The sequence below is a fragment of the Frankia sp. CgJB1 genome, assembly GCF_977947065.1.
Window position 1 is genome coordinate 1 of the sequence record NZ_CDWTNB010000012.1, and the last position, 48,146, is coordinate 48,146.

Genomic DNA, 48,146 nt, shown 5'->3' on the forward strand with positions numbered 1-48,146 from the left:
GCCTTGACCGCTGGCCGGGTCCGTGAACGTGAACGTGAACGGGAACGGGAGAGCCGGTTTCCGGACCCACGGCGACGGCGACGAGGCGCGGCGCGCGGCTTCGATCGGGACGGCATCCCCCGTGCCCACGCCGACGACCACCTCCTGCCGAACCACGCCGCCGGCGGCGTCTCACGTACCGCCGCCGCAGACTCCGACGGCGGAGGTCTCCCGCTTGGTCGCCATCAGCTACGTCGGCGCCGACCAGGAGTGGGCGGACTGGCTCGAATACCTGCTGCGCCGCGGCTCCCACCGGGTCGTGCAGGTCAGATGGGCGCAGAGTAGAGGTGAGCGGCTGGCCGAGACGGTTGACCGCATCGCCGCGCGCCGGCCGGATGTCACCGTGGCCCTGCTGTCGCGGCACTACCGGCCGCCCCGCCCGGAGAACCCTGGCGAGACCGAGATCGAGGCGTGGGAGCGGTTGGGGCTGGCGGGACCGCTCGAGAATCAGGTCATCCGGGCGGTCATCGACCGCGAACCGTTACCCGAGCCGCTGCGGACGCTGCCGAAGCTGGACCTGAGCCGGTTCGAGCCGACCGCGGTCGACGGACTGCTGGCGGGGATACAGGCGGGAGCCCGGCGATGAACGCCTATGCCCGGCCCGGTCGCCGGCCCGGCGATGCGCCCCCGGTGTGGCGCAGCCGCCGGGAGAACGAGCTGTTCGCCGGTCGCAACGACGAGCTGGAACGCATCTGGGACGGTCTGGCCCGGCATCGGCGGGTGGTGCTGGTGCCGGAGGGCGACCGGTCCGACATCGGGGAGACCGAGCTCGCTGGCGAGTACCAGCATCGGTTCAAGCTGCGCTACGACGTCTCGTGGTGGGTGGACTGCTCGACGACCACCGCCGTCCCCGGGCAGATCGGCGAGCTCTACGAGCGGGTCCGCACCGGATTTACCGGCCCCGCCCCGGGCGCGGCCGGCGCCGGGCCGGAGAGCCCAGCGCGGGGTGATTGGTCATCTTCGCGGGTGTGGGCAGTCCGGATGAGGTGGCGGAGTTCCTTCCCGACGGCGAGGCGCATGTGATCATCATCGCCGACCGCACCGTGGACGCCTGGCGGGACCGGACGATGCCCATCGGGCCGTTGCGTCGTCGCGAGTCGGTCATGCTGCTCACCAGCGCGGCGCCGATGGTCGACCCGGCCACCGCAGCCCAGCTGGGGGAGCTGGTCGGACACCGGCCCGCCCTGCTCGCGGAGATCGCCGGGTACCTGATCCGCGAGGCGGTCGTGACGCCGGAACTGTGTCGGCGCCTGCTGGAGATGGCGGCGTTGCGGCCGACGCCGGCCGTCCGGGACGCCACCGGCGGTGACCAGTCGTCCCGGGCCCGGGCGATGCGTGATTCCGGATCCCCCGCCGTGTCCGTGGGCTCCGCCGGGGCCGGGGCCGCCGCCGGGGCCGCCACCGTCATGGTCGCAGACGAGGTACGTGACCCGGTGGGGCGCGACGCGGCGCAGGCACCATCGATTCCTGTGATCAACAAGCACGGCTGGCCCTCCGGGAGGTCGACGAGCTCGTCGCGGCCCTGATGCGGGTGGAGTACATCGCCGACCTGGCCGGTTTCGACCACTGGTTCGACGAGCTGGCGCGGATCCTCGGTCGCACGGTCGCGCTGACCTCCCCGGTCGTCGCGGTCCGCCTGACCACGCTGGTCAGCGAGGCGGTCGGCCAGCCCGATCCCGGCATGCTCGACGCCCTGGTGCAGGCCCTCGACCTGGTCGCGCCGCGCGACGACCGGTCTGTCGTGGACTTCCGGCGTTTGGTGGCCGAGCTGCGATCCCACTGGAGCGGCGCGGGCTCGGCGCTGCTCGGCGTGTCATCACCGGTGCCCGCGCACCAGTTCGCCTCCTGGCCACCGCTCGAGCTGCCTGGACCGCCCTCCTCGCCCCCGCCCAGCCACGGGCCGTCGGGCGCCCCGACCTACTACTTCTTCACCAGCCACGCGCACCGCGACGACCGGGATCGCGTGGCCATCTTCCATCGGGAGCTCGAGCTGGAGCTGCGCCGCAAGGTCAGGCGCCGGATCCGGCCGACGGGATTCTTCGACGCCGACCGGCTGGGCGGCGGGGAGCACTGGCCGACCTCGCTGCGCGACGCGGTGCGCACGGCTCCGGTGCTGGTCGCGCTGTGGTGCGACGACTACTTCGAGAGCGACTGGTGCGGCCGGGAGTTCGGCGTCTTTCAGGAACGTATCCGCCGGGCGACCAAGCCGGGCGGGAACCCGCCGTCCGGGATCATTCCCGTGCCCTGGCTGCGGCGGGACGCCGAGGTACCCGAGACGGCCCATGAACTCCACATCGCGCATATGGAGCTTGGTCGTCAATATGACAACCTTCCAGTCCTGGATTTGATGCGCCATCCCGCCGCCTTCGCGGAGTATGTAAGTCTGCTGGCCTACCGGGTCATGGATGTCGCTCGCGACCAGCTGCCGCCGTTGGACGCCGAGGCGACGGAGCTCGTCCGTTCCCCGTTCCACCATCAGTCGTGAGCTGCACGGAGCCGTGATGAGCTGCACGAACACCCCACGGCCGGCACCCGGCGGCAGCGCGCCGCGACCGTCCCGCCGCACCCGGGCCCCAGCGGTGAAGAATGTGGTCCGACCTGTGCGAGCTGCCGTGGACGTGGGAGGACCGGGTGCAATGGTAGGGCAGAGGCCCTGCGCCGAAAAACGGCGTGAGGGGGACCTGTGACACCGGTCTTTCTGGTTCATCACGCGCTCGCCGGCGGTGACAGCAGCTACGTCGAACGTTTCTTCGGAGATGTACAGAATGCGGTTTACGAGCGCCTCGGCTATCGTGAGGTGTTCACCGGCGAGGCGGCCGGCGCGGCGGAGCCCTCGGCGGCGGCGGGGGCCGCTCCAATCCCGATGCGCTCCTGGCGCCGGTGATGGTGGCGCTGTACTCGGACGCCTACTTCACCGACCACCAGTGCCTGCTGGAGTGGTCGCTGTTCCGGGAGCGGCTGCGGTGGCACCACCATTTCACCGGTCGGAGCTCCCCGGCGCTGGTCGGCGTCCCCTGGTCCATCCGATCGGTACCCGTGCCGGCTCAGATCGCGGAGGCGGGGATGCTCGTCGGCGACTTCGGCGCGGGCTACACGGCGAGCGGCGCGTTACAGCTGATCCGGACCGGCTCCGCCTCGGTCTGATACCAGCGGTTGACCGAACGGGTCAGTGAACTGATCGTGCGTGCCCGCGGCGACGAGCCGCCGGCACTGTCCACGCGTGACGTGGAGTTCGTCGAGCGGTCGGGGCGGACGGACTGGGTGTCGGCCGGTCGGGGCCCGGGCACCCGCTGGTCCGTCGGCGGCTCCGCGACGCTGCTGATCCCGCCGGCCCAGATGGCACCCCTGGCCTCGACGGTTCGCACGGCTCCGGCCCCGGCGGCCATGGCTCCGGCCCGAGCCGGTGGCCGGGAGCGTCGATGGCGGATGGCCGATCCCGAGCACACCCGTCGACCCATCCTGCGTCGTGCCGGCGCCGCCGAACTGGACGATGACGATGACTGAACTTTCCGAGCAACCACCGGAACTTTCCAGGCAACCACCGGAACCGGCGGGTCACGACACCCCGGGCGGGCGCGCCGGCAGGCCGGCGCAGATCATCACCTTTTACTCCTACAAGGGCGGTTCGGGGCGCACGATGGCGCTGGCGAACGTCGCCTGGCTGCTCGCCGCCTCGGGTAAGCGGGTTCTCACCGTCGACTGGGATCTGGAGTTTCCCGGCCTGCACCGGTATTTCCGCCCGTTTCTGCAGAACAGGGAGCTGGACTCGAGTGACGGCGTCACCGAGATGCTCCAGGGTTTCATCCGGGAGATCGACCGGCTTCAGGATGCGTCGCCGTCGACAGCCGCGGAGCAGGCCTCCTTGCCGGACGCCGACGCGGTGCGCGAGATTATCGCCCTGCACGGCGACTTCCGGCACAACATCGAGACCATCGAGTGGCCCGGGTTCCCGGGCGTCGGGCGGATCGACTTCCTCGGTCCCGGCCGGCAGACATCCACGAGCGCGGTGCTGGCGGCCACGGTGCCCTGGTCGACGCTGTTCGAGGAGGCCGACGGCCTGGCGTATTTCGCCGCGCTGCGTGAGCGCATGCGGTTCGCCGACTACGACTACGTCCTCATCGACAGCCGGACCGGGACCTCGGACGCGGCCGGCGTCTGCACCCACCTCCTGCCGGACACCGTCGTCATCGGATTCGCGCTGAACAACCAGTCCATCGACGGCGGCGCCGGGGTGGCCCGCGAGATCCGGAACAGCAAGCGGGACATCCGGGTGCTGCCCGTCCCGATGCGGGTCGAGGACACCGAGCAGCGCAAGCAGGAACTGCGCCGCCGCGCGGCGTTCCATGCCTTCCGCCCGGTGCTGGCCGACCTGTGCGGTTCCGACCCGGAGAAACAGCGGAGCTTTCTGATCGGCCTGGAGATTCCCTACAAGGCGGTCTACGCCTACGAGGAGGTCCTGGCGGCCTTCCAGGAGGATCCCGCCAGTCGGCTCGGCGTCCAGGCCGCCTACCGGATGCTCGCCGGAGAGCTCGCCGGCGCCCCGATCGATGCGCGCGGCGTCCCGCCGCAGGACCGGGAGCGGGTGCTGCGGGACTTCGAGCAGTACGGACCGCCCGCTCCGCGGTCGGTGACGATCTTTGGAGCGCCCGAGGACCGGCCCTGGGCGGACTGGCTGGCGTCGGTGCTGGGAGCCACCGGGGTGCGGATCCGGCCGTTGCCCCCGACGGCGCTGACCCCCGCCGACTTCCCCGCTGTCGAGTCACTGATCGTGATCGGATCACCGCATCTGGGCCCGGACGCCCCGGGTGAGTCCCTGGTGCGCGAGCAGGTCCAGACCCGGATCCGCCAGCGCGGCTCGCGGGCGGGGATGGTGGTCGTCGAGGTGGGTTCGATGCGGCTTGACCCCGCCTACCACGGGGCCGAGATTATCTCCCTGCCCGCGCGGAACGAGCGGGACGCGGGGGTCGTGGTCCTCGAAGGGCTGGGGCTGCCCGTTCCGCGGGCCCGGCTCGATGACCTGCCGGTGGTCGCTCCCCGGTACCCGGCCCGCCGGCCCCGCTTCTGGTCGGTGCCGGCCGGGTTCGCCCAGCCGTTCATCGGGCGGCACGCGGTGCTGGACGAGCTGCGCGACCGACTGCTGCCGGGGGGGCCGACCGAGCGGGCTGTGCCCCCTGCTCGGCCCGGACGGCGTCGGGAAGAGCGCCATCGCGGCCGAGTACGCGCACCGGTTCGGCTCCGACTACGACATCGTGCACTGGATCTCGGCGGGTGACGCCGCCTCGGTCCGGGCGGGCCTGCGCGACCTCGCCGAGCGGCTGCGTCCCGGCAGCGACGTCCCGGGCGCGCAGCGCTCCCCGAGCGAGCAGCTCGAACGGGTCGCCCTGGACGCGCTGCGCCAGGGCGACCCCTCACCGCGCTGGCTGCTCGTTTACGACGGCGCCACCGACCCGCAGTTGCTGGCCGGGCTGCTACCCGTCCCGACCAGTAACGGTCATGTCCTGCTGACCTCGGCGGACCCGGCCTGGGACAGTGAACCCGGCGCGCTGTGGGTGGGCCCGTTCACCCCGGCCGAGAGCCGGGCGTTCCTGCGCCGGTGGCTGCCCGAGGTCGGTGCGGACCGGCTGGCGATGATCGCCGAGCGGCTGCGGCATCAGCCGTCGGGCCTGCGCACCGCGGTCGGGCGGCTTCGCCAGGACCGGCGGGGAGTGCCGGTCGACGACCGTGCCGTCGACGCCTACCTCACCCAGATCGCCGGGGTCGCACCCGAGCAGGCGACCTGGACGGTGTCGTTCGAGACCCTGCGCACCAGCGACCGCGCGACCCGGCGGGCGGCGGCCTGGCTGCTGGAACTGTGTGCCTTCCTGGCCCCGCAGGGCGTGCCGCTCGGCCTGCTGGAATCCCCGGTGATGCTGCGCCATCTCGCCGAGGCGGTAGGGGACGACGCGATCGCCGACCCGACCGTGCTGCCCGAGCTGTGGGCGGAGATCCGTAAGCCCCGGCTGGCCGAGATCGACACTGCACCCGACGGTCAGTTCCGCCTCGCCGCGCGCTGGCAGCGGCTCCTCGTCGAACGGATGCAGCCCGCCGAGCAGACTGCCGCCCGCGAGGTGGTGCTCGGCGTCTTCGCGGACATCGCCGCGGCCGCTCCGCGGCCCTCGGCCGCCGCGGGCTGGCCGATCTACCGGATGCTGGAAGGCCAGATCCTGGCCTCCGAGGCGATGGAGAGCCCGGCACCCAAGGTTCGGCAGTGGCTGGTGTCCCAGGTGTATGTGATGTGGCGGTCCGGCCGGCTGGAGCTGGGCCGCGGCATCGCCGAGGAGGCGTTGCGCAGATGGCGCGACCTGTTCGGAGCGGACGACCCGCTGACCCTGCGGATGGCCACCCACCTGGCCATGGTGCTTCGCGGCCTGGGACGGTTCCAGGAGGCGTACGACCTGAACACCGACACCCTCGCCCGCCAGCGGCGCCATCTGGGCATTTTCCATCGCTACACATTGATCACCGCGATGAGCTACGGCATCGACATCCGGGAGCTCGGCCGGTACACCGAGGCAGCCGCGGAGGAGAGCAGCACCCTGGTCGGTTTCCGCGACCGGCTCGGCGAGAACCACCTCGACACCCTCATGGCTGCGAGCAACCTCGCACTGTCCACCTTCCTGGACGGGCGGGCCCGTGAGGCGCTCCACCTGAGCCTGGACACCATGGCGCGGCTGCTCCTGGCGGGGGCCGAGGGCACCTCGCAGTTCTGGTGGCTGCAGGCGCGGGCCGGGATCTGCCATCGGGAGCTGGGCGAGCTGGAGCAGGCGGAGCGGTTGCTGCGGGAGGCCGCGACCAACCTCGCCGGCATCGAGGGGGCGACGACGCACCTGACCCTGCGCTGCAACAAGCATCTCGCGGTCGTCCTGCGCCTGCGGGGCAGCCCGGACGCGGCGAGCCGCCTCGCCGGTGAGACGCTCGAGCGCTACACCGAGATCTACGGGGCGTCCGACCTGGGCACCCTGGCCTGCCTGCTGAGCCGTGCCGGCCACCTGCACGCGCTGGGCGAGCACCACCGGGCGTCCGTCGAGGCCGAGTCGTGCCTGCGGGAGTATGAACGTCTCTACGGCCCCGAGCATCCGTTCACGAACGTCTGCCGCTCGGATCTGTCCATCTACCTACCTGCGCGCGGACGGGCGGCTGGCGGAGTCCCGCGCGCTGGCCGAGCAGGCCCACCTCACGCTGGTCGACGAGCTCTACCAGCACCACCCGTTCGCGCTGGCCGCCGGGGTGAACCACGCCGCGAGCCTGGCAGCCCTCGGCGAGACCGAGGCGGCCCGGGCGCTGAACGAGGATCTGTTGCGCGAATCTGAAATGTCGCTGGACAGAAGCCATCCCTACCTCCCGATAATGCGGGAGAACCTGGCGGTCCTCACCGGCCGGCAGGCCGGCGGCGGGCGTGGCCATCGAGAAGTCGACATCGACATCTCCAGCATCTGAGCAGCGTGATGAGGCCGAGCGACGAGTGCACGGTGGCAATCCACCGGCGGCCGGTCCGCCCGGACCGGGGTTTCCGGTCCGGCGTCGGCCGCCACCCGCCGGGAGCGGCAGAAGGATGAGCTGATGGTGACTGTTCCTGATAATGTTGTCGAACCCCACATCGTCACCGCGCCGCATGTCGGTGACGAATACAACGGCATCCGGCAGAGGTTCCGCGGGGCGGTGGCCGTCACGGGTGCCCAGTATCTCGAGTACTACGTCCACGGATTGCCGACGGTGTCGGCCGACCTTCTGCACCATCCGCGGCTGGCCGACTATTTCCATGGTTCACGCACGGTGGAACGGGCCCGCTGGGACTACGAGATCATCGGCCGGCAGCTGAACCACCGGATGACGGAGCTGAACACCTCGCTGGCCGGTCTCGCCAACGGGCGGCTGATCCGGACGGTCTTCGCCGCGCAGGACCGGGCGGTGCTCTACTTCGACGTCGACGAGGGGCAGTACATCGTCGGGGTCTCCCTCGGCGCGGACGCCATCGAGTCCGCTGACCTGACGCTCTCGCAGACCGCGACGGAAATCCGGGCGGCCCGGGGGGTCGGCGACCCCAACTACGGCGGCTATCACCGGGGGGACGGCACGTTCCTCCCGTCGCCCACCCGCGCCGACGGTAGCCCGGACACCGGCTCTCATCCATTCGTGTCGCTGCCGAGGCCGTCGGCGCCGGTGTTCGCCAATCCCTGGGCATCGCTGATCAAACGGCGTTGGTCACCCGCCGGGGACTCGCGGGAGGAGGAGTTCCAGGCCCAGGCCGTCAGCGTCCTGAAGCCCGGTGACCTCCAGTACATGGCCCTGGTGCGCGGCGGCACGGTGAGCGCCGCCGACCTGATGGACCACGACGACCTCAACGAATTCTTCGTCGGTCTGAGCCGGGAGGCCCGCCGGGAGGGTTTCGTCAAGGTTGCCGCCGAGTTCCTCGCCCTGAGCGATCTGCTCGACGGTCTGCTGCGATCGGTCCTGAACCGCCGATTGACCCGCACCGTTCTCGACGTGGAGAAGGGCGCGCTGTACTTTCATCGCCTCAGCCGTGACGAGTTCCTGATGGGCGTAACCCTGGATCAGCGTCGGGTGTCCGAAGCCGACCGCCGCTTCCAGTTGCTCGTCCGCCGACTGACGGCTTCGGACGGCCGTTGAAAGGCGCCAGATGACGCCAGGTGAATCCCGTCGATGGACGGGATCATCGTCGATGTCATCGCGTATTCTTCGTCGAGCAGGTCCCCGCGTCGCGCCGGCGCGTACCCGTTGGTGGGGAGGCCCCACATTCATGGCCCACGATCTGATGCCCGTGCCGTCCGGTCTGGTGGATCTCTGCGAGGTCGACGCTGACCAGCTTGCCTTCCTCGCGGGCCCACCCTCAGGAGAATGGCAGCGCTGGATCGCCGCCTGGATCGGCCACCCGGGCGGGCCGCTGCCCGAGGACGTCGCCCTGGCCCTGGGCGGGGATCTGGACCTGGCCGACTACCTGCCCAGGACCACATCCTTCGGGGAGATGCCGGACGGCACCGACCCCTCGAAGCCGCCGCGTCCGCCCGGGGCCGCCGCCTGTCCGGGCGGACGGCCCGCACCCGGTAGCGCCATGACATCCGCCTCTCGGCGGCCCGCCCGTCCTACCGGACCCGCCCGTCGGGTGGTCTCCCCACCCGCCGCCCGGCACCGGATAATCCCGCGGGATATCGAGGCCGTGGCGGGCGGGCCGCCGGGTGCCGCACCGCTGCGCGAGCTGCTGCGGGGTCAGATCAGCAAACGGATGCTGATGCTGTGGGCGCTGCTACGCGGCCTCGAGAACGCCGACCTCGACGACGCGACACGCACCTGTGTGGATGAGGCGCTCCGCGTGCTCGGGGACGCTCAGCGGCGGGCCCGCGACGCCGTCCACGACCTGCTCCTGCACCCGACGATCGGGACCTGGCTCGCCGGCAGCCTGCGGCGGTGCTGGCACGGGTCGGCCGGACCCGACCTCGATCGCCTCGGTTACGTGGGTGGGATCGCGGTGGCCGCCGCCCTGCGGGCCCGGATGCCGTGCCGGGTGCCGGTGCGGATCATCGACGGGCTGGTGTCGATCCCCACGGTGGGCGTCGTCGGGTCGGGGGTCACGAGCGGTTGGGGCGTCGCGCACGTGTCCGACCGGCGGGTGACGCTGAGTGGCAGCTCCGGGCGGGGACCGGCCGGTGGTGACGGCTGGACCCCGGCGCGCACGCTGTCGAGCACTGTCGACGGTCGCCGGATCGCGCTGACGCTGGAGGACACCGACCCGTTCCGGGCTGCGGACACGCTTCCCCTGGCCGTGGCCACGCGCTGCGATGAGGCGGCGGCGGCCCGGTGGCAGCGCCTGCTCGACGGCGCCTGGAGCGTGCTCGCGGGCGACGACGGGGCGCGGGCGGAGGAGGCCGCCGCGGTCCTGTCGGCGCTGGTCCCGTTGCGCGAGGTCCCGGATCGGCCCGGCACCGGCGTCACCGTGATCGACGCGCTCGGCGCGCTGATGGTCAGCCCGCCGACCGGCGCGCTGTGGCTTGCTGTCGCCGTCGTGCATGAGGCGGCGCACACCAGACTGGAGATGCTGAGCGATCTCGCGCCCCTGATCGGCCCGCACGACGGTTCCGTGCACTACGCTCCCTGGCGGCCCGACCCCCGGCCACTCGCCCCGCTGCTGCACGGCGCCTTCGCCTTCGCCCAGATCGCGGCCTTCTGGGCGGGGCGGTGGGCCCGGGACGGCGCCGGGTCGGATCTGGGCGCGGCGTACGAGTTCGCCTGGTGCCGGGACGCGGTCTCGGCGGTGCTGCCCGTGCTGCGGGAGGCGGCCGGGCTCACCGAGGCGGGCCGCCGGTTCGTCTCGGCCCTGGGCGCCAGGATCGACGTCTGGATCGCCGCTGACCTGCCGATCGCGGCTACTACCACCGCCGCCACCGTGCTGCGCGATATCGCCGTCGTCTGGCGGCTGCGCAACCGCCGGCCCGACCGCGACCACATCGAGAGATGGGCGCGGGACTGGGCGGCCGGTCGGCCCTGCGGACGGCCGGTACCGCCGTCGTCCCGCCTCGTCCCCCAGACCGAGCCGTATAGCCTGCACCGCCACGCCCGGCAGACGCTGACCTCGCTGCGGTTCGCCAGGCCCGACCGGTTCGCCAGGCCCGACCGGTTCGGCGGGCCCGACCGGTTCGGCGGGCTCGCTGGTTCTGCCGGGTTCGCTGGTTCTGCCGGGCTCGATCCGGCGGCCTGGCCCGTCAACGCGACCCTCGGGGACCTGCTCTACGTGCGCGGAGACCTCGGCCTCGCGGCCGCGGAGTTCCGCTGGGAGCTGCAGGACCGTCCGGGGCGAGCGGAGTCGTTCGCGGGGCTGGCCCTGGTGCTGGCCAGACGGGCCGGGGGACTGGAGCGCCGGCTCTACCTCGACCACCCCGAGGCGTTGCTGGCCCTGAGCGTCCGGATTCGGGAGCTAACCGGGTCCACCCCTGACCCGCGCACGCTCGCGCGGTGGATCGCGGCGGGAGGCCTCGGCCATCCGGATCGCTCGTGGCGATCTCTCGAGACGAGGCCGCTGCCGGTCGGTGCCCGGCGGTAACCCGACGGCGGGGAGGCCGGCGGGGAGGCCGTCCCGCCGGGGGTATGCCGTGCCCCCACGCGGCCCGCGGTGTGACGACCCGGCGTCGACAGTCGGCGTGGGCGGTTGACGGCCGCATCCCGCTCCGTTCGCGATGACGCAGTCGGCGAATCCGGAACAGCGAGTTTCCGCGGGCCACGTTGACTTCGTGCGCACTCCAAGTCCTAGCGTTTTCGTATGGCCACGATCGAGGCGCCCACGGTGACGTCCTCCCCGCCGGCCGTGACGCCGTCTCCGGCCGTGACGCCGTCTCCGGCCGTGACGCCGTCTCCGATCATGGTGGCGGAGCCGGATCAGGGCTGGTGCGCGCGGTTGGGCCCGGCGGTCCGCCCGGATGGATGCGACCGGTCCGTTGATCCGTGCGCGGTCGGTCCGGGGGGTGAACCGGAGGCCGCCGGGACCCTCACGATCGCCGAGGCCGCCGCGGCCACCGGAGTCAGCGCGCACACGCTGCGGTACTACGAGCGGGTGGGGCTGATGCGGGACCCGGTCGCCCGTGCCTCGTCGAGCCATCGGCGCTACACCGTCGAGGACGTCCGCTGGGTCACGTTCCTGACCAAGCTGCGGCTCACCGGCATGCCGATCCGGGAGATGGCGCGCTACGCCGAGCTGGTGCGCGCCGGGGAGGGGAACGAGGCGGAGCGTCTCGCCCTGTTGACCGAGCATCGCCGCCGGGTCCTGGCGCGCCTCGACGAGGTGCAGCGCAACCTCACCGCCATCAACGTCAAAATCAGCATTTATCAAGACATCTACCAGGAGAGGACCGTCCACTGATGCGCAAGGTCGCGCTAGGAAGCCAGGGCCTGGAGGTCTCCGTCCAGGGTCTGGGCTGCATGGGAATGTCAGAGTTCTACGGCGCTGGCGACGACGCCGAGTCGGTCGCCACCATCCACCGGGCGCTCGACCTCGGGGTGACGCTGCTGGACACGGCGGACATGTACGGCCCGTACCGCAACGAGGAACTCGTGGGACGGGCGATCATCGGCCGCCGGGACGAGGTGGTGCTGGCCACCAAGTTCGGCATCATCCGTGACCCCGCCGACCCGACGGCGCGGGGGATCGACGGCCGTCCGGAGTACGTGCGCTCGGCCTGCGACGCCTCCCTGCGTCGCCTCGGCGTCGACCACATCGACCTGTACTACCAGCACCGGGTCGACCCGAAGACGCCGATCGAGGATACCGTCGGCGCGATGGCCGAGCTGGTCAGCGCCGGCAAGGTGCGGTACCTCGGGCTCTCGGAGGCGGCACCGGCCACCATCCGTCGTGCCCACGCCGTCGCCCCGATCACGGCCCTGCAGACCGAGTACTCGATCTGGTCCCGCGAGCCGGAGGCCGAGATCCTGCCGACCCTGCGGGAACTCGGCATCGGGTTCATCTCCTACAGCCCGCTCGGGCGTGGCTTCCTGACCGGCACCTTCCGCTCGGCCGCGGACTTCGCCGCCGACGACTTCCGCCAGCACCTGCCGCGGATGCACGGTGACAACTTCGACGCCAACCTCGCCGTGCTCGCCGAGATCGAGAAGCTTGCCGCGGAGAAGAACGTGACCCCCGCGCAGCTCGCGCTGGCATGGGTGCACCACCAGGGCGACGACGTCGTGCCGATCCCTGGCACGAAGCGGCGCCGCTACCTGAAGGACAACGTCGCAGCCACCAGCATCACGTTGACGGCCGCCGAGGCGGAGCGATTGGGCGCGGCGGGGGCGGACGTGGCGGGCACCCGCTACCCCGACATGTCATCCGTCAACGGATAGCGAGGCCCGGTCGAGTCCGCCGCGGCGGCGGGTTCCGCGTCGCCCGATTCCCCGATGGTGGCGGTGGAGTCGTGAGAACGGGAGTCGGGAGAGGAGCCGCGACGCGTGAGGTCGGCGACGAGCAGCAGACGCGGTAACCCACCCCACGCACGGTGAGAATGTGGGTGGGCGCGGACGGGTCGGCCTCCACCTTGCGCCGTAGCCGGCGCACGTGGACGTCCAGCATTCTGGTGCCGCCGAAGTGGCCGTACCCCCAGACGCGTTCCAGGAGCTGCTTGCGGGAGACGACCCGGCCACCCGCGACAGCCAGCTCACACAGCAGAAGGAACTCGGTCCGGGTGAGGTGCTGGTCTTCGCCGCGCCGGCTGACCACGCCCTCGGCCGGCCGGATCTGCAGCTCGCCGACGCTGAGCGCGCTGGCCGTCGACTGTCCCGGGCGGGCACGGCGCAGCAGCGCCCGGATCCGCGCCAGCACCTCGGCGGTGACGGGGGGAGCAGTGACACAGTCATCCGCCCCGGCCTCCAGTCCCGCGACGATCCCGGCGGGATCCGACCGCCCGGCAACCATGATGAGGGGAAGATCCCCGGCGGCGCGCAGACGGCGGCAGAACTCCAGCCCGTCGATGGCCGGGGCGCCCGCTTGCGCGTCGACCGGTTTGACCGATTTGATCTGTTTGATCGGTTCAATCAAGGCTGGGACGGTGTCCGGGCAGCCGTCCGGCGGCGGAGAGACAGGGTCCGTGGTCGAACCCGTCCGCCGGGCCGGGACCGGGGGCAGGCGGGCCAGGACCAGATGGACCTGGGCGGGTCGGGCGACCAGGTCGGCGAGCGCCGCCTCGCCGCTGCCGGCCATCTCGACGGCGTACCCCTCGCCGAGCAGGGCAGGGATGAGGTCTCGGTGCATGGCGGCCTCGTCGCCCACGAGCAGAAGTGTCGTCCGCACCAGAGACATTTTCCCGGATTCGCGACGGTCGGAACCGTGAGGTGGCCCGCCACCTGTCCGCCGCCGACCATCCGCCGCCTTCTGGCCTTGCCGCACTCCGAGCTGGCCGGACCCGGCGATCTCAGGCGTCGCCGGTGGGACCGTCCTCCAGATCGCCCTCGGTGCGCAGGTACAGCTCCTGCAGCGCGTCGAGAGTCGCGGCCTCCGGATGCTCCCACAGGCCGCGCGCCGCGGCCTCCAGCAGCCGTTCGGTGATGCCATGCAGCGCCCAGGGGTTGGACTCGGCGAAGAACTTCTGGTTCTCCGGGTCCAGCGCGTAGGTTGCGGCGAGCCGTTCGTACATCCAGTCCGCGACCACGCCGGCGGTGGCGTCGTAGCCGAACAGGTAGTCGACGGTGGCGGCCATCTCGAACGCCCCCTTGTAGCCGTGCCGGCGCATCGCCGCGAGCCACCGCGGGTTCACCACCCGGGCGCGGAAGACCCGGGAGGTCTCCTCGGACAGCGTCCGGGTGCGGACCGCCTCCGGCCGGGTGCTGTCGCCGATGTAGGCAGCCGGCGCCCGGCCGGTCAGCGCGCGTACGGTCGCGACCATGCCGCCGTGGTACTGGAAGTAGTCGTCGGAGTCGGCGATGTCGTGCTCGCGGGTATCGACGTTCTTCGCGGCAATGGCGATTCGCCGATAGGCCGATTCCATGTCCTCCCGGGCGGGGATGCCGTCGACCCCGCGGCCGTAGGCATAGCCGCCCCACGTCGCGTACACCTCGGCGAGGTCGGCGTCATCGCGCCAGTTACGGCTGTCGATCAGAGGCAGCAGCCCGGCGCCGTACGCCCCCGGCCGGGAGCCGAAGATGCGCAGGGTGGCCCGCCGTTCGTCGCCGTGCCCGGCGAGGTCCGCACGGGCGTGGGCGCGCACGAAGTTGTCCTCGTCGGCCTCGTCGAGGCCGGCGGCGAGCCGGACCGCGTCGTCGAGCATCACCACCACGTGCGGGAACGCGTCCCGGAAGAAGCCGCTGATGCGCACGGTGACGTCGATGCGGGGCCGGCCGAGCTCGGCGAGGTCGATCGGTTCGAGCCCGCTGACCCGCCGCGACGCCTCGTCCCAGGTCGGGCGGATGCCGAGCAGGGCGAGCACCTCGGCCACGTCGTCGCCGGAGGTGCGCATCGCGCTGGTTCCCCAGGCGGACAGGCCCACCGACTCGGGCCAGGTGCCGGTGTCGGCCCGGTACCGCTCGAGCAGGGAGGTCGCCATTGCCTGGCCCGTCTCCCAGGCGAGCCGGCTGGGGATGGCCTTCGGGTCGACCGAGTAGAAGTTCCGCCCGGTGGGCAGCACGTTGACCAGGCCCCGCAGCGGCGAGCCGCTGGGACCGGCCGGGACGTAGCCGCCGTCGAGGGCGTGCAGCACGGCGGTGACCTCGTCGGTGGTCCGGGCGAGCCGCGGCACGATCTCCGTGGCCGCGAACCGCAGCACGGCCGCCACCGTCTCCCGGACCGGGTCGGTCTCCGCGTCCGCGTCCGTGCCTGCCGGGCCGTGGACTTTCCTTGCCTTTCCAGAGGCTTTTGTGTCCGGTTTATCCCTCTGGATAGGCAAGGGGGGCAAGGGGGTGGTCGCTGGCGAGGGAGGGGGGGCGAGGACGGTCGTCACCACGTCGGATGCGGCCGACGGGTCCCAGGCGCGTTCCTCCATCGCCGTTACCAGGGCGAGCGCCGTCGCTTCGGCGGCGTCGACCGCGCCGCGGGCCGCCCGGTCGTCCTCGACGAGCCCGAGGGCCTCCCGCAGCCCCGGCAGGGTGACGCGCCCCCCCCACATCTGCCGGGCCCGCAGCATCGCGAGCACCAGGTTGATCCGCGCCCCGCCGGTCGGCGCTTCGCCGAGCACGTGCAGGCCGTCGCGGATCTGCGCGTCCTTCACCTCGCACAGCCACCCGTCGACGTGCAGCAGGAAGTCGTCGAACTCGGCGTCGTGCGGTCGGTCGGCCAGTCCCAGGTCGTGATCGAGCCGGGCGGCCTGGATCAGCGTCCAGATCTGCGCCCGGATGGCCGGCAGCTTCGCCGGATCCATGGCGGCGATGGTGGCGTGCTCGTCGAGCAGCTGTTCCAGGCGGGCCAGGTCGCCGTAGCTCTCCGCGCGGGCCATCGGCGGAACCAGGTGATCGACCAGGGTCGCGTGCGCCCGACGCTTCGCCTGCGTGCCCTCGCCTGGGTCGTTGACGAGGAACGGGTAGATCAACGGCAGGTTGCCGATCGCCGCGTCGGTCGGACAGGACGCGGACATGCCCACGGTCTTGCCGGGCAGCCACTCCAGCGTCCCGTGCTTGCCCAGATGGACGACGGCGTGCGCGCCGAAGCCGCCGAACCCGCCGGGGCCGCCGGAATCGCTGGAGCCGTCGGCGAGCCACCAGTAGGCGGCGAGGTAGTGGTGGCTCGGCGGCAGGTCGGGGTCGTGGTAGATGGCGACGGGGTTCTCCCCGAAGCCGCGTGGCGGCTGGACCAGCAGCACGATGTTGCCGGCCTGCAGCGCGGCGAGCACGATCTCCCCGTCCGGATTCGCGGACCGGTCGACGTACAGCTCGCCGGGCGCAGGCCCCCAATGCCGTTCGACGCTCTCCCGCAGGTCGGCGGGCAGGGTGTCGAACCACGCCCGGTACCGCGCCGCGCTGATCCGGACCGGGTTGCCGGCGAGCTGCTCCTCGGTCAGCCAGGCCGGATCCTGCCCGCCCGCGGCGATGATCGCGTGGATCAGGGCGTCACCGTCCTCGGCCGCGACCCCCGGCAGCGCGTCCGGGCCGTCGTCGGGCCCGATGTCGTATCCGGCCGCGCGCATCGCCCGCAGCAGGCGCACGGCGCTCGCCGGGGTGTCGAGGCCCACCGCGTTGCCGATCCGGGAGTGCTTCGTCGGGTAGGCCGAGAGCATGAGCGCCACTCGGCGTTCGGCCGGTGGGACGCGCCGCAGCCGGCCGTGCGCGACGGCGATGCCGGCCACCCGGCCGGCGCGTTCGGTGTCGGCGACGTAGCTTGTCAGCCCGTCCGCGTCGATCTCCTTGAAGGAGAACGGCACGGTGATCAGGCGCCCGTCGAACTCGGGGATCGCCACCTGTGTCGCCGCGTCCAGCGGGGACAGCCCGTCGTCCGACTCCGCCCAGGTCGCCCGGCCGCTGGTCAGGCACAGTCCCTGCAGGATCGGGATGTCCAGCGCGGCCAGCGCGCCGACGTCCCACGCCTCGTCGTCGCCTCCGGCGGAGGAGTGCGCCGGCTGGCTGCCGCCCGCGGCGAGCACGGTGACGATCAGCGCGTCCGCCCGCCCGAGGGTGGCGAGCAGCTCGGGTTCGGCGGCGCGCAGCGACGCGCAGTACACCGGCAGCGGATCCCCGCCGGCCCACTCGACCGCGGCACAGAGCGCGTCGACGAACGCGATGTTCCCGGCGACGTGGTGCGCGCGGTAGTACAGGACACCGATGACCGGCCGCACCGCGACCGGCCGCACCGCGTTCCCCGCGAGGACGTCCGGGACGTCCCGGGTGGCTGAGGCGTCCGGGGTGGCTGAGGCGTCCGCGGCCCGGTCGAGCACCCCCCAGGCCGGGATGGTCACCGGCGGGGCGAATCCGGTACCGGACAGCAGCAGGGTGTCAGCGAGGAATCGGTGCAGCTCGCCGAGGTTGGCCGGACCGCCCTGGGCGAGGTAGGCGTGTGCCTCGGCGCAGATGCCGCCGGGCACGGTGGAGACGGCCATGAGCTCCGCGTCCGGGGTCCGTTCGCCACCGAGCACGACCACCGGGCGCGGGCCGGCGAGCAGCGTGTCGAGCCCCTCCTCCCAGGTCCGCCGGCCGCCGAGGATGCGCACCACGACCACATCGGCACCGCTGGTCAGCGCCGGGAGACCGGCGACGGAGAGCCGGGCCGGGTTGGCGAGGCGGTAGCGGGCTCCGCTCGCCCGCGCGGAGAGCAGGTCGGTGTCGGAGGTCGACAGCAGCAGGACGACCGCGTCGATCTCCGTCTCCCCGGCTCCCGGCGTCTCCCCGGCTTCGCGGGTGACCGTGGCCAATGGGTCGTCGGAAGGGTCGTCGGAAGGGTCGTTGGACGGATCGGTGGGAGGAATCTGCACAGGCGACATGGTGATGCCTTTCCCGGGGGTCCATGCCCCGCGTCGGTGGCCGTGCCTGGGGCGCACTCCCCGGTGACGGTGCCGGGACCGCACCGGATCCGCATCGGGCTTCCTCGCCGTTCGCCGCTCGTGGCCCCGTCACGATCGCAGAGAGGCGGGAGGTGTTGTCAAGCACTCGGCTGTCGTCGTGACAAAGAAACGATCAACCGGCATCGCCCGAGTCCGGCACGTATGCTCCGCCGGTGCCCACCAGTCCGCGGGAGCGTGTCCGCGACGTCTGCCCTGGTGTGCTGACGACGCATCCGGCCGCGGACGGCGCGCTCGCGCGGCTGCGGCTGCCCGGCGGCCGGCTGACCGCCGCCGCGGCGAAGACCCTCGCCGGCTGCGCGCGGGAGTTCGCCGATGGCCACCTTGAGCTCACCTCCCGGGCTAACGTGCAGCTACGCGGCCTGGCTAACGGCTTGGCCGACGGTACGGCCGAGGAGCTCGCCGCCCGGGTGAGCGCGGTCGGCCTGCTGCCCTCGACGACGCACGAGCGGGTCCGCAACATCGTGGGCTCGCCGCTGTCCGGACGTGGCGAGGCCGGGTGCCGGGACATCGCGCCGGTCGTCGCCGAACTGGACCGCCGGCTGTGCGCGGATCCGGCTCTCGCCGCGCTGCCCGGCCGGGTGCTGTTCGCCGTCGACGACGGCAGCGGGGACCTGGCCGGGCTGCCCGCGGACCTCGCGCTGCGCGCCCTGCCCTCCGGGGAGATGTTGCTGGCCGTCGCGGGCGCGACCCGCGCGCTGCGGTTGCCCGTCCACGTCGCCGTACCCGCGCTCCTCGCCGCGGCGCGGGCCTTCATCGAGGCCCGCGCGGCGGTGGGCACCGCCGCGACGGCCTGGCGGATCGCCGAGTTGCCGGGTGGACCGGGTGGACAGGACGACTTGCTCGCGGCTGCCGCGGCCGAGGCCGGCGCCGTTGGGATCGTCCAGGCTACTGGAATTGCTCAGGCCGTTGGGAGCGCCACCGTTCGGGCCGGCGCGTGGCCCGGTCCGCATCCGCAGCGTGATGGCCGCCGGGCGTTGACCGTGCTCGTCCCCCTGGGGCGGCTGAGCGCCGACCAGCTCGACCTGCTCGCCGCGGCAGCCGGTGTCGGTGGCGGAGCGGGCGGTGTCGGCGGAGCGGGCGGTGCCGGCGGTGGTGAGGGTGTCGGCGGAGCGGGCGGCGCCGAAGACGGCGTCCTGGTTGTGACTCCGTGGCGGTCCGTCGTGCTCCGCGATCTCGACCCGGCCGAGGCTACCCGCTGGTCGAGGGCGGCGGCGGACGCGGGCCTGGTTGTCGATCCGGCATCATCCTGGGTCGGCGTGACGAGCTGTGCCGGTCGGCCGGGATGCGCCCGGGCGCTGGCGGATGTCCGCCGCGACGCGGCGGTGTCCGTGCGGATCCGAGCTGGCGACCCGTCGACGCCGACGCACCTGGCCGGGAGGCCGCGAGCCCTCCGGCCCGTCCCGGTTGGCCCGGCCCTCGCGCCGGTGCACTGGTCGGGCTGCGAGCGGCGCTGCGGGCAAGCGGGAGGACAGGTGGTGGAGGTTGTGGCGACCGGGCCCGGCTACCGGGTCCGTCGGACGGGCCTCGGGGCCGCCGCCGCCTCCGTCGGAGCGGACGGCGGCGAGGCGACGGTCGTGTCGTCGAGCCCCGGCGACGGCCACCGTGACCTGGCCGCGGCCGTCAGGTCGGCGAGGAGTCTGGCATGAACGGCGTATCAGACATGAGCGGTATGCAACGTTACGACTACGTCCGTGACGGCGCGGAGATCTACCGCCGGTCGTTCGCGACGATCCGGGCCGAGGCGCGTCTCGACCGGCTGCCCGGTGACGTCGCCCGGGTTGCGGTCCGCATGATCCACTCTTGTGGAATGGTGGATCTCGTTGACGATCTCGCTTTCACCCCCGGCGTGGTCGCGGCGGCGCGCGCGGCGTTGCTGGACGGCGCCCCGGTGCTCTGCGACGCGCAGATGGTGGCGGCCGGCGTGACCCGCCGTCGGTTGCCCGCCGCGAACGAGATTCTCTGCCTGCTCGGTGATCCCCGGGTGCCGCAGCTCGCCGAGCGGCTGGGCACCACCCGTAGCGCCGCGGCGGTGGATCTGTGGGCGGATCGGCTCGCCGGCTCCGTGGTGGCGGTCGGGAACGCTCCGACAGCGCTGTTCCGCCTGCTGGAACTCGTCGCGGCCGGAGCTGGGCGACCGGCGGCGGTGGTCGGCGTGCCCGTCGGGTTCATCGGCGCCGCGGAGTCCAAGCAGGCCCTCGTGGATGATCCGGCCCGGTTGGAGCATCTCGTCGTGCACGGTCGGCGGGGCGGCAGCGCGATGGCGGTCGCCGCGGTCAACGCGATCGCGAGCGAGGAGGATTAATGGTGCCGTCGAAGGGCCGGCTGTGGGGAGTCGGGGTTGGACCGGGGGATCCCGAGCTCGTCACCCTCAAGGCGGCCCGCCTGATCCGTGACGTCGACGTGATCGCCTACCACAGCGCCCGGCACGGCCGCAGCATCGCCCGGTCGGTCGCCGCGAGCCAGTTGCGCGGTGACCAGATCGAGGAGGCGCTGGTCTACCCGGTCACCACCGAGACGATCTCCCACCCCGGCGGCTACCGTGGCGCGATCGACGAGTTCTACGAGGACTGCGCCAAGCGGCTGGCCGTCCACCTCGACGCCGGCCGGGACGTCGTGGTCCTCAGCGAGGGTGACCCGTTCTTCTACGGCTCGTTCATCCACCTGCACCGGCGCCTCGCCGACCGGTACCCGACCGAGGTCGTGCCGGGGGTAACGTCCCTGTCGGCGGGGTGCGCGGTGCTCGGCCGGCCGCTGGTCGAGGGCAACGAGGTCCTCACCGTGCTGCCGGGCACGCTGCCGCCGGCGGCCCTCGCCGAGCGTATCGCCGGCACGGACACCGCAGTCGTGCTCAAGATGGGGCGGACCTTCCCGGGGGTCCGGGACGCCTTCACCGCCGCGGGACGCCTCGCGGACACCTGGTACGTGGAACGGGCCACCACCTCCGGCCAGCGCATCGCCCCGCTCGGTGCGGTAGACCCGGCCACGGTGCCGTACTTCTCGCTCGCGGTACTGCCGAGCCGGGTCCGGGGGCCGGACGATCCGGCGCCGCTGCGCGCGTCGCAGGCGGACTGGGTACTGACGGCGCCCACCGTTGGTACGGCTGGCACCGTCGGTACCGACGGCACGCCCGGCGCGGGGGAGGTCGTCGTGGTGGGCCTCGGACCGGGCGCCGCGGGCTGGTTGACGCCGCAGGCCGCCGAGGCGCTGGCCGCCGCCGACGACCTCATCGGCTACGGCCCCTACCTCGACCGGGTGCCGGTCGATCCACGCCAGCGCCGGCACGCCTCGGGGAACACCGTCGAGGCCGAGCGCGCCGAGCTCGCCCTCGAACTGGCGGCCGGCGGCGCGAACGTCGCCGTGGTCTCCTCCGGTGATCCCGGGGTCTTCGCGATGGCCACGGCCGTCGTCGAGGCCGCGGCGGCGGAGCGGTTCGCGGACGTCGAGGTGCGGGTCGTGCCCGGGCTGACCGCCGCGCAGGCGGTGGCGAGCCGGGTCGGGGCGCCACTCGGTCACGACTTCTGCGTGCTGTCGCTGTCCGACCGACTCAAGCCGTGGGAGGTCATCGAGCGGCGGCTGCGGGCGGCAGCCGCGGGCGACTTCGTCCTGGCGCTGTACAACCCGGCTTCCCGCACCCGTCGCCATCAGTTGGAGCGGGCCCACGAGGTGCTGCTCGAACACCGCCCCCCGGGCACGGTGGTGGTCATCGGCCGGGATGTCGGCGGTCCTGCCGAGAGCATCACCGTGACGAGCCTCGGCGCGTTCGACCCGGCCGAGGTCGACATGCGCTGCCTGCTGCTCATCGGCTCGTCGACGACCCGGGTGGTGCACCGCGGTCCCGGCCGGGACCTCGTGTTCACCCCACGTCGTTACCCGGTCACCTAGCCCCGGTCATCTAGGCCCTGGTGGTGCGACCCAGGCCACGGCGGCGTCGACATCGTCGACCGCGGTCACCCCGGGTGGCAGCGGCGGGCGGTCGACTATGACGACCGGCAGACCGAGGTCCCGGGCTGCGGCGAGCTTCGCGGCGGTCATCGTCCCGCCGCTGTTCTTGGTCACGAGGACGTCGACGCGGTGCCGGCGCAGCAGGGCGGTCTCCCCGGCGACGTCGAACGGTCCACGATCGAGGATGACGGTCAGCCGTGGCGGTACCGGGCCGGTCGGCGGTTCGACCGATCGGGCCAGGAACCAGGGTCGGTGCAGGCCGGCGAACAGGGCGAGGTCGGTTCGCCCGGTGGTCAGGAACACCCGTGGGGCCGGATCGGAATGCGGGCGCGGCCCGGGTGGGACGAACCGGTCGAGCAGAGCGACCGCGTCGGCCAGCGACGGGACCCGGCGCCAGTCGTCGCCGGGCTGCTCGCGCCAGCTCGGCCGGCGCAGGACGAGCAGCGGAACGCCGGTGGCGTGCGCGGCCTGTGCGGCATGCATGGTCATCGTCGCGGCGAACGGGTGGGTCGCGTCGACCACCGCATCGATCCGTTCGGCCCGCAGGTAGTCGGCCAGGCCCGCCGCCCCGCCGAAGCCGCCGATCCGGATTCGGCAGGACGGTGGCAGCGCAGGCTCGCGGACCCGACCGGCCAACGAGTAGACGATCTCGATGCGTTCCGTGCCGGCGGGATCCGGGGAGCCGAGCGTGGTCGCCAGGCGGCGCGCCTCCCCGGTTCCGCCGAGCAGCAGCACACGGCATGCCCCGGTCACCGAGCCTCGGGGGCGCCCGGTCACCGAGCCCGAGGGAGGGGATCCGGGCCACGCGGCGCGGCGTTTGCCTGGGAAACCGGGGAGGCCGGGGGAACGGACGACACGCATCCGTCCGGTCCGAAGCGTTCCCGGGAGTACAGGTAGCTGTCCCGGAAACCCTCCGCGGCCAGGGCGCGACCCACGATGATCACGGCCGTCCTGGTGAGCCCCGCGGCCCGCGCCCGACCGGCGATGTCGGCGAGCGTGCCGCGCAGCACGATCTCGTCGGCCCGGCTGGCCCAGGCGACGACGGCTGCCGGGCAGTCCGTACCGTAGTTCGGCACGAGCTCGGCGACGAGCGTCTCGATACGGTGCACGGCCAGGTGCAGCACGAGGGTCGCCCCCGACCGGCCGAGGGCGGCGAGGTCCTCGCCGGGCGGCATGGGACTGGACAGCACGGCCGTGCGGGTCAGCACCACGCTCTGGGCGACGCCGGGAACCGTCAGCTCCCGGCGCAGCGACGCCGCCGCCGCGGCGAAGGCAGGGACACCCGGCGTCACGTCGTAGGCGATCCCGGCCGCGTCGAGCCGGCGCATCTGCTCGGCGACGGCGCTGTAGAGCGACGGGTCGCCGGAGTGCAGGCGGGCGACGTCGTGACCGGCGGCGTCGGCCGCGACCAGCTCCGCGACAATGTCGTCCAACGGCATCCGGGCGGTGTCGACGAGACGGGCCCCGGGCGGGCAGTGCGCCAGCAGCTCGACCGGGACGAGACTGCCGGCGTACAGGCAGACCGGGCAGGACGCGATCAGGTTCCGGCCGCGGACGGTGATGAGGTCGGCGGCGCCCGGTCCGGCCCCGATGAAGTGCACGGTCACGCCGGCCCCCGCCGGTTGTCCCCGGGCAGCTGGACGTCCCCGGGCGGCTCGGCGGCGGGGGCGGCGGACGCTCGGCGCATGCTGCTGGGCACAACCGGGCATGCTAGCAGGACGCCGTCGGCGGCGAGCCCCCTCGGGGACGCTCCGGCACGGGCGTCGCCGGGCGTCGCGATCCGGCTGCTCGCGCACCGACGGGAAGCCGGACACCGCCCTCCGGAACGTCAGAGAGACCGCGGCCGCCGCGCCGCCGCCCCCTCACCGGTTGCGGCGCGGGCCGTGGCCGCGGGCCGTGACCTGCGCCGCGTCCTCGTCCCTGCCAGCGGACGCCGGCTCGGTCCGTACCGGGTCACCCGGCGACGGGTCGGTCGGCGTGCCGTCCTCGTCGGAGCCGGCCCGCGCGACGGTGGCCGGGGTGCCGGTGCACAGCGGCGGTAGGGTGGTCGACCCCCGAACCGTCGCGGGCCGGAAGATCCGTCGTTTCCGCCACACGAACAGTCCGGCCGCGATGGCTAGGACGCCGCGGCCGTTGATCGCGTAGAGCGCGATCCCGCCTTCGTACTGCAGGATCGCGGCCACCAGCGCCAGCAGGCCCAGGAGAGCCGCTGGATGGCGACATCCGCGCAGCGCGTACTCCAGTCGGGCGAGGACGAATCCTCCCAGAGCCGCGAGGGTCACCATCCACGGCGGACCGCCGATGGGCAGCAGCTCGCCGAGCTGGGTGGGCAGGCGGTCGAACGCGTTGGTGATCCCGTAGGTGGCGGACAGGCGCGTCTTGAGGGAACGCGACTCCAGGTCGGAATTCAGTTTGTCGGGATTGAGAAAACGCGGGACGGCGATGTTGACGTCGTTCCACAGGGTTACCGGGCCGATGGGCGGAGAACCGTCGCGGAGCCGTCGCAGGATTATCGACGGGTAGGAGTTCCCGTCCAGGCGGACCCCGAGGTCTCCCACTTCGCCCGGGTTTATCCCGCGTTCCGGATGGGTCAGACCGGCGGCCAGGGCCTGCAGGCGCTGCTTGGGACCCACGCTGTACCCGAATACCTGCCGGCCCGCGTCCGCGCGTGCCCCGTAGATGACGACGTAGGCCAGAACCACGAGCGCGACGACCGAGACGAGCTGCCGTCGGCGTATGGGAATCCCGACGATGGACAGTAGGTAGATCACCGCGCCCGCCGCTATCGTCACCGGCAGCCGCTGCCCCGCCAGTGTGTGCAACGTGCACTGGACGCCGAGTACCGGGAGGAATCCGCGGCCCTTCGTCCGCACGAGCACGGCGAAGCTTCCCAGGGCGAGGCCGACGACCAGGAACTGCGTCGCGAAGCCGCTGACGAGGTAGGGACTGCCGGTGACCGTCGAGGGGTCCGCGTCGCCGGACGAGGTGTTCCTGCCGACCGCTGTCACGGCCACCGCAGCCAGGGCCAGCGGAGTCAGGACCCGCCAGTCGAAGAAGTCCAAGACTTCCTCCCGGCGGAAACCGGTGGACGGCGGCGTGCGCTGGGTCGCGAAGCGATAACCGGAAGCGAACGCGAGCAGGGAGAACCCGACCAGAACGGTGTAGGCCGCGACGTCTGACTCCGTGGTCAACAGCCGGTTGTCACTGTAGGACGGCACCAGGACCTGCAGGACCTCCGTCACCCCGTGGTAGGCGATGGCGGCACCGACGAACATCAGCCCGAGACTGGACACGGCGTGCCGGCCCCGACCGCGAACCACCACGACCAAGGCGAGCCCCTGCAGCAGCAGACCCAGCGCTAGCGTGGCCGACACGCCGTACCTCCGCCCGTTGTGCCGGGTACTCTCCGGGGGAGCCCCGGTCCGATGGTGACCGGCCCGGGCGACCCGAACCGCGCTATCCTTCCCGCATGGTGAACAGGCTTGATAAATCCGTTTACAGACGATCTCTGAAGGGCCGCCGTTGCACGTCTGCTTCCGGCGTTAGGCTGAAGACCGTCGACCGGACAGCTCCGCGTGCTGCCCATGAACATCTCCGGACCGATCTCTACCGGGCCGCAGCCCAGATCTTCGTCGACCTCGTGGAGTACACCGACTTCCCACGGGCCTGAGCCGGGCCGGTGGTGGACGGGCCGGGTCACGACGCCGCGGGTGGGGGGCCTCGCGGTTGGCTCCCCGCAGCGCCAGCGTCATGCATCCTGCGCTCCGGGGGTTGCTCCGGAATGGCCGCGGCGGTGTCGGTTGTTCGGCCGGGACCTTCGAATCTGTCGGGACGTTCGAAGGGGATGGGCTCGCGTACCGGCATCGCCGCGTCCCCCCGGACGACGACGAGCCCGTCCAGTACCTCCTCCAGCAGCGGCGCCGCCGTCACGTCGACCGCGGCCGCACCGGTGATGACCGCGCAGAGGATCCATCGCGGCCCCTCGATGCCGAAGATGCGGGCGGGCAGGCGGCCGACGGCCGTGTCGAGCGGCATGCGCAGCTCGGGGCCGTAGGGCCCGTCCTCGTCGTTCCATTCCGTGTCCTCCGGTGCCGAGAGCACCAGGTCCTCGCGGATCGACGCCCACAGGCCGCCGCTGCGCGGGGCGGCGAGGACGGACAGCTCCAGGACGGATGTCCCGTCCATCGCGGCCAGGGTGGGCATCGGCCCAGAGGCCGAGACCCGGATCCGGGTGCCGTTCACCCGCGGCACCACGAGAGCTCCGAAATCCGCCCGCGCCCGGCCGTCATCGGGCGCGTCCGCCGCGTCGAACGGACCCCGGCCCACCTGGGCGCCCCCGCTCGTCGTGGCGCCGGCTTCTGTGGCGCCGGTTCCCGCAGCGCCGGCTTCCGTAGCGCCGGTTCCCGGAGCGCCGGTTCCCGTTTCGCTGGGCTTCCTCGCGCCACCGTCGCCCGTACCGGGCCCGGTGTCGGCCCCGGTACTGGCCTCGGTGTCGGCATGGTCGTCCGGCTCCGGCTGCGCCGACTTTCGGCGCCGACGGTGGATGAGTCGCCCTCCTGGCATCCTGACCACCTCCCAGACAGAAGTCTGGAGTGACTGATGGATTACTTAAGGTAGGCGCGCCGGTGGTGAGGCCGGGAGATTCCCCGGGCGGCTGGCCGGGCCGCAACGTCCTCGGATCGGCCCTGATGGAGGCACGCGACAGGTCGCGGGCGGTGTACGGCCCCCGCGATGTGCCCGAGTAAATCGCGCAACGGGATGGCCGGGCGCTGAGTTGTCCGGGACCATCGGACAGGTGTCAGTTCCACATCAGAAGGCGTCGCTGCCTAAATCCTGGATGGTCTCCGAGTCACTGAGCGGAGGAATAAAGCTCCCTTTCGTCGTCGGCCTGGACGACTCGGACACGCCCTACGACGTCGTCGACGCACTCGCCCTGGCTCCTTTCACAACCGGTGAGCAGCCCTGGGCCCGCAGTGCCCGGGTTGACCGGCTCCGGCCGGGAGCCACGCTGCTACCGTCAGGGGCGAGGGTCCTGCGCGCGGTTGTCGAGGAGTCCCGCGATTCACGTCTCGCGGTCGGCGAGGGCTGGACGGTGCGAGCCGTGCGCTGGCGCGGCGGGGGTGGTGAGGTGACCGTCACCGCGGTGAGTGAACAGCTCGCCTGGGTGGTGATCGAGGACGTGCTCCGCTCGTCCGTCGCCGAGAGCGGTGCGGACAACGCCGTCAACATGGGTTTCTGGTATCTGTCCAGTCAGCGTGGTCCGATCCGGACTAGCCGCCGGACGGCCACCACGACGTGGGCTTCGATCCGCGCCAACTACGCCTCGGCCGCCGTGGGCCCGCTCGACCGGCTCATGGCGGTTCGCCGGGACAACGTGGTCGGCCGCCTGATCCTCCTGCATGGTCCGGCGGGAACCGGGAAGACAACCGTGCTGCGGGCCCTGGCGAACGAATGGCGATCCTGGTGCCAGGTCGACTGCGTCCTGGATCCCGAGGCGCTGTTCGCCGATCCCGCCTACCTGATGGAGGTCGCGATCGGCTTCGACGACGACGACGGGGACGCGGAGGGGGAGAGCGCCGACGGCGGGGGTACCGACGGCGGGATCGTGTGGGCCGGGGATGCGGACAGCGGCGATGCCAGGTCCGGGGATGCCGGGTCGGGGGATGCCAGGTCCGGCGATGCCGGGTCGGGGGATGCCAGGTCCGGCGATGCCGGGTCGGGGGATGCCAGGTCCGGGGATGCGGACAGTCGTGGTGCTCAGGCCGCGGCGACCGACCGCATGGGCGGGCCACCCACCCACCGGTGGCGGCTGCTGGTGATCGAGGACTGCGACGACCTGATCCGAGGGGACGGCCGGGGTGCGGCCGGGCAGCAGCTCTCCCGACTGCTGAACCTCACCGATGGTTTGGTCGGGCAGGGCCGCGAGGTGCTGGTCGCCCTGACCACGAACGAGGATCTGCTGCGCATGCATCCCGCCGTTGTCCGTCCCGGTCGCTGCCTCGCCCAGATCGAGGTGGGAGCCCTGCCGCACACCGAGGCGGTGTCCTGGCTGGGCTCCGCGGAGGGGGTCCGGTCGAGCATGACGCTGGCAGAGCTGTTCGCCCTGCGGGACGGCCGCGGCCTGCCGCGGCCCACCACCCCGGACGCCCGCCACGGCATGTACCTGTGACGGCTGCGCGCCGTACTCCCGATTCCGGGCCCACCTGGCCGGGAGCAGGCCGGGTAGGCCCGCCGGCCCGGCGGCGCCGCGTCCTGCGCGGTGCCGCCGGGCGGACGGCCGAGGGGCGGGGCGCGCCGGATCACGGCGAGAAGTCCCGGTCGGACGTCACCGGTCAGGCATCGCTAAAGTTAGCCACCGGGGAGCAACCGGTGTATTTCGGATCGCCGGATCCTGGTCTCGGTCCCGGTGGTGGGTGAATGTCGGTGAAGGGGTGAAGGTCCGGCAATGGCGATGGGGATCGGCCGCCTGCCCGATGCTCCCCGCCGCCGTCTGCCTTGACGACGATGTTAGCGGTCGTTAACTTGGAAACGTTGTTTCGGGGCCCGACGTCCACCCGTGGGGGGTGACTGTGAGCGCAGTACGCGCCGGAACCATCGCCGGTCGGCGGTCCGACGAGGTCCGACGGTCCTCGGCCACGCCGGTCCTGACCAGTCGGGTCGATGCTGCGGGTGAACAGGGACGGCGCAATGCCGAGGGGCATTGGCACGCCGTGACCGATCTCCAGGAGCGGTTGGCGGTGGCGGCGGTCGGCGGGTCGGAGCAGGCGCGGTCCCGCCACGTGGCTCGCGGCAAACTCCTGCCCCGCGACCGGGTCGACGCGCTGCTCGACCGGGGGAGCCCCTTTCTGGAGCTTTCCCCGCTAGCCGCGAACGGCTTTTACGAGGATCCGGTTCCTGGGGCGGGCATCATCACCGGTATTGGCCGGATCTCGGGTCGGGAATGCGTGGTGGTCGCCAACGACGCCACGGTCAAGGGTGGCACCTACTATCCGTTGACCGTGAAGAAGCATCTGCGTGCCCAGGAGGTGGCGCTGCAGAACCGGCTGCCCTGTGTTTATCTGGTCGACTCCGGGGGGCGTTTCTTCCGCTGCAGGACCAGGTCTTCCCGGACCGGGAGCATTTCGGGCGGATCTTCTTCAACCAGGCCCGAATGTCCTCGCTGGGAATCTCCCAGATCGCGGCGGTGCTCGGTTCGTGCACGGCGGGCGGCGCGTATGTTCCCGCGATGGCCGACGAGGCGGTGATAGTCAGGAATCAGGGGACGATCTTCCTCGGTGGTCCGCCGCTCGTGGAGGCCGCGACCGGCGAGGTGGTGTCGGCCGAGGATCTCGGCGGCGGGCTGCTGCACTCCCGCACCTCCGGGGTGACCGACCACCTGGCCGAGGACGACGCCCAGGCGCTGCGGATCGTGCGCTCCATCGTCGCGGGCCTCGCGCCGCGCGGTCCGCGGCCGTGGGAGCTGGAGCCGACCGAGGCACCGGCGGTCGACCCGGCCGGGCTGTACGCCGCGGTACCGACGGACGGGCGCACCCCCTATGATGTGCGGGAGGTGATCGCGCGCATCGTCGACGGCAGCCGTTTCGCGGAGTTCAAGAAGGAGTACGGAACGACGCTGGTCACCGGGACCGCCCGCCTCCATGGCCATCCCGTGGGAATCGTCGCGAACAACGGGGTGCTCTTCGGCGAGTCGGCGCTGAAGAGCACCCATTTCATCGAACTCTGCGATCAGCGCGGTATCCTGTTGGTGTTCCTGCAGAACATCACCGGTTTCATGGTGGGTCGGGAGTACGAGGCCGGCGGCATCGCGAAGCATGGCGCGAAGATGGTCAACGCGGTCGCCTGTGCCCGGGTGCCGAAGTTCACCGTGGTGATCGGCGGTTCGTTCGGCGCGGGTAATTACTCGATGTGCGGTCGGGCATTCTCGCCCCGTTTTCTGTGGATGTGGCCGAATGCCTGCGTCTCGGTGATGGGCGGGGAGCAGGCGGCGGCGGTGCTGGCGACCGTGCGCCGGGACCAGATGGAAGCCGCGGGGGTCGCCTGGAGCGAGGCCGACGAGGCCGCCTTCCGGGCGCCGATCCTGAATCGGTACGCGGAGCAGGGCAGCCCGTACTATTCGACCGCTCGGCTGTGGGACGACGGTGTCATCGATCCGGCCGACACCCGTATGGTGCTGGGCCTGGGCCTGTCGGTGGCGGCGAACGCTCCGCTGGAACCGGTGGGCTACGGCGTCTTCCGGATGTGAGGGGGACATCCTGACGTGCGGAAACATCCGATGTGAGGAAACCAATCGTGAGGATCAAGGGTGTCCACGGCTGATCTGTCCGCCACGAATCACGCAGGCGGCGGCACCGGTCACGGTCCGGATGGCCATTTCACGCCGGCCCGGTCGGCGGGCGTCGTGCCGCCGAGGGCGCCGGGAGCGTCGGGCTTGACGTTTTCGTCGGTGCTCGTCGCGAACCGGGGTGAAATCGCCGTCCGGGTGATCCGCACACTGCGCGATCTCGGTATCCGGTCCATCGCCGTCTACTCAGACCCCGACGCTGGGGCGCGGCACGTCCGGGAGGCGGATGTCGCGGTGCGGCTGGGCCCGGCGCCCGCGAAGGAGAGCTACCTCAGCATCGAGGCCGTGCTGGAGGCGGCGAGGGTGTCCGGGGCGGAGGCCGTCCATCCCGGTTACGGCTTCCTCGCCGAGAACGCGGCCTTCGTACAGGCCTGGGAGACGGCCGGAGTGCTCTTCATCGGACCGTCGCTCGCCGCGGTGCAGGTGATGGGCAACAAGATCACCGCGCGGCGGACGGTGGCCGAGGTGGGGGTGCCGGGCCGGTCGGCGCCGGGCATGAGCGATGCCGCGATCGCCGAGGCCGCCGGTCAGATCGGCTATCCGGTGCTGCTCAAACCCTCGGCGGGGGGTGGTGGCAAGGGGATGCGCATCGTCCGCGAGCCCGCCCGGCTGCCGGAGGCGATCGCGTCGGCCCGCCGGGAGGCCGCCGCCGGCTTCGGGGATGACACCCTGTACGTGGAGCGGTTCATCACCCGCCCCCGCCACATCGAGGTCCAGATCCTCGCCGACGAGCACGGCAGCGTGCTCCACCTGGGTGAGCGGGAGTGCAGCCTGCAACGGCGCCACCAGAAGATTGTTGAAGAGGCGCCGGCGCCGGCGCTCGACGCGCGGACCAGGGAGCGGCTCGGGGCGGCGGCGGTCGCTGTCGCCAGCGCCGTCGGCTACGTCGGAGCGGGCACGGTCGAGTTCATCCTGTCCGCCGACGCGCCGGACGAGTTCTACTTCATGGAGATGAACACCCGGCTCCAGGTCGAGCATCCGGTCACCGAGCTGGTGACGGGGGTGGACCTGGTCGCCGAGCAGATCCGGATCGCGGCCGGGGAGCCGTTGCGCTTCGGTCAGGCCGACATCCGCCTGACCGGGCACGCGGTGGAGGCGCGGATCTACGCCGAGGACCCCGGGCGGGGATTCCTGCCGACCGGCGGTCGGGTACTGGCTTTCCGGGAACCGGCCGGGCCGGCCATCCGCGTTGACGCCGGCATCGGGGCCGGGGACATCGTGAGCACCACGTACGATCCTATGCTGGCCAAGGTGATCGCCTGGGGTGCGGACCGCGCCGCCGCGATCGCCCGTCTCGACACCGCGCTCGCCGGCACGGTCCTGCTCGGAGTGACGACCAACATCGGCTTCCTGCGCTCGCTGCTCGCCCATCCGGACGTCGTCGCCGGGCGGCTCGACACCGGTCTCGTCGAACGTGATCTCGCCGCCCTCACCCCGGGAGACCTGCCCGGCGAGGCGCTCCTCGGCTACGCCCTGGCCAGGCTGCTGGCATTGCAACCGACCGGTCCGGTGGTCGACCCGTGGGACATCCCCTCCGGCTGGCGGCCCGGTGAGCCCGCATGGCTGACCTGGGACGTCGCCCTGCCCGGTGGGGCAGTACCGTCCGGCGGCCCCGACGGCGCCGGATCTGGCGGCAGCGCGTCACCCGAGATCGGGGCTGGGGCTGGGGCTGAGGGCGGGGCCGGGAACGGTCATGGGGATGGGGCGGAGCCGGGAGGCGGGGAGCGGGCGGTGCGGACGGTGTCGACGTTGCGGGTCGCGGCGCGCGGCACCCCCGATGCGGCCCGGATCCGGATCGCCGACGGGCCGCCGGTCGCCGCATCGGTCAGTCAGCTCGGCGACGAGCTGCTCGTCACGATCGGTGCGGTCACCACCCGGTGGGCCTACGCGTGGGAGCCCGCCGACGGGATCCTCTGGCTTGGCCGCGACGGTGGGGCGTGGGGCCTGGCCGAGGTGATCCCGGTGGCGGGCACCGGGGCCGGGCCGGTGCTCGGCGGGCAGGCGCGTAGCCCCATGCCGGGCACGGTGACCGCGGTGTTGGTCGAACCGGGGATGACCGTGGCGGATGGGCAGTCGCTGGTCGTCGTCGAGGCCATGAAGATGGAGCACACCGTCTCGGCGGCGGGCGCCGGGATCGTCAAGGAAGTACTCGTCCGGCCCGGCGACCTCGTCGCCCTGGACCAGCTGCTGGTGGTGATGTCCGTGGCGGGCCCGGCCGGCCCCGGATCCGCATCAGCCGCCCCGGCGGCTCGGCGAAATGTGGAGGGTTGAGCACGATTTGACGCCGACGGCCGCCCTGGGCCGCGGTCGTCGGCGTCAATGCGGGCCTGGAACGTCAATCCTTCTCTCAGCGCTCGGTCAGCCGCCGCAGGAGCGTCTTCCGGGCGTCGGCCTCGGCCAGGTTGGACAGGTCGACGTGGGCCGAGGAGGCCTGATCGAATGCGGCCGGCACGGCACAGGCCTCGACCAGGACGGTGACGAGTCTGCACGCGGGCCCGGTCGGGTCATCCGCGTCCAGGGCCGCCCGCCACTCCCACCACTCCCGCTTCTCATGGACCGAGGAGAGATAGGCGGGGGAGAGCAGAACGAGTGTCCGGTGGGCGTGCCGGGCGCCATCACGTATCGTGATCCTTGGCGGCCCGTCCGTTCCGTCACCCGCCTGGAACAGTAGGTGGCAACCGGCCTCCTCCAGCTGCCAGGCGATCCAGCCGGCCCAGGCCTCGTCGGGCTGGGCGTACGAGATGAAGAAGTCGTACCGCCCGGACGGCCCCGGCCATTGTGGCGTGGACGGCCGCACGACCGCGGGCTTCTGGTCTGCCGCCTCAGGGGGGACGGCCGCGGTTGCCGCGGTCTCCGCCGGGCGCCGCTCGTCCGGGTTGTGCCAGTCCCCGCGCGGCCGGTCCGGATGCCGGCCGTCGGGGTGATGCCGGCCGAGGAACACCGCGGCGCTGTTCGCCGCGAGCCGCAGGAACCATCCCTCGTCCTCCGGCCGGGTGGATGCCCGTCCGAGGCAGGTCAGGGCGACGGCCAGCAGGGACAGCGGGATCTGGTCGCGCCACAGGTCGACCAGACCGGCCCGGCGTGCCCAGTCCTCCGCCGCCGATCGGACCCGGTCGATGAGCAGGAACAGCCACCGCGGCACGAGGTCTCCGTCCTGCTCCGGGTCGAGCAGCAGATCGATGACGGCGGTGCGTTGCGCCGCGGACAGCTCCGACAGTGTCCGGGCGAGGATGTGCAGGACCAGATGGACGGGATCCCGGGTGAGCACGGCGTCGGCTGCGTACCGCGACAGGTCGATCAGCTGGTACGTCGTGTCGATGTTGCGCAGTGAGGACGGGATCAGGATGTTCTCGATGTGCAGGTCGCGGTGGGCCTTCCCGACGAAGGCCGGGATGCGAATACCGTCCGTGCGCGATGGGTCCAGGACCAGCGCGAACGGGTTCGGCAGCGGGTGGTCCTCGCCTTCGGCGTCGATGGTGGGGCCGGGGTACGCCGCGGCGATGCGCCGCAGGCGGCTGTCCGGGGCGAGCCGCTCGGCGAGCTGACGGGCAAGGATGGTCGGCACGTCCAATGACGGCAGAAGGGCAGGCCCCACCCACTCATCGAAGATCGACCCGACCAGCCCCCGCAGACGTCGGCGAGGACCGCGGCGTCGGCCAGGGCCCGTCCGAACATCAGGCGTGGTTCAGCCGGACCGGCCGGTCCTGACAGACCGGCCGGACCGCTGCCGGAGTCTCCCTGGCGCCCGGCCCGCCGCGGGTGGACGACAGCCTCCAGCAGGGCGCGCAGCGTGACCAGCTCCCGAAGGCTGCCACCCGCGACCTGTTGGAAGACGAACCATCGTCCATCGCCGACCGCGACCGGCTGATGGACGGGCGTGGCGAGGTGGCGCTCGGCGAACCTGGGGGCGTCGGCGATCGCCCGCCAGTGGCGCGCGAATTCGCCGGGTTGGGGCCCCGCGTCGCTGGCCGGGGCGACGTCCAGCTTCATCACGAACTGGCGCGCACCATGGCGCGGATGCTCTTCGAGGACCACCCCGACCATCGCCGACGACCGGCCGCCGGTAAGCCAACGGACCAGGCGGTAGGTGGTCTCGGTCTGGGAGCACCATTGCCGCAGCGCGGTCACGGCGGGATCGTCGAGGGCGTTCACCAGTGGCTCGTCCAACCAGAGCGGCTCGTTCAACCAGTCAGAAGACAACCATGACTCCTGGGAACGCAGGGCGCGGGCGACAGACGCGTTCCGGTCGGGTGAGCCGCCGCCGGGATGCCGCCGGTCGGGGCGCGCTGCGCCGGACCGCCGGTCGGGTTCCAGATTACCGGCGTTCGGTGTCGGTGGGCTGATGACCGGCTAAGGATACCGTTCGACGATATGGCCCAAACTGCCGCCTCCGGGTGTTCCCGGGTGATCCTCACGGCACGGCACGGTTGTCATCCCGCGGTCTGGGATCGCCCCGGGGCGGTCGTCGTCCGCGTGGCCCATATCCCTACCCGCGCTCGCTGCCGCGTCCGGTGAAAGCCGCGTACGACGTTGTACGGATTTGCGGTCAGGGTCTTTCCGGTTAGTCCGGCACGCGGTTATCTGGGAGCTGCTGAAGGGTCGCGGGCGTCGCCCGCCCATGGTCTGCACCCCCGCCGCCGCGGGTGGTGGCTGGTTGATAACCGCGGCCCCTCGGCTCACCGCCGGAGCGGACCTGCCATCGGGGGGAGGCCCGCTCCAGCGGCCGTCGATCCGTACGGCCTTGTACGGCGATCCGGAAGTTCCTTTTCCTGGTACTTTCCCGGCAGGCCTCCGCCGTGCCGCCCGCCGTTCCGTTCGTCGTCGGCGGGCTTTCCGTCCCCGGTTCGGGTTTCGGGACCGTGGCGCTTCTCGCGGTCACCGGTGTTCTGCTGTCGATGTACGGCGGTTCCCTCGCCGGTCTCGTCGGCCTCGACGCCGGGGGCTGGCTGGTGGGGCTCGGCCCGCGGGCGGCGGCCCTGCGACGCGGTGCACCGGCGGGAAACGCCCCCCCGGCGACGGGTCACGAGGACGGGTCACGAGGACGGGTCACGAGGACGGGTCACGACGACGGGTCACGACGACGGGTCACGCTTCGACTGGTCGAGGAGATCGTGAAGGTGCACCGTGATGTCGTGGGTGGGCCCCAATCGGCGCAGGCTGCGCCGGTAGGCGTCCTGAACCCGCGGGGTCATCTGGTCCGGCCGGCCGAGGTTGGTCTGGGCCTCGGCGAGCAGACCCACCGCGGCGAGGGCACGGGGATGATCCGGTCCGAGCACTCGCAGGCAGGCCTCGGTGAGCTCGGTCGCCGCCTTCTCCGCGGGCTCGGTGTCCCCGCGGTCGCGGTACAGCCGGGCCAGGTGGTAACAGGTCACCAGCGTGGCGGGATGCTCCGGGCCGAGCACCTCGGCCCGATCGTCCCGCACCGAGCGCAGCAGCTCCTCGGCCGCCGTCCACGCCCCCTGCTCGACCAGCAGGTCCCCGACGTTGTTCCGGCTCGTCAAGGTGTCCCGGTGCCGCGGCCCGAGGACCCGTTCACGGGTGGTGAGCGTGTGGGTGAGCCACCGCAGCGCCTCGCCGTGCCGACCCGATTCGCGCAGCGTCCGGCCGAGGTAGTGCTGGGTCGTCAGCGTGTCGGGATGCTCGGGGCCGAGGATGCGCAACCGGTCGTCGAGCACCATGCGAAGGCCGCTCTCGGCGTCCTCGCGCCGGCCCTGGGCGGCGCGGACCCGGTGCAGGTCGTGCGCGACGGACAGGACATCAGCATGATCGGGTCCGAACAGGTGGGCGCCGGTCTCCCAGACGGAGCTGTACGCCGCGTCCGCCTCGGCGAGCCGGCCGGTCGCGCGCAGGTAGCGGGCAGCGAGGATCGCCGGGGTGAGCAGCTGCGGAGGCAGTTGTGCCTCGGTAAGGTCGTCGAGGCCCCACCGCCGCCGGGCGCGGAGCAGCTCCAGCCCGGCCGTGGCATGACCGGCGAGCATCGCCCACCGGTCCCACGTCGCCGGATCCCGCGGATCGAGCGCGCGGGTCGCCCGCGTGAGCAGGGCGGTGAGCGCGTCGAGGTAGTCGGCGATGCGGCCGGAGGTGTGCGCGGCCTGGCCGAAGCTGTCGCGCACCAGGGGGTGGAGGACCAGCTGGTGCGCGACCCGGGGATCCGGGCGGGAAGCCGCGGACCGGGCGGTGGCGGGGTCGCCGGGAGTCGTGTGTTCGATCAGCCCCTGGCCGGCCAGGGCGCGGATCAGCTCCCACAGCTCGGTCGCCCGCAGGCCGGGGAACAGCGGCGACGCGGCGAGGACGGCCGCGGACAGGAGCAGGCCGAACGGGATCGGGTCCCCGCCGAAACAGGCGAGCAGGGTCAGCCGCGCCCGGGCCTGCTCCAGGCCCCGCGCGGCGAGGAGATCCAGCGACAGTTCCCAGGTCGGCCCGATGAGCTCGCGTTCCCGGCGACGACCAGCGCCGCCGGGACCGCCGAAGCCGCGCAGCAGGGCCTGGTGCCCGCCCGTCTGGAGCGCGTGTTCATAGTCGGCGTAGGTCCGCGGGACCGCCGGTCCACCGAGTCCGGCCGGCATTCGCCGCGCCTCGGCGAGGTACTGGCCCGCCAGGGCGAGTGCCAGGGGCAGCCCGCCGAGCCGGCGGCCGAGGCTCTCGGCCGTGGCGAGCGGACCCGGCTCGGCCCCGGTCAGGTCGCGCAGCGCCAGCCCGGCGTCCGCCGCGTTCAGGGGGCCGAGCGGGTGCAGGCGCAGCCAGGACCGGGCGGTCCCGCCGACGGGCGACGGGCCCTCCCAGTCCAGCCGGCTGCGCGTCGTCACCACGACCATTCCGTGGGGGTGGGTGACCGGCCGCAGCCATCCGGTGCCGTCGAGCACGTCGCCGCCGGGTGGGGCCAGGTCGCCGGCCGGATCGTCGGCGTTGTCGAGGATCAGCAGCCACGGCCGTCCGCTGTCCGCCAGCAGCCGCCAGACCAGGTCGGACAGGCTGCCCGTGCACAGCTGGTGGCGGGTCGCGCCGAGCTCCACGGCCAGCGCGGTCATGCCGGCGCGCACCGCGCCGGGCCCCGTGGCGCTGATCCACCAGGTCCGCACCCGTCGTTCGAGCGCGGTGCGGGTGAGCGCGAGGGCGACCGTGCTATTGCCCACGCCGCCGAGCCCGTGCAGCACGTGGACCCGTGCCCCGTCGGCGTCGGGCCGAGCGCCCTTTGGTCCAGGGATGTCCGAGCCAGGGATATCCGGTTCGGGGACGTCCGGTCGAAGGACGTCAGGCCGGGGGAGGACGGGCCCGTTACCGACGTCGGATCCGGCGACCGCGCGCCTGCGTCCGGTGGGGAGCTGCCCGGCCAGCAGATCGAGCAGGCCGTCGCGACCGCGGATCGCGGGCAGGTGGGTGAGCCGCTGGACCGGCGGCCTGATCGTGACCGCCGTCGACGGGTCCTGTCCGGTGCCGATCCGGTCGCCGCCATGGTCCCCGTGACCGTGAGCTCCGCGACCGTGAGTTCCGCGCCGGACCCGACGCCACGTCTCGACCCAGTGGCGGATCTCGTCGGGGTCGTCCACCCGGCAGGCCCGCAGCATGTTCTCGACGAGGTTCGCCGACCTGAGGCCGGGGAGATGGGAGCCACCGAAGTAACCGCCGACCGTGCTGGCCGGCACGTTGACGGCGCGCGCCACCTCCCGCACGCTCAACCCCGCGCGCTCGCGCACGATGGTCAGTGCACGGCCGAAATCCGCGTTGGTGGTGATGGCGTCCAGGTCGACCTCGTCGTACACGTGCGTCCCTTGAGCGGCGGCGAGCGGCGGCGGCGAGCGGCAGCGATGAGCAGGACGGAACGTCATCCCGTGGGCATATCCTCCGCGGCTATTCTCCGGCGGATCGCCCGACCGTCCAGAGGTTTTCCCGTCCGGTCTCCGATCCGTCCCCCGTTTCCGTCACGCAAGGTCCCACCGCGGGTGCGTGACGTTCAGCCCGGCGGCAGCGGGACGACGTCGGCGAGGATCTCGTGACGGTGCGGGCGCCGGCGTGCGGCCGGGCTGTCGTGGACGACAAGGAGCGATGACGGGTCGCCGGGCATCAGGGCGATCCCCTCCGGATGGTCGTCGCCCTCGCCGACGGGCAGGTCCAGGATGCGCTCGATCGCCTCGTCGGTGACCACGACGCTCGTGGGGGCCTGCGCGGCCCCGCGCCAGCGGTAGATCCGCACCGGGCCGTCGAGGTCCATCGTCGGGCCGGCGAGGAGCAGGAGGTCATCGCCGGAGGCGAGGAGGTCGCGCACCCCCAGCCCGTCGAGGTCGAGGAAGTGCTTGCGATACCGGCCGTCCCCGTCGATCGGCGCGAGGAGGAGGTCCTGGCCGTCTCCCTCGGTGAGACGCAGTTCCAGGACCACGGCCCAGCCCCGCAGCACCGGCCCCCGCAGCCCCAGGTAGATCCGTTCACCGACGACGGCCAGGCCCTCGACGTCCAGCCCGTTGTCCTTGCTCGGGATCTTGAGGAAGCGGCCGAGATGGTCGTCGTCCTTGAGCGCCTTCGTCAACCGGGTGGGCTTGGACAGTCCGAGCGCCGCCGCGGTCAGCCTGCCGCCGCCGGGCGAGGCCGAGTCGGGTGCGCTCGCGACCAGGGTCGGCAGGCCGCCGACCCGCACCACCGGGATGCGCCCGAGCAGGTAGCGGTTGGCGTTGCTGCTCACCTTCGCCAGCCGGGCCAGGGCCTGCTCGGTCGCGTGCTGGGGCCGGACCCGCTTGCGGGCCAGGCTGTGCGACCCGACGAACCACAGATAGTCGCCATGCCGGTCCATGCCCTCGAGGTCGATCTCGAGCTGGGTGCCGTCGTCCGCGGGCTCCTCCGGCAGGGGAAGGAGGTCCGCGACGGAGAAGCTGACGTGATCGGCGAAGCCGTCGCCGGCCGGCGACAGGGTCGTCCGTTCGATCGTGACCGTCTCGTCACCGGCGAGCCAGAGGCACCGGCCGTCCCCCTTCAGGGTGGACAACGACTCGGCGACGTCGACCACCCCGGCGCCGTCGGCGAACCGGATCGGAATCGTCTTCGCGGTCATCGGTGCCTCATCCGGCGCCGTTCCCGCACCCTGCGCCGTTCCCGCGCTCGCCACTCCTCGTCCCCCCGCCGGTTCGCCCCGGGTTTCTCCGCCGGTTGCTCCGAAGCGGCCCTTCCAGGAATCCCCACCGCCGACCGGAGCGTAGTGCCGGCCCGGCGCTTATCCGGGTGGGTGTCCAGGACCCGATAGGTGGTCCCGATCCTGCGAGCGTCAGCGCCGCTTACACCTTCCGTCGCGTCGGGCAGGCCCCCACGTGCAGCCAGGATCGCTCAGGGTACGGCCTGGTGAACCATCTGCCAAGAGACCGAGCAGCATCATCGGACCGCCGGGGAGGACGGACCGCCGGGGAGGTCAGTGCACGAGTGTCTTCATGGCGGCGGTGAGCGCGCTCAGGCCGGCTTTCGCGTCGTTGAAGAGCATTCCGGTCTTCGGGTCGGTGTACAGCTCGTTGTCGATGCCGGCGTAGCCGTGGCCCATGGAGCGTTTGATGACGATGACGCTCTTCGCCTGGTCGACGTCGAGGATCGGCATACCGGAGATCGCGTTGCCGGGACGGCGGGCCGCCGGGTTGGTCACGTCGTTGGCGCCGACGACCAGGGCGACATCGGCCTGCGCGAACTCGGGGTTGACCTCGGCCAGTTCCTTCATCTGCGGATAGGGAACGTGCGCCTCGGCCAGCAGCACGTTCATGTGGCCCGGCATTCTGCCGGCGACCGGGTGGATCGCGTAGCAGACGTCCACCCCGTGCTGCGTGAGCAGGTCGGCGAGCTCGACGACTTCATGCTGGGCCCGCGCCGCCGCAAGCCCGTAGCCGGGCACGATAATGACCTTCGACGCGTACGCCAGCTGCAGGGCCGCGTCGTCCGCCGCGACCGACCGCACGGGGGCCGCGGCCGCCGCGCCGGCATTTCCGGTCGAGTCCGCGGTGCCGAAACCACCGACGATGATGGCCGGGATCGACCGGTTCATCGCCTCGGCCATCAGCACGGTGAGGATGGTGCCGGACGCCCCCACCAGCGCGCCCGCGATAACGAGAACGGTGCTGTCGAGCACGAAACCGGCCATCGCCACGGCCGTCCCGGTGAACGCGTTCAGCAACGAGATCACCACCGGCATGTCCGCGCCGCCGATCGGCAGCACCATCGTCACGCCTAAGCCCAGCGCGGCGGCCGCGACGATCGACAGCGCGATCGTCCCACCGTGACCAGTGACGATCGCCGCCACGCCGGTCACGGCGACCGCGGCCAGCGCGGCGTTCAGCAGTCGGGCGCCGCGGAACAGCACCGGCGCGCCACTGATCAGGCCCTGCAGCTTGCCGGCGGCCACCAGCGAGCCGGAGAAGGTCACCGCGCCGATGACGGCGTCGAGGCCGACGGTCACGGTGGTCTGACCGGAGGCCCCGGCCAGCCCGGCCGCGCCGCCCAACCGCACCACCTCGGCGAACGCGACGAGCGCCGCCGCGCCGCCGCCGACCGCGTTGAACACGCTGACCAGCTGCGGCATCGCGGTCATCCGCACGGTCCGCGCCGCGTACAGGCCGGCGCCGGATCCCAGGAGCACACCGATGATCAGGACGATGAGGCCGGTAGCGGTGATGACGCCGTCCCGGGCCAGCAGCCCGACGGCGCTCCCGACGGCCGCCACCATCCCGGCCGCGGACAGCTGGTTGCCCCGGCGGGCAGTCGCGGGCGAGTTCATCAGGTGCAGGCCGAGGACGAAGCAGCTCGCCGCGGCCAGGAACAGCAGGCGGATCGCCGTGTCCGAGCCGCTCATGACCGCTCACTCCCCCCTGCCGGCTGGTTCCCCCTTGCCGGCTGGTTCCGCTCCGCGAGCCGGCTTCGCTCCGCGGCCGGGCGCCGGTGGAACATCTCCAGCATCCGGTCCGTCACCACGTAGCCGCCCACCACGTTCATCGCGGCGAACGCGGCGGCGAAGAACACCAGGACGTAGCCCAGCGGGGTGTGCGCCGTCGCGGTGACCAGCATCGCGCCGACGACGACGATGCCGTGGATCGCGTTCGCGCCGGACATCAACGGTGTATGCAAGGTGGACGGCACCTTGCTGATGACCTCGAACCCGACCAGCAGGCTCAGGACGAGGACGGTCAGGTTGGTGACCAACGTCTCGGTCATGTCCTCACGCTCCAGACTGGCTTTCCGCGGAGCCGCCGGCCAGCAGGGCGGCGGTGGCGGGGTGGACGACCCGGCCGGCGTGGGTGATGACGACCCCGGCCTGAATCTCGTCGGCGGTGTCGATGGTGAGCGCGCCGTCGTGGACCAGATGGCCCAGCAACGCGGCAACGTTGCGGGCATAGGCGGCCGACGCCGCGGCCGGCATCAGGGCCGGCAGGTTGCCGGCGCCGATCACGGTGACGCCACCCGCGGTGACCACCGTCTCATCCGGCACGGAGATCTCCACATTGCCCCCGAGGGGGCTCGCGGCGAGATCCACGACGACCGACCCGGGCCGCATCGTTTTGACCGCCTCCTCCGTCACGAGCAGCGGTGGCCGGCGGCCGGGAACCTGAGCGGTGGTGATGACGACGTCGTGGCGGGCGACGGCGGCAGCCAGCGCTTCCTGCTGGCCCGCCAGTTCCTCGGCGGTCAGCGCCCGGGCATAGCCACCCTGACTCGCTCCGCCGGCCACCCCGCCCAGATCGGGCTCACCCAGGTCGGGCCCACCCAGGTCGAGGAAACTCGCACCGAGCGAGGTCACCTCGCCCCGCGCCTCCGGGCGGATGTCATAACCGCGGACGACCGCGCCGAGCCGGTGGGCCGTGCCGATCGCGGCCAGCCCGGCCACGCCCGCGCCGAGCACCAGCACCTCGGCGGGCCGGGCCGTACCGGCCGCCGTCATCAGCAGCGGGAAATAACGCGGGTAGGCGTCGGCGGCGACCAGCACCGCCTTGTACCCGGCCACATTCGCCTGAGAGGTCAGCGCGTCCATGGACTGGGCCCGGCTCAGCGTCCGCGGCAGCCCGTCGAGGCTCACCGTGGTCACCCCCGCCCCGGCCAGCTGCGCCATCACCTGCGGCTGCAGCAACGGCACCAGCAGCCCTACCAGGGTCTGCCCGCCGCGCAGCAACGCGCGCGTCTGCGGGTCCGGGAGGCTGACCGACACCACCACGTCTGCCCGCGCGAACAGGTCGCGCCGCGCGACGACGGTGGCGCCGGCCTCGGCATAGGCGCCGTCGGGAAACCACGCGCCACGTCCGGCTCCGGTCTCGACGAGCACGTCGAGACCGGAGCCGACCAATCGGCCCACGACTTCCGGAACCATGGCCACCCGACGCTCGCCGGGCGCGGTCTCCATGGCCACGCCCACAGTAAGCGGACTCATGGTCTTTCCCCCTTTCGGGATTCTCCTCGTGTTCTCTTCCCCGTTGGGGCGGGGATGAGGACCGATGGCCGTGCGGGCCGGGTCGGAACGGGCCAGATCAGAACTCGAACACCAGCCGGGCCGGGACCCTGCTGTCCAGGACCTCGTCCATGCAGGCGTTGACGTCGTCCAACTTCCGGCCGGAAGCGATCACCCTGGTCCGGCCGGCCGCGTGCAGCCGGAACACCTCGGCCAGATCGTTGCGGGTGCCGACGATCGATCCCTTGACCGTGATCCCCTTCAGGACCGTGTCGAAGATCGGGATGGACATCGTGCCATCCGCCGGCAGGGCCACGCAGACCAGCCGGCCGCCGCGCCGCAGCGATGCGAACGCCTGCTCGAACGAACGGGGCGACGCGGCGAGCGCGACCGCCACGTCGGCGCCGCCCAGCCGCTGGATGGCCTCGACCGGGTCGGCGGTCCGCGCGTTCACCACGTGGTCGGCGCCCAGTTCGGTGGCCAGCTCCAGCTTGGCCTCGGTGACGTCGACCCCGACGGTGAAACCACCCGCGATGCGGGCGTACTGCAACGCCAGGTGGCCCAGCCCGCCGATGCCGAACACGGCCACCGTCTCGGCCGGGGTCACCCCGGCTATCTTGACGGCCTTGTAGGTGGTCACGCCGGCGCAGGTCAGCGGTGCGGCGTCGAACGACGGCACATCACCGGGCACCGGCACCGCGTAGTCCGCGTCGGCCACCGCGTACTCGGCGAACGCACCGTCGATCGAGTAGCCGCTGTTGCGCTGGCTCTCGCACAGCGTCTCCCAGCCGCCGACGCAGTAGCGGCAGCGCCCGCAGGCATGACCGAGCCACGGGATCGCGACCCGGTCGCCGGTCGCGCGCCCGGTCACCCCGGCGCCCACCGCCTCGACCACGCCGACGCCCTCGTGACCCGGGACGAACGGGGGAGTCGGCTTCACCGGCCAGTCACCGCGCGCCGCGTGGATGTCGGTGTGGCACAGGCCGCTGGCCTCCATCCGCACCAGGATCTGCCCCGGCCCCGGCACCGGGACGTCCCGGTCCTCGATACGCAACGGTGCCCGGAAATCGGTGACAACTGCTGCCTTCATAACATCCTCCAGTCAGGGGAATTATCGGTGGGAAATGCCAATGGACTCCGAAACCCTGGAATCTGAAACCCTGGAATCCGAGACCCTAGAATAGGCCGAGCGCGTTCTCGTCGTAGCTGACCAGCATGTTCTTGGTCTGGCTGTAGTGCTCCAGCATCATCCGGTGGTTTTCGCGGCCGATGCCGGACACCTTGTATCCGCCGAACGCCGCGCCCGCCGGATACTGGTGGTAGCAGTTGACCCAGACCCGGCCGGCCTTGATGCCCCGGCCCATCCGGAACTGGCGGGCACCGTCCCGCGTCCACACGCCGGCACCGAGCCCGTAAGGCGTGTCGTTGGCGATGGCCAACGCCTCGGCCTCGTCCTTGAAGGTGGTGACAGCCAGCACCGGGCCGAAGATCTCCTCCTGGAAGACCCGCATCTTGTTGTGGCCCTTCAGCAGCGTCGGCTCGAAGAAGTAGCCGTTCGCGAACTCTCCGGCCAGCTGCGTCCGGCGCCCACCGGCCAGCAGGTCGGCGCCCTCAGCCAGGCCGATGTCCACGTAGGAGCCGATCTTTGACAGCTGCTGCGCGGAGACCTGCGGGCCCAGCATCGTCGCCGGGTCCAACGGGTTGCCCTGCTGGATCAGGCCGACCCGTTCCAGCGCCTGCGCCATGAACTCGTCGTAGATCGACTCCTGGATCAGCGCCCGGGACGGGCAGGTGCACACCTCGCCCTTGTTGAACGCATACAGCACCAGCCCCTCGACCGCCTTGTTCAGATAGGCGTCGTCGGCGGCCAGGACGTCCTCGAAGAAGATGTTCGGGGACTTCCCGCCCAGCTCCAGGGTGACCGGGATGATGTTCTGCGCCGCGTACTGCATCATCAGCCGGCCGGTCGTGGTCTCACCGGTGAAGCCGATCTTCGCGATCTTCGGGCTGGTGGCCAGGGCCCTGCCGACCTCGGCGCCGGGCCCGTTGACGATGTTGACGATGCCGGGCGGGATGACGTCCTGAATCACCTCGGCGAGCTTGAGGATCGACCACGGCGTCGGTGACGCCGGCTTGATCACCGAGCAGTTACCCGCGGCCAGCGCGGGCGCCAGCTTCCACGCCGCCATCAGCAGCGGGAAGTTGAAGGGGATGATCTGCCCGACCACCCCGAGCGGCTCGTGGAAGTGATAGGCGTAGGTCTTGCCGTCGATCTCGGAGATCGACCCCTCCAGGGTGCGCGCCGCCGCGGCGAAGTACCGGAAGTGGTCGGCGGCCAGCGGGATGTCGGCAGCCAGCGTCTCCCGCACCGGCTTGCCGTTCTCCCAGCTCTCCGTGACCGCGAGCATCTCCCGGTTGGCGTCGATCGCATCCGCCACCGCGGTCAGCACCTCGGCCCGCTCCGCCGGGGACGCGGCGGCCCAGGAGCCGGCGGCGGCGTGCGCCGCGTCCAGGGCGTCCTCGACATCTTCCGCCGCCGACCGCGGTATTTCACAGATCGGCTGCGCCGTGGTCGGGCTAAGGTTGGTCGAATATTTACCGGCCCGCGGCGGCAGCCACTTTCCGCCGATGAAGTTCTCGTACCGGTCCGTAACATGGACGATACTGCCTGGTTTTCCAGGTGGGACGTACGTCACGACAGCCTCCCGGTCTCCACAGGGCGGGCACGCCTTCCGACGTGCCCCGACCGGCACGTATGTTTCTCTGCCGAGGCCAAGCACCCCATATCGCGCCAGTCCTGACAGCGGGTGCGGAAGGTCCTGACCCCCGATGCCGAACGGGCCGTTCCCGGGCCAGTGCCGGGCAGCCTAAGTTGATCATGATGTTGTGCTGGGTTTTCGGGGTGCGGCGCGGTGTGGCTCGATGACCGGCGACGGCAAAGAGGGAACTGCCCGCGAGGGAACTGCCCGCGCCAGGGAAGCGCGACAGGTCACGGGCCGAGGCCGGCCGGCAGACCTCACCGGCAGACCTCAGGCGGCGAGGTCGATCACCACACGCGACGGGTTCGACAGTTCGAGCACCCGGAAGCCGACCCGATCGTCGACCCCCAGGCCGAAATGGACGTATCCCTCGTAGTCGCCGGTCATCCGATACTGGACAAGCGCGGGAAGCCCGCCGCCGGCCTGCGGTGTGCGCAGCGTCGACCTGCCGGTCTCATCGTGGGCCACGGCCGGGAACAACACCACCTCCAGGAACGCCTGCCCCCGGAGCGGGACCGCAACGCCCTCGCCTGGCGACAGCACCTCGGCCACGTAACGCACCTCGTAGCCAGGGATCTGCCCTTGGAGCTCGATCGTCAGCCGATCGAAAGCCATCCCGCCGGCGACGTTGTGCGCGCTGCGCACTGCGACGACCGTCGCGTTACCGTACAGCGGATGCTCGACGCGGCGCGGTTCGCTCGACCAGACCGGCTCCCGCGGCGTCGCGGTTGTGGAAGGCGACGTCACCACCGGTCCACCCGGCGAGCGGGAGGACACGGACGGAGAAGGCGCCGGCGAGGTGCCGGACACCGATGGCTTCGACGTGGTGATGTCGGTGGAGCCGCCGCCACCGGTACCGCCGCCACATCCCAGCAGCACGAGCAGCGCGCCCGCCAGCAGCGCCACCGCCCCGATCCATCGCCGGCCCGTTGTTGTCCGCACCTTCATGTAACTCACCTCGCCGCCCAGTTCACCTCGCCGTCCCGGGTGGCCGAAAGGGACCTTCGGCAGGGGGACGGTCGGGTTAACGTCCCCCCGAGCAGGTGAGCCGGAAGCACCACGGAGCGCCGGCACGGCTCGAACCGATGGGAGATCTGATGTGCGTGAGCTCAGCTCCCGGGGTAGCGGGTGGACCAGGCCGGGGTGGCCGCGCCGGAGGCGTCGGAGACGGTCGCGGTGTTCTCGATCTCGGTTACCAGATCGTCCGCGACCTGCCCGACCAGCTCATAGCCCGCCAGCTCCTTCAGCCAGGCTGCCGGCAGTGCCGGCTCACCCAGGGCGGCGCCAACGAGGTTCCCGCAGATCGCGCCGGTCGAGTCGCTGTCGCCGGAGTGGTTGACCGCCGCGAGCAGCGCCGTCTGCGGATCGTCGGGCGCCGCCACCGCGCAGTACACCGCGATCGCCAGCGCCTCCTCGGCGACCCAGCCGGCGCCCAGCGATTCCACGCGTTCCGCTGTGGGCGCACCGTCCGCTGCCGTTCCGAGAGCCGCCCGCAGAGCTCTGGCCACTTCCTTGCCGTCGCGTTCGGCCGACAGGCGGCCGAGGGCCGATGCGGTGGCCTGGGTGATGCTCGCGCCGTCCACCATCGCGGCGACGATCCACGCGAACGCGCCTGCGGCGAGGTACCCGGAGGGATGACCGTGGGTGAACACGGCGCATTCGACCGCATGGTCAAAGGAGGTTTCCGGGCCCCGCCGGAGCAGCCCGAACGGGGCCGAGCGCATCACCGCCCCGCACCCCTTGCTGTCGGGGTTCGCCGGCCGCGCGAGCGTGCCCGTCTCGGGGCGCCCCAGCCCGGACAGGCAGGCGTTTCCCGGAGCGCGCCGGGCATACATCAGCTGCTGCGCCGCCAACCAGCCGTCCATCTCCCCGGCGGCCGGACCGGTCCGCCGCTGCGTCGTGAGCCAACGCTGGTAGGCGCGCCACAGCACCGCGGGCGGATCGGCGATGCCCCGGGAGCGGCTGCGGACCGAGGCCCGGATCAGACCCTCCACGGTAAACAGCGTCATCTGGGTGTCATCTGTAAACGGAGCGTGTACCCCGTAGGCGGCCGTGAGGCCGATGACCCCCGCCGTCCCGTACTCCCGTCGGATCTCGTCAAGCGACTGGAATTCGATTGCCGCACCGAGCGCGTCTCCCAACGCCCCGCCCAGCAGGCAGCCCCGGACCCGGTCCTGGTAGGAGAGGCCGGAGTTCGCATCGTCCGTGGGCGCCGCCGCACGCCGCTCTGATGGCCACAGGCTGACCGCGAGCCCCACGGCGGACCGGGCGGCCGGGGCGGCCAACAGACGTTCCTTGGTTCCGGCGGCGGCTCCCTGGCTCTCTTCCGGGGCTTCGAGTTCGGCGGCGGCGGCGAGTTCGGCGGCGGTCATGCGTTGGCGGGCCAGTGCCCGGCCCGACCTGCTGAGAATGACACCCTCGGCGGCCAGGATCTCCCGTGGATCGTCGGTGCGTTCCGGATCGGGCCAGCGGAAGTCCGGGGAGATGGAACCGTTCAGGAGCAGGACGCGGTGGGCGTTGGAGATCCGGGCACTGGCCAGCTTGGCTCCTACCGCGACGGCGTGGGACCCGATCACCTCCGCGACGTCGGAGTAACTGGTCCAGCGGCCGGGTGGGATCGCAGCCAGTACCCGGATCATCAGGGTCCATCGCCA

Annotated in this window: 36 protein-coding genes and 1 pseudogene; 21 read left to right on the top strand and 16 right to left on the bottom strand. The window is 72.1% G+C overall.

Annotation, left to right across the window (positions count from 1 at the left end; genetic code table 11):
• Window positions 1–214 precede the first annotated feature (214 nt).
• From AC08OT_RS02845 to AC08OT_RS02910, 14 genes are all read left to right on the top strand, one after another.
• Window positions 215–625 carry a toll/interleukin-1 receptor domain-containing protein gene (locus AC08OT_RS02845; protein WP_462186576.1) on the top strand — a complete coding sequence of 137 codons (411 nt, stop codon included), beginning with the start codon at window positions 215–217 and terminating at the stop codon, window positions 623–625.
• Entirely contained in the window at window positions 622–1,062 is a 441-nt protein-coding gene (locus AC08OT_RS02850) for a hypothetical protein (RefSeq protein WP_476593051.1), read from the top strand. The genes AC08OT_RS02845 and AC08OT_RS02850 overlap by 4 nt, the downstream gene beginning before the upstream one ends.
• Window positions 1,008–1,565, top strand: coding sequence for a hypothetical protein (locus tag AC08OT_RS02855; RefSeq protein ID WP_476602508.1), 558 nt, complete (start codon window positions 1,008–1,010; stop codon window positions 1,563–1,565). Before AC08OT_RS02850 ends, AC08OT_RS02855 begins: the two co-directional genes overlap by 55 nt.
• Complete coding sequence (locus AC08OT_RS02860; RefSeq protein ID WP_476593049.1) at window positions 1,565–2,524, top strand: TIR domain-containing protein; 960 nt, start codon at window positions 1,565–1,567, stop codon at window positions 2,522–2,524. The genes AC08OT_RS02855 and AC08OT_RS02860 overlap by 1 nt, the downstream gene beginning before the upstream one ends.
• Window positions 2,525–2,722: 198 nt before the next feature.
• A complete protein-coding gene (locus AC08OT_RS02865) occupies window positions 2,723–2,923 on the top strand; it encodes a hypothetical protein (RefSeq protein ID WP_476593048.1) in 201 nt (66 codons plus the stop codon).
• Window positions 2,924–2,925: 2 nt separating this feature from the next.
• The gene (locus AC08OT_RS02870; protein WP_476593047.1) at window positions 2,926–3,183 is read left to right on the top strand and encodes a hypothetical protein; all 258 of its coding nucleotides are present in this window, start codon (window positions 2,926–2,928) and stop codon (window positions 3,181–3,183) included.
• Window positions 3,184–3,192: 9 nt separating this feature from the next.
• Window positions 3,193–3,543 (top strand): hypothetical protein, encoded by a 351-nt coding sequence (locus AC08OT_RS02875; protein WP_476595832.1) that lies wholly within the window; start codon window positions 3,193–3,195, stop codon window positions 3,541–3,543.
• On the top strand, window positions 3,536–5,311 hold the full coding sequence (locus AC08OT_RS02880; protein WP_476593045.1) for a KGGVGR-motif variant AAA ATPase: 1,776 nt from the start codon (window positions 3,536–3,538) through the stop codon (window positions 5,309–5,311). Before AC08OT_RS02875 ends, AC08OT_RS02880 begins: the two co-directional genes overlap by 8 nt.
• Entirely contained in the window at window positions 5,244–7,388 is a 2,145-nt protein-coding gene (gene fxsT / locus AC08OT_RS02885; RefSeq protein ID WP_476602515.1) for an FxSxx-COOH system tetratricopeptide repeat protein, read from the top strand. The genes AC08OT_RS02880 and fxsT overlap by 68 nt, the downstream gene beginning before the upstream one ends.
• Window position 7,389: 1 nt before the next feature.
• Window positions 7,390–7,515, top strand: coding sequence for a hypothetical protein (locus AC08OT_RS02890; protein ID WP_476593044.1), 126 nt, complete (start codon window positions 7,390–7,392; stop codon window positions 7,513–7,515).
• Window positions 7,516–7,638: 123 nt separating this feature from the next.
• Window positions 7,639–8,706, top strand: a complete 1,068-nt coding sequence (locus tag AC08OT_RS02895) for a hypothetical protein (protein ID WP_476602509.1) — start codon at window positions 7,639–7,641, stop codon at window positions 8,704–8,706.
• Between the two features lie 130 nt (window positions 8,707–8,836).
• Window positions 8,837–11,131 (top strand): HEXXH motif domain-containing protein, encoded by a 2,295-nt coding sequence (locus AC08OT_RS02900; protein WP_476593042.1) that lies wholly within the window; start codon window positions 8,837–8,839, stop codon window positions 11,129–11,131.
• Between the two features lie 216 nt (window positions 11,132–11,347).
• A complete protein-coding gene (locus AC08OT_RS02905; RefSeq protein ID WP_476602510.1) occupies window positions 11,348–11,944 on the top strand; it encodes a MerR family transcriptional regulator in 597 nt (198 codons plus the stop codon).
• Window positions 11,944–12,921, top strand: a complete 978-nt coding sequence (locus tag AC08OT_RS02910; protein WP_476593040.1) for an aldo/keto reductase — start codon at window positions 11,944–11,946, stop codon at window positions 12,919–12,921. Before AC08OT_RS02905 ends, AC08OT_RS02910 begins: the two co-directional genes overlap by 1 nt.
• Here the strand turns inward: AC08OT_RS02910 and AC08OT_RS02915 are convergent.
• Both AC08OT_RS02915 and cobN read right to left on the bottom strand, forming a co-directional pair.
• Window positions 12,911–13,864 carry a winged helix-turn-helix domain-containing protein gene (locus tag AC08OT_RS02915; protein WP_476595827.1) on the bottom strand — a complete coding sequence of 318 codons (954 nt, stop codon included), beginning with the start codon at window positions 13,862–13,864 and terminating at the stop codon, window positions 12,911–12,913. The two genes, AC08OT_RS02910 and AC08OT_RS02915, sit on opposite strands and share 11 nt — an antisense overlap.
• A 121-nt stretch (window positions 13,865–13,985) precedes the next feature.
• The gene (cobN, locus tag AC08OT_RS02920; protein WP_476602511.1) at window positions 13,986–17,972 is read right to left on the bottom strand and encodes a cobaltochelatase subunit CobN; all 3,987 of its coding nucleotides are present in this window, start codon (window positions 17,970–17,972) and stop codon (window positions 13,986–13,988) included.
• Between the two features lie 233 nt (window positions 17,973–18,205).
• Here cobN and AC08OT_RS02925 point away from each other — a divergent pair, with 233 nt between their 5' ends.
• The 3 genes from AC08OT_RS02925 to AC08OT_RS02935 are packed head-to-tail and all read left to right on the top strand — an operon-like array spanning window position 18,206 to window position 21,935.
• A complete protein-coding gene (locus AC08OT_RS02925; protein ID WP_476592876.1) occupies window positions 18,206–19,699 on the top strand; it encodes a nitrite reductase in 1,494 nt (497 codons plus the stop codon).
• On the top strand, window positions 19,696–20,355 hold the full coding sequence (locus AC08OT_RS02930) for a precorrin-8X methylmutase (RefSeq protein ID WP_476592875.1): 660 nt from the start codon (window positions 19,696–19,698) through the stop codon (window positions 20,353–20,355). The genes AC08OT_RS02925 and AC08OT_RS02930 overlap by 4 nt, the downstream gene beginning before the upstream one ends.
• Window positions 20,355–21,935 (top strand): precorrin-2 C(20)-methyltransferase, encoded by a 1,581-nt coding sequence (locus AC08OT_RS02935; RefSeq protein WP_476592874.1) that lies wholly within the window; start codon window positions 20,355–20,357, stop codon window positions 21,933–21,935. The genes AC08OT_RS02930 and AC08OT_RS02935 overlap by 1 nt, the downstream gene beginning before the upstream one ends.
• 6 nt (window positions 21,936–21,941) lie before the next feature.
• Here AC08OT_RS02935 and AC08OT_RS02940 read toward each other — a convergent pair whose 3' ends face one another.
• The 4 genes from AC08OT_RS02940 to AC08OT_RS02955 form a co-directional block, all read right to left on the bottom strand.
• A complete protein-coding gene (locus tag AC08OT_RS02940) occupies window positions 21,942–22,748 on the bottom strand; it encodes a cobalt-precorrin-6A reductase (protein WP_476595753.1) in 807 nt (268 codons plus the stop codon).
• A 20-nt stretch (window positions 22,749–22,768) separates the two neighbouring features.
• The gene (gene cobM / locus AC08OT_RS02945) at window positions 22,769–23,602 is read right to left on the bottom strand and encodes a precorrin-4 C(11)-methyltransferase (protein ID WP_462186556.1); all 834 of its coding nucleotides are present in this window, start codon (window positions 23,600–23,602) and stop codon (window positions 22,769–22,771) included.
• Between the two features lie 255 nt (window positions 23,603–23,857).
• Window positions 23,858–25,369: a hypothetical protein gene (locus AC08OT_RS02950; RefSeq protein WP_476595755.1), complete on the bottom strand. Its 1,512-nt coding sequence runs from the start codon at window positions 25,367–25,369 to the stop codon at window positions 23,858–23,860.
• A 322-nt stretch (window positions 25,370–25,691) separates the two neighbouring features.
• On the bottom strand, window positions 25,692–26,558 hold the full coding sequence (locus AC08OT_RS02955; protein ID WP_476595756.1) for a DUF3710 domain-containing protein: 867 nt from the start codon (window positions 26,556–26,558) through the stop codon (window positions 25,692–25,694).
• A gap of 232 nt (window positions 26,559–26,790) precedes the next feature.
• Between AC08OT_RS02955 and AC08OT_RS02960 the strand changes: the two genes are divergently transcribed.
• The 3 genes and pseudogenes from AC08OT_RS02960 to AC08OT_RS02970 all read left to right on the top strand — a co-directional run bounded on the left by AC08OT_RS02960 (window position 26,791) and on the right by AC08OT_RS02970 (window position 32,607).
• Entirely contained in the window at window positions 26,791–28,164 is a 1,374-nt protein-coding gene (locus AC08OT_RS02960) for a DUF5925 domain-containing protein (protein WP_476602512.1), read from the top strand.
• A 424-nt stretch (window positions 28,165–28,588) separates the two neighbouring features.
• Window positions 28,589–30,237 (top strand): annotated as a pseudogene (locus AC08OT_RS02965) (carboxyl transferase domain-containing protein).
• 186 nt (window positions 30,238–30,423) lie between these two features.
• Entirely contained in the window at window positions 30,424–32,607 is a 2,184-nt protein-coding gene (locus tag AC08OT_RS02970) for an acetyl/propionyl/methylcrotonyl-CoA carboxylase subunit alpha (protein WP_476602513.1), read from the top strand.
• A gap of 76 nt (window positions 32,608–32,683) precedes the next feature.
• Here AC08OT_RS02970 and AC08OT_RS02975 read toward each other — a convergent pair whose 3' ends face one another.
• Window positions 32,684–33,931 carry a toll/interleukin-1 receptor domain-containing protein gene (locus AC08OT_RS02975; protein ID WP_476592947.1) on the bottom strand — a complete coding sequence of 416 codons (1,248 nt, stop codon included), beginning with the start codon at window positions 33,929–33,931 and terminating at the stop codon, window positions 32,684–32,686.
• Between the two features lie 164 nt (window positions 33,932–34,095).
• On the opposite strand from AC08OT_RS02975, the gene AC08OT_RS02980 reads away from it, so the two are divergent.
• Complete coding sequence (locus AC08OT_RS02980) at window positions 34,096–34,542, top strand: hypothetical protein (RefSeq protein ID WP_476592946.1); 447 nt, start codon at window positions 34,096–34,098, stop codon at window positions 34,540–34,542.
• A gap of 866 nt (window positions 34,543–35,408) precedes the next feature.
• Here AC08OT_RS02980 and AC08OT_RS02985 read toward each other — a convergent pair.
• The 9 genes from AC08OT_RS02985 to AC08OT_RS03025 all read right to left on the bottom strand — a co-directional run.
• Window positions 35,409–38,162: a tetratricopeptide repeat protein gene (locus tag AC08OT_RS02985; RefSeq protein ID WP_476595803.1), complete on the bottom strand. Its 2,754-nt coding sequence runs from the start codon at window positions 38,160–38,162 to the stop codon at window positions 35,409–35,411.
• A 125-nt stretch (window positions 38,163–38,287) separates the two neighbouring features.
• On the bottom strand, window positions 38,288–39,376 hold the full coding sequence (locus AC08OT_RS02990) for a DUF3616 domain-containing protein (RefSeq protein ID WP_476592944.1): 1,089 nt from the start codon (window positions 39,374–39,376) through the stop codon (window positions 38,288–38,290).
• A 351-nt stretch (window positions 39,377–39,727) separates the two neighbouring features.
• A complete protein-coding gene (locus AC08OT_RS02995) occupies window positions 39,728–41,149 on the bottom strand; it encodes an NAD(P)(+) transhydrogenase (Re/Si-specific) subunit beta (RefSeq protein WP_476598818.1) in 1,422 nt (473 codons plus the stop codon).
• On the bottom strand, window positions 41,146–41,508 hold the full coding sequence (locus tag AC08OT_RS03000) for an NAD(P) transhydrogenase subunit alpha part 2 (RefSeq protein WP_476592942.1): 363 nt from the start codon (window positions 41,506–41,508) through the stop codon (window positions 41,146–41,148). The genes AC08OT_RS02995 and AC08OT_RS03000 overlap by 4 nt, the downstream gene beginning before the upstream one ends.
• Before the next feature lie 4 nt (window positions 41,509–41,512).
• On the bottom strand, window positions 41,513–42,715 hold the full coding sequence (locus tag AC08OT_RS03005; protein ID WP_476592941.1) for an NAD(P) transhydrogenase subunit alpha: 1,203 nt from the start codon (window positions 42,713–42,715) through the stop codon (window positions 41,513–41,515).
• 97 nt (window positions 42,716–42,812) lie between these two features.
• Entirely contained in the window at window positions 42,813–43,823 is a 1,011-nt protein-coding gene (locus AC08OT_RS03010; protein ID WP_476592940.1) for a zinc-dependent alcohol dehydrogenase, read from the bottom strand.
• An 85-nt stretch (window positions 43,824–43,908) separates the two neighbouring features.
• Window positions 43,909–45,429 (bottom strand): aldehyde dehydrogenase family protein, encoded by a 1,521-nt coding sequence (locus tag AC08OT_RS03015; RefSeq protein ID WP_476592939.1) that lies wholly within the window; start codon window positions 45,427–45,429, stop codon window positions 43,909–43,911.
• 333 nt (window positions 45,430–45,762) lie between these two features.
• Window positions 45,763–46,440, bottom strand: a complete 678-nt coding sequence (locus tag AC08OT_RS03020; RefSeq protein WP_476592938.1) for an AMIN-like domain-containing (lipo)protein — start codon at window positions 46,438–46,440, stop codon at window positions 45,763–45,765.
• 161 nt (window positions 46,441–46,601) lie between these two features.
• On the bottom strand, window positions 46,602–48,146 hold a 1,545-nt coding region (locus tag AC08OT_RS03025), incomplete at its 5' end, for an ADP-ribosylglycohydrolase family protein (protein ID WP_476602514.1).

Bases quoted from the DNA above. Each gene is read 5' to 3' on its own strand.
- AC08OT_RS02905 (WP_476602510.1), top strand. From the start codon at position 11,348: ATGGCCACGATCGAGGCGCCCACGGTGACGTCCTCCCCGCCGGCCGTG.
- AC08OT_RS03020 (WP_476592938.1), bottom strand. From the start codon at position 46,440: ATGAAGGTGCGGACAACAACGGGCCGGCGATGGATCGGGGCGGTGGCG.
- AC08OT_RS03005 (WP_476592941.1), bottom strand. From the start codon at position 42,715: ATGAGTCCGCTTACTGTGGGCGTGGCCATGGAGACCGCGCCCGGCGAG.
- AC08OT_RS02900 (WP_476593042.1), top strand. From the start codon at position 8,837: ATGGCCCACGATCTGATGCCCGTGCCGTCCGGTCTGGTGGATCTCTGC.
- cobN (WP_476602511.1), bottom strand. From the start codon at position 17,972: ATGTCGCCTGTGCAGATTCCTCCCACCGATCCGTCCAACGACCCTTCC.
- AC08OT_RS02880 (WP_476593045.1), top strand. From the start codon at position 3,536: ATGACTGAACTTTCCGAGCAACCACCGGAACTTTCCAGGCAACCACCG.
- AC08OT_RS02930 (WP_476592875.1), top strand. From the start codon at position 19,696: ATGAACGGCGTATCAGACATGAGCGGTATGCAACGTTACGACTACGTC.
- AC08OT_RS03000 (WP_476592942.1), bottom strand. From the start codon at position 41,508: ATGACCGAGACGTTGGTCACCAACCTGACCGTCCTCGTCCTGAGCCTG.
- AC08OT_RS02990 (WP_476592944.1), bottom strand. From the start codon at position 39,376: ATGACCGCGAAGACGATTCCGATCCGGTTCGCCGACGGCGCCGGGGTG.
- AC08OT_RS02985 (WP_476595803.1), bottom strand. From the start codon at position 38,162: ATGACGTTCCGTCCTGCTCATCGCTGCCGCTCGCCGCCGCCGCTCGCC.
- AC08OT_RS02955 (WP_476595756.1), bottom strand. From the start codon at position 26,558: ATGCCAGGAGGGCGACTCATCCACCGTCGGCGCCGAAAGTCGGCGCAG.
- AC08OT_RS03010 (WP_476592940.1), bottom strand. From the start codon at position 43,823: ATGAAGGCAGCAGTTGTCACCGATTTCCGGGCACCGTTGCGTATCGAG.
- AC08OT_RS02935 (WP_476592874.1), top strand. From the start codon at position 20,355: ATGGTGCCGTCGAAGGGCCGGCTGTGGGGAGTCGGGGTTGGACCGGGG.
- AC08OT_RS02860 (WP_476593049.1), top strand. From the start codon at position 1,565: ATGCGGGTGGAGTACATCGCCGACCTGGCCGGTTTCGACCACTGGTTC.
- AC08OT_RS02995 (WP_476598818.1), bottom strand. From the start codon at position 41,149: ATGAGCGGCTCGGACACGGCGATCCGCCTGCTGTTCCTGGCCGCGGCG.
- AC08OT_RS02850 (WP_476593051.1), top strand. From the start codon at position 622: ATGAACGCCTATGCCCGGCCCGGTCGCCGGCCCGGCGATGCGCCCCCG.
- AC08OT_RS02890 (WP_476593044.1), top strand. From the start codon at position 7,390: ATGTCGCTGGACAGAAGCCATCCCTACCTCCCGATAATGCGGGAGAAC.
- AC08OT_RS02895 (WP_476602509.1), top strand. From the start codon at position 7,639: ATGGTGACTGTTCCTGATAATGTTGTCGAACCCCACATCGTCACCGCG.
- AC08OT_RS02910 (WP_476593040.1), top strand. From the start codon at position 11,944: ATGCGCAAGGTCGCGCTAGGAAGCCAGGGCCTGGAGGTCTCCGTCCAG.